This window comes from Streptomyces sp. Inha503, from assembly GCF_047215865.1.
Taxonomy (GTDB): Bacteria; Actinomycetota; Actinomycetes; order Streptomycetales; family Streptomycetaceae; genus Streptomyces; species Streptomyces lycopersici.
Window position 1 is genome coordinate 631200 of the sequence record NZ_CP178360.1, and the last position, 57204, is coordinate 688403.

Below are 57204 nucleotides of genomic sequence, written 5' to 3' on the forward strand. Positions count from 1 at the left end.
CCCGGGTGCGCAGCCCCGCCGCCGCGACATCGGGGTCCTGGCTCAGATTGCCGAGGAAGTCGATCATCGAGGTGTACCAGACGTGGAACCGGTCGTGGTCCGCCCGGTCCAGTCCGAGCATGTCGACGATCACGTTGATCGGAAAGCGGGTCGCGTACCGTCCCACCAGATCGGCTTCCGGCGCATCCCGGAAGGCGTCGATGAGTTCCCGGGAGTTGCGCTCGATGACGGGCAGGAACTTGTCCCGCAAGTCCTTCCCCCGGAAGGCGGGCGCCACCAGCGCACGGCGCACGGAGTGCTCACGCCCGTCCATCTGGAGAATGGTCCGGCCGTGCACCGGCTCGATCTGCCAGTCGTAGTTGCGGCTGGTGAACACCGGATCCTTGAAGGCCCGGGCGACGTCCTCGTAGCGGGAGATGATGTAGCCGCCGGTCGTGTGGTGGTGGATCAGCGGAAAGTCCTCGCGCATGGTCCGGTAGGCGGGGTACGGGTCCGCCGCGAACTCCGGGGAGAGGATGTCGGGCGCCGTGGAGGGGGTGGTCGTCATGACGGAGCGCTTCCTGGGCGAGCGGCGGCGGTCACCGGCCGTACTCACCCATGGCACATGGCACGGGACGTCACGCACGGCAGGTCACGACGATGGCCCCGCTCATGCCACATGATGGGACGTCAGGTCATGGCCAAGGCTAGACGCAGCGGAACCGGCGGGTCCATTCGTCGGCCCACACGGTACTGAAGCCCACACGGCGCTAAAGGGCTGTCAGGGCCATGGCGCCAAGCGCGATCGAGGCCGGCACCTTCAGCACTTCGAGGCCGACGTAGGCGTGATGGGCTCGTGAGCGGGGAGGACGCTCTCCGGCCAGCACTCGGCTGCCGCGCTGTTGGAAGGACGGTCGGACAGACGAGTCGCTTCCGCGTCCTGTTCGATGTGTGCCCGGAGTGCGCGAAATCTGAGGGGCGTCTCCAGCAGGGAGATGCCCACCACCATGCCCAACCAGGTGAAGATGGTCGCGGCCATCAGCGCGGCCAGGTTGTGGTTCATCACGGGCCCTCCGTGTTCTCGGCAGGCGGTTCCACTTGGCGGTCACGCTCGCTCGGCGTGGTCCCATAGCTCCCGCAGCGCGGCATTGGTTCGTTCGGGCTGCTGCGTGTGGGGGTAGTAGCCGGGGACGATCAAGTGGTCGGCGCCGATCGCCGCCGCGACGTGGTCGGCGCAGGCGATCAGCGGCTCGCCGGCGTACTTTCGGTACTGCTCGGGCGCTCCGTCCCAGTCACCGGAGATCATCAGCTTGGGGAAGGGCGCCTCGGCCAGCGGTCCGAGTGGGATGTCCGCGTCCCAGCAGGGGCGTTCGGCCATCGAGGCGGCCGCGGCGCGCAGCCGCGCCGGTGTCGGCTCCGGTGTCGCCATGCCGACCGATGCGGTAGCCGCACTCAGGAACTCATGGGGCGTGAGGCCGGCGGGCAGCGCGGCGGTGGCCGCGCGGGCCCGCGCCAGCGCCTCTGCGACGACCGGGTGACGCTCGGCGGGCCGCAGCGCGCCGGGCTGGATCAGGGTGAGCGAGTGGACCAGGTCGGGACGGCGTACGGCGGCGGCCATCGCGCTGACCCCGCCGTACGCGTGTCCGACCAGATGGGCCCCGGTACCGAGGAGCCCGACGATGTCCTCGGCATCGACCGACCAGTCGCTGTGCGCGATGTCCGGGCTGCGCCCGTAACCTCTGCGGTCCATCACCAGCAGCCGGTGCCGGTCGGCCAGCGGGCGCTGTGCCGCGAAGCCGTACCGTTCGTCGCCACCCCAGGTGAGAATCCCGTGGACCAGGACGACGGGCGGGAGGTCCGCTCCACCGTCCTCCCATACGGTGACGTGTACCGGTCCGGCTGCCTCCGAGTGCTGGTGGGTGGATGTGTCGGTCATCGGTCCCCTCCCGGTCTCGTCGCCACGCCTCGTCACGGCGTGCCCCGCGGACAGTCTGCCCTGCCGTCCAGGGCGCGTCGGCACCGGGCGGCGGCGATCCGTCGATCAGGACGTCGCTGCCACCCGCGGCTTCGGTTGCGGCCCCATTGGTCGTCGCGGTGCGTGCGCGGGCACGCGGGGGCCCGTCGCGGTCACCTCATCGCCCCACCGCTCGCTCCCGGGCTGTTGGATCGAGGACCGGCCTTCGGAGACGGGTCGTGGTCTCGGACATAGACGGTGACTCGCGCCCCGTTGACATGGGTTGTTCCGTACTCGCGGAAGTGGCGCCGCAGGGTGCTTGTTTTCGCTTTCTCCCGCGGGTTGGTCAGCGAGTGCCCACCCCCCGCGCGGACCGCGACGATCCGGTCGAATTCCAGCATGCGTGCCGCAATGTCCTGGGCGGGAAGCTCGACACCCGCAAGTGTGTTCGACGAAACGGGATCCTGTGCCAGGGCCAGATCCGTCAGGAAACGGGTGTCCTCGGGGTTGCCCGCGGTCAAGGTCCGGTGCAGGCCGGGAAGATAGAGCAGCCCGTCGCCGGGACGGCCTTCCTCGCGCACGGTGGCGCCGATGGCGGTGACGTCATTGCTCCGGCTCTGGGGCGTCCTCAGCGAAAGGCTCGGCGGGACGAGCGCGGCCAGTACGGCAGCCACCGCGATCCACGCGATGCGGGAAGACCGCTGCCGCCGGTGGAAGTAGTCCATCCAGGCGCCCAGCAGCAAGGCGATTCCGATATTGCTGTAGAGCACATACCGGTCGACGAAAATGGGCCTGACCAAAAATGAGGCGGTCAGCAGCAGAAGGCCCGGAAGCACGAGAATCGGCACAGCGAGCACGGAAAGCCGTACGGGCCCCCTCACTCCCAGGGGCGCTCGGGCACACACCACGCCCACGACCGCCACAACCAGGAAATAACGAAGCCGCACCGGTCCGCCGATCCAGGACACCTGCTCCGATTGCCCCGCACTGTAGATCGCCAGTGGCGACAGCCCGGCCACAACGCCCGCGGCAGCCACACTCCACGCCCTCATCACCGGTCGTGGAACACGGGAGACGACCAGTGTGACGCCGTGTGCGACCAGGGCGAGGACCGCGAACTCATGGAGCAGGCACGCCAGCAGCATGGTGGAGCCATAGACCGCCCACCGCCACCACCGGGCGCGATGCGGGACGCTGACGACGAGCGCGTAGGTGGCCCAGGTGACCAGGGCACAGACCATGGCATACGAGCGGCCTTCCTGCGCGTACTTCTGCACCTGGGGAAGGAGCGGAAACACCAGTCCGGCCAGCAGCCCGGCACGGGGTCCCGCCAGGCGTACCGCCAGAAGCCCGACTCCGCTCGCCGCCACGGACATTGCCAGCACGGACGGCAGCCGCAACGTCAGCAGCCCTCCGCCGAAGAGACCGAAGATCTCATGCATCGCGGCGTAGTAGAGGGCATGGACCAGATCCATGTGCTGGGCGGTGTGCCATATCCGCGAAAGATCGCGGTGCGCGAGCTGATAGGTGACGGACTCGTCCCCCCACATCGTGTTCTGCCTGCGGATACCCCAGAGCCCCAGAGCGATGGTCAGCGCCAAGGGCGCGATGACGACAACGGCTTTGGCCGGGCCCGGCGATGGTCGACGGCCGGGTGTGGGAGGGGAAACCGTCCTGGCCACGGCGGGGGCACGTGCATCAAGGGACATCGGCGGCGGGGCCTTTCAGCAGCGGTGAAAAAGCTCCGCCAGGGTGCCCGGACTCGGTTGACCGTCTGCTGACCCAACCTGACCGGCTGATCAGGAAGGCGGGCCGGCGCTGTGGAAGGCTGCACCACATGCGCATCCTGGTAGTCGAAGACGAGGTGGACCTTGCCCACACCCTGCACACCGGTCTCACCGCCGAGGGCTACAGCGTCGACCTCGCCCATGACGGCCGGCACGGGCTGTGGATGGCCCGGACCGGCGAATACGCCCTTGTCGTACTGGACTTGATGCTGCCCGGACTCAACGGCTACAAGGTCTGCGCCCAGCTGCGCCGGGAGGGCAACGCGACCCCCATCCTGATACTCACCGCCAAGGACGGGGAATGGGATCAGGCGGAGGCCCTGGACACGGGGGCCGACGACTACCTGGCCAAACCCTTCTCCTACACGGTGCTCGTCGCACGGCTGCGGGCCCTGGTCAGACGAGCCGCCACGGTCGCCCCGCCCGTCCTTGCCGTGGGCGACCTCTCGTTGGATGTCGCCGGCCGGGTCTGCCGCCGGGCCGGGACCCGGGTGGAACTCACCCCCCGGGAGTTCGCCGTGCTGGAGCTGCTGGCCCGCCGGGCGGGTCAGGCCGTCTCCAAAGCGGATCTGCTCTATCACGCGTGGCCCGACGAGGCATGGGATCCCAACCTGGTGGAGGCGCGCGTCAGCGCCCTCCGCAAGAAGGTGGACGCCGCGTTCCACCGGAAGTCCCTACAGACCGTACGGGGTACCGGCTACCGATTGGTGGACGACCGTGAACGCGACTGAGCCGCGACGCCGCTGGTGGCCGCGTTCGGTACGGGCCCGCGCGGCCCTGGCCGCCGCCTCGACCGCCGCCGTCCTCCTGTTCGGCATCGGCTGGTGGGTGCACCACGACGTCCACCGCCAGAGCACGCAGATCGCCGAGGAAACTGCCCGGGTGCATCTGGAGTCTCTCTGCGAACAGTTGAGACAGGGTGTCGTTCCCGTCCCCACGAGCCCCATACCGTACGAGGTCGTCGCGACCGGCCGGCGTACCGCTGTCGCCTCCGGCGGAGCCCTGAGCACCGCGTACCCCAAGACCCACCACGTGATGCCCGCCCCGCCCGTTGGGACGGCCGCGCTGATGCCGGTCACCACCGTCCGCATACCGGTGAACCGTGACTACAACCCCAGGGAGAAATTCGACATCGCCGGCGGGACCCAGCGGGTCATCACTGCCGACATCGGACCCGACGAACTCCGTGGCGGCAAAGCCGCCGCTCTGGGCGTCGCCGCCGACGCCCGTCTGCGGGTCTATGTGGTGGTGCTCCCGTACACGGCCGAGGCCAACACCAAGATCACCGACCGCCTGTTGCTGCTGGCCGGGCTCGTCAGCCTCGCACTGATCTTCGCCGTGACCTACTTCGCCGTCCGGATCGCGCTGCGCCCCGTCGAGGCGATCCGCGCCCTCACCGCCTCGGTCACCGCGAGCGACCCCCGCGAACGCGTCACCGTCCCCGCCGCCACGGGACACGAGATCACCGCCCTGGCCACCACCATCAACACCACCCTCCAGCGCCTCGACAACGCCGCCGCCCAGCAGCGCCGCTTCGTCGCGGACGCCGCCCACGAACTGCGCAGTCCCCTCACCACGCTGCTGGCCAGCCTGGAGGTCGCGCTCGCCTACCCGGAACGCACCGACTGGCCCGCCACGGCCACCACCGCCGCACGACAGACCCGCCGTCTCCAGGCCCTCGCCGAAGACCTGCTGCTCCTCGCCCGCCTCGACACCCGCATCCCCACAGCCGACCCCGAAACCGTCGACCTGACAGCCCTCGCCTCCCGGCTGACCGAGCAATACCCCCTCACCGAACGACCGTTGACCCTCACCTGCGACAGCACCGCCCCCGCACACGTACACGGAAACCCCGACGAATACGAACGGCTGCTGCGCAACCTCATCGACAACGCCGCCCGCCACGCCGCACACCGCATCCAGATCACCATCCGAAACCAGGACGCCTGGGTCATCCTCACGGTGCACGACGACGGACCGGGTGTGCCCACCGAGGACGCCGAGCGCATCTTCGAACGCTTCGTCCGGCTCGACGACGCCCGCTCCCGCGACCACGGCGGCACCGGCCTGGGCCTCGCCATCGCCCGCGACCTGGCCCACCGCCACCGAGGCACCCTCACCCTCACCCCCCGGACCCTCGGAGCATGCTTCCGGCTACGCCTTCCCCAAGCCCCCGCCCCGGCCGAGAAATGACGCGACTTGGGTTCGCGACAGCTTTATGAGGGCGGAGCACAGGACGCACTGGGCCGCCCTGCAAGGCTCACGGCGAAAGGGACTTGAGATGGGTGGAGAAGTTGCGACGATGGCCGGATCCGCTCTGGTGCTGCTCGCGGGGCTGACAGGAGATGCTCGGAGACGAGACCCAGGAAGGAGCAGACGCATGAGCGTCAGCAGGCGCCTTGACTGATTCACCCTACAACGGTCCCCCCGGCCCATCGTTGTCCTCGTTGAAGTCAGCGGTCCTCGGCCCTGGACGTCGCCCTGCTGGGCGACTGCCCACGGTCACTCACGCCAGCTGGCACATTGCGTCACTTAATGCCAATATGGCACTGAGTGAGCTTGATGGTGAAAGGGTGACGAAAAGATGACCGACGACGACGTGGCATCGACCAAACGCAGCCGTGGCGGGATGAGTGAGCAGCGGCGCCGTCGCGTACGTCTGGAGATCTCGCGTGAGGCGGCCCGCCTGTTCTGGGCGCAGGGCGTCGACGGCACGAGCGGTGACCAGATCGCAGAGGCGGTGGGTCTGTCGACCCGCACCATCTGGCGGCATTTTCGCAGCAAGGAGAGCTGCGCGGAGCCGATCGTGGCACAGAGCGTGGAGTGGGAGCTGGCCACGCTGCGCAGTTGGCCGCTGGACCGCTCCCTGGAGGAGCACTTCGCCACGGAGGCGAAGCGGTTGGTCAGCGAGATCAGCCCGTCGGAGCAGGCCGACGCCGGGCTGGGCGTCAAGATGATGAAGTTGGCCGAGACCGAACCGGCCCTGCGCACGGCCTGGCTGATGGCCTGCGACCAGGTGGAACACGAACTGACCGGGATCATCGCGGCTCGCCTCGGACTCGAGCCAGACAGCCTTGAGGTGCGTCTGCACGCCGCGGCCGCCGCTGCCGCCCTGCGAGTCATCAACGAGTACGTCGGAGCCGGCATCTTGGACGGCATTGATCCGCGGGAGCTCGGTGACGAGAATTTCACCTTCATCGCGGACGCTGTCCGCACGGCCACCGGGGGCGCCGTGGGCGACCCGGTCCACATCGACGCGGCACCCGCCGAGCCGGACGAGGGCGCCGCGCATCGACAGAAGTGAGCGGCGCCCTCGCGGCCCCGAACAGGGAATCGAACGATGTTCACCGCACGGGGCATGTGTGGGCCCGCCATGGCGCCGGCCCGGACAAGGGCGCCGGACACCACGGCGGGCCGTTTCACTCGCCGCATACGACAGCCGCGGGTACGAGCGGGGGCGGCGGCTGTCGGCGGCGGTGCGGGAGCCGGTGGGGCGGCCCCCGCGGGATGGCGGCTCGGCACGGCCTCCCAGGCTGGTGGCCGCGTCCGCCGTGGCGCTCGCCGCCCTAGCCGCCGAGACCGAAGAACTTGGTGATCCAGTAGCTGGAGCAGATCGAGTCCAGGAAGTACGGGGCGCCGGTGCTGCCGCACTGTTCGGCGCCGGTGCCGGGGTCGACCGGGGTGCCGTGGTTGATGCCGGGGACCTTGTTGACCTCGACGGCCACCGTGCGGTCGGACGCCACGTACTCGTCGTGCTGGGTGCCATTGGGACCGATGCTGGAGGTACGGGTGGGCGTCTGGGGCAGCCCGTGCAACGCCGTCCACTGGTCGCGCAGTTCGGCGGCGTTGCGCGGCACGACCGTCGTGTCCTGGTCGCCGTACCAGATGGCGGTGCGCGGCCACGGTCCCTCATACGACGGGTAGGCCTCACGCACCCGCTGGGCCCACTCGCTCGGGCCGAGGTCGAGCCCGGGGTTCATGCACTGGTAAGGGCTGGTGCTCTTCGTGCAGTCGTAGGGCAGGCCCGCGACGACCGCGCCGGCGGAGAAGACGTCGGGGTAGGTGGCGAGCATGACCGAAGTCATGGCACCGCCGGCCGAAAGTCCGGTGACGTAGACCCGCTTGGAGTCCCCGCCGTAGGCCGAGACGGCGTGGCCGGCCATCTGCCGGATCGAAAGAGCCTCGCCCTGGTCACGCCGATTGTCGCCTGCCTGGAACCAGTTGAAGCACTTGTTGAGGTTGTTCGAGGTCGTGGTCTCCGCGAGCACCAGGACGAACTTGTCGCGGTCCGCGAGCTCGGGCAGCCCCGAGTTGTCGGCGTAGACCTGGGCGCTCTGCGTACACCCGTGAAGCGCGACGACCACGGGCGCGTTCGCGGGCAGCGACGCCGGCTTGTACACGTACATGTTCAACGCGCCGGGGTTGGACCCGAAGTTGGTCACCTTCGTGAGGGTGACCGCGGCGGGCGAGGCGTTCGCGGGCCCGGCGAGTACGGCTCCGAGTAAGAGGGCGGCGACGGCGAGGAGCCGGACCGCGACGCGGCTCCATCGGGTCCGTGGCGGTGCGTGGTGTGGGGGGAATGACATGGAAGTGCCCCTTCGGTTGATGCGCTCCCGGTGTTCCTGAGGTGGCTGTGGCCGACGCGTCGCTGTGCGCCGGAATCACCAGACGTGGCCGGAACGGTAGAGTCCCGCGTGGCCCGTCACCATGGCCCCGGGCACCACAAGCGGATTCGCCGCCGTCGGCATCTCACGGATTGCGCGGTCGCCAACCGATCTGCTAATTGGCCCGACCGCCCCCGGCGACGTAGCACTCGTCCTGCCCTGCCGCCCGGCAGCGAGGCGCCGGGCGGCAGGGCAAGGTCCGAGGGCCGGATCGGAGTGCCGACGGTGGTTGGGCTCGGTGAACAGGGGCCCGTTGCACCGTCGGGAGATGAGGGTGAGGTCAGCGGGCCGTCTGGCTCACCGCCGGGGTCGGGGTGAAGTGCACGGGCAGTGTCGACATGCCCCGCGCCCAGGGGGAGGGACGGCGGGTGAGTTCTTCGGCCGGGATGGCGAGGTCGATGTCGGGCAGCCGGTCGAGCAGCACCTCAATGGCCGTGCGGGCGATGGTCTCGGCGATCTCCTGCGCCGCGACCGGGCAGCGGTGCTCGCCGTGCCCGAACGAGAGGAACGCGTTGTTGCCGCCGGTCAGCCTCGAGTCGTCGGGGCGTATCTGCGGATCCCTGTTGGCGGCGGCGAGGCCGAGGCACACCATGTCGCCCGCCTTGATCCGGCGGTTGCCGAGCGTGGTGTCGCGGGACGCCCACCGGCCGACGCCGTTCTGGGCCGGGGTGTCCTCCCAGAGCACCTCGTTCATGGCCTCCGAGACGCTCTTGCGCCCGCCGGCCAGTGACATGACGAACCGTTCGTCCGTGAACATCAGCCGCAGCGAGTTGCCGATCCAGTCCGCGGTCAGGGTGTGGCCCGCGATGACCAGCACGATCAGGTCGTGGAGGATCTCCTCGTCCGTGAAGCCGAGGGTGTTGCCGACCAGTTGGGCGGCGACGTCCCGGGGTCCGTTCCCCGCCTTCCGCTCGGCCATCAGGGCCGCCGTGGCCTCGGCGAGGTGGACCTGGGCCGCCTGGGCCAGGTCGCCGCCGTCGGCCAGGTCGATGGCCGCCGCGGCCAGTCCGGGCCCCTGCTCGTCCGGGAAGCCGTAGATCTTCGCCAGGACACGCACCGGGAAGGGCATCGCGTACCGGGCGATGACATCCGCGCTGCCCTCCCCGCAGAAGCCGTCGATCAGTTCATCGGCCAGTCGCTCTGCGTGCTGCCGGATCTCGAAAGGGTCGACCGACTCCAGCGCGTCGCTGATCATCGAGGCCCGTACGCGGTGCCGCTCACCGGTCGTGTACAGGATGGACGGCTGCCCACGGCCGATCAGCGGGGCCAGCGGCCAGTCCTCCGGGACGCGGTCCCACTGGTTCCAGAGTTCGGAGTCGCGGGTGAAGAGCACGGGGTCGGCGGTGACCTGGTGCAGTTCACGGTAGCCGAGAACCAGCCACGCCGGGATGCCGCCCTCGAGCACGATGGGGGCGACCGCACCATGTTCGCGCCGCATCTCCTGGTAGAGACGGTTGGGTTCGTTGTAGAAGCGCGGGCCGCTCAGGGGCACGGCGAGAGGGCTGACATGTTCCCCGCCGTGCAGGACCTCGCCGCCCTGATGTGCGGGACACCCGGGCGGTGGGGCGAGTGCGTCGGAGCTCTGGGCGCTGGGGTCGGCCGGCGTCATCGCTGTGGTACCTCCGAGGTCGGGTAGGAAGGTCCCCGCGGATACCGGCCCCCGGGTCACCCTGATCGTCGCAGTCATGCATCGTCGCGGCACCATAACGCAGGCCATGACCTGCGCGGGCGTCACGCCGTGGATGCCAGGATGTCCGCGGGGCCGGACCCTGGTTGGCGCGCGAGGTCACACCGCCGGTGCTCCTCCGGTGGGAACGGAGGAGGCGGGGGCAGGCGCTTCGGCGCCCGACGACCTCGAGCAGGTCCTCACGGAGCACGCGGGGAGCCTGGACGCGGTACGCCACCGCGACGCGTCCGCCGCGCGCGACCGCATGATCGCGCACCAGAGCCGGACCCGTGATCTGCGCCTCGGCGCGCTGGCCCGGTCGGCGCGGGGCACGTCGTAGTACGGAATCACATCAGCGCTTCCGGACGGCACCGAAGCCGAGTGGACCGCGGCGGGCGAGCGCCGCCGCGTGATGGTGGAAAGCGCGGCGGACCGCCGGGAAGCGGCGGGGGTCGCGGCTGGGGTGGACGCGGTTGGTGAGGAGGACGTAGTAGCGGCCTTCCGCCCCTGTCCTGTGCGCGCCCGCCCCGTCCGCCTCGGCTCCGTCCACCGCCGGCTCCACCCACAGGCTCGTCCCCGTGAAGCCCGTGTGGCCGTACGAGGACGGCCCCATCGCCGTACCGACCGGCGACCCCACCACGTCCCGCCCCTGCCAGCCGAGGCAGCGGCGCAGCGGGAGGCCCTCCGTATGGCAGGCGGTCATACGGGCGAAGCCGGGCGCGCTCAGCAGGCCGTCGCCGCCCGCCGCGAGCGCCCGGCCCAGCCGGTCCATGTCGGTCAGCGGTGCGAACAGCCCGGCGTGGCCGCAGACTCCGCCGAGCACCACCGCGTTCTCATCGTGCACCTGACCGGTCACCAGGCGGCCGCGCCAGGTGCACAGCTCCGTGGAGACCGCGCGTTCACGTGCTGCCGGGCCGGGTGCGAAGACCGTCTCGCGCATGCCGAGTGGCTCGCACACCTGCCGCGCCACCAGCTCGTCCAGGCCGGTCGCGGTGGCCTGTTCGAGGATCAGGCCGAGCAGGACGAAGCCCGCCGAGGAGTACTCCACCACCGTGCCCGGCGCCCCTCGGAGCGGCAGCCCGCGGAGGGCGGCCAGCAGCCCGTCCCGGTCGGAGTGCGCGCGCCAGAGCGGGGTGCCGCCGGGCAGGCCGGAGGTATGGGTGAGCAGCTGGGTGACGGTGATGTCCGCCTTGCCCGGCACTCGGCGGTACTCCGGCAGATACGCGCCGACCGTGTCGTCCAGCCGGAGCGCTCCCGCCTCCACCAGCCGCAGTGCCGCCAGGCCCACGATCGGCTTCGTCACCGAGGCCAGATCCCATAGCTCGGTGCCGTTCAGCTCCGCCCCGCCCCAACGCCGTGTGCCCAGGTGCCCATGGGTCTCCCGGCCGGCCGCGGTGCCGACCGACCAGGCGGCGGCGGAGTAGATCCCGGCCCGGCGGCCGGCCGCCAGGAGTGTTGCGAGCCGTGTCGGCCGGTCCGCTGGTGGGCCTGTCTGCCGGTCCGCCGGGGGCGGGCAGACCACTCCCCTCCGTTCCACCCCCTGTGGGGTCCGGCCGCCCCCGCTCACTCCTGCCCCCGTACGATCCCCAGCGCCCCCGCACCGCCGCGCAACGCCGCGGACACCGTACCGGCGGCGGCCCGCACCATCGGCCCCAGCACCGCCACGCTCTCCTCGTCCAGCGTGAACGTCAGCCCGACGATGCCGACCGCCCCGGCCACCCGGTCGCCCGGCCCCAGCACCGGGGCCGCGATGGCGCGGACGTCCTGCTCCGCGTATTCGTCATCGACCGCATAGCCTCGCTCGCGCACGGCGGGCAGAGCGGCGAGCACGGCCCCCGGGTCCCGCACCGTCCGTGGCGTACGGGCCGGGAGCGGTTCTCCGCCCAGAAGCTCCGCCGCCGCCGGGGACGGCAGGGCCGACAGCATCGCCCACCCCACCGCCGAGCAGTACAGCGGGACTTCGCCGCCCGCAGTGAGCGGCATGCGGTACGTGGACGACGGCTCCGACTGCGTCACATGCACCGCCACGGCGCCGTCCCGTACCGAGAAGTGGGCCAAGTGGCCGGTGCGCAGCCGCAGGTCGTCCAGGACCGGGCGGGCAAGGCGCAGCTCGCGGCTGGCGGCCAGCGCCGTGGCGGCGAGCCCGAGCAGGCGCGGCCCGGCCTGATAGTTGCCGCCGGGGCCCGGGACCGCGTAACCGGCCTCGGCGAAGGTGTGCAGCAGGCGGTGGACGGTCGGCTTCGGCAGTCCCGTGCGGGCGGCGAGGTCGGCCAGGCGGTGTGGGGCATCGGGCTGGACCAGCGCGTCCAGCACCGCGAGCGCCTTGTCCACGGGACCCGTCGCGGCGGCGGGCGGCTCCTCACGGCGGGGGGCGGAGGTATTGACCGGCTTCGGCATGTCGCTTAGCTTAACGCATCACCGTTCCGGCTCCCGGAACGAACAAACCGTTCAATGGAACATCACGCGGAGGGCAGATCGTGACTCCTCCATCAATGTCGCGCCGCGAGGCCCTTCGGCTGGGCGGCCTCGCACTACCTGTCATCGCCGCGCCGACAGCGCTCACCGGATGCGGAACCGCCGCGGGCGCGGGCGGCGAAGGCACCCTCCGGGTGGCGCAGCCGACCGACCCCACCACGCTCGATCCGCACAAGCAGGGCGACATGGTCTCCATGAACGTCCTGATCAACATCTTCGACACCCTCACCACCCGAGATGCCTCCGGCCGGCTAGCCGCCCGGCTCGCCACCTCCTGGGAGCCCCGCTCCAGGACCGTCTGGCGCTTCCGCCTCCGGAGAGGCGTGCGCTTCCACAACGGGGAGGAGTTCGACGCCGATGCCGTCAAGTTCTCCATCGAGCGGGTCCTCGACCCGAAGACGCGGTCGCCGATCGTCGAGCTGCGGTACGTGACCTCGGTCCGCGTGGTCGACCGCCACACCGTCGATGTGCACACCACACTCCACGACCCGATCCTGCCCGCGAAGCTGTCGCTCTTCGGCGGCGTCATCGTGCCGCCGAAGTACCTCGCCGACGTCGGCGACGCCACCTTCGCCAAACGTCCGGTCGGCACCGGACCGTTCGTCTTCCAATCCTTCCGGCGCGACCGCGAGCTACGGCTGCGCGCCAACCGCCACCACTTCCACGGCTCCCCCGGGGCCGACCGCCTCGTCTTCCGCGCGCTGCCCAACCCCGCCTCCGCGCTGGCCGCGTTGCAGAGCGACGAGGTCGACCTGGTCACCGGGCTCACCCCGGACGCCGCCCGGCAGCTGTCCGGCTACGCGGGCGTGGAGCTGGAGAGCCACCGGGGTGTGCGGACCGCGTACCTCAATCTCGACACCACCTCCGGGCCGCTGCGCGACCGCCGCGTGCGGCAGGCGCTCAACCACGCCATCGACGTGCCGCTGCTCATCAAGGCCGTACTGGACGGCAAGGCGCGCGAGGTGCCCGCGATGCTGCCGCGCGGCGTCGTCGGTTTCGACGGATCCGTCGAGCCCTTCCGGCGCTCGATACGGACCGCCCGGCGGCTGCTCGCCGAGGCCGGACACCCGCACGGCCTCACCACCACGCTCACCGCCTCCAACGACGACGCCCAGGTCGCCGAGGCCATCTCCGGCCTGCTCGACCGCGCCGGCATCCGGGCCCGCGTCGATCTGCTCGACCCCGGCACCTTCTCCGCCCGCCTCACCTCCGACAACCGGCACGCGCTCGGCCCCGTCTACCTCGCCGCCTCCACCGCCTGGACGCTCGACGGCGCGTCCATGGTGCAGTCGAACGTGCGTCATGACCGTCGGCAGAGCCGGTGGGTGTCGAAGGAGGCCGACCGGCTCATCGACGCCGAGGAGCTGTCCATGGACCCCGAAGACCGGCAGCGCGCGTTCACCGCGCTCCAGCGCCTGATCAAGCGCGAGGCCCCGTTCGTACCGCTCTACCAGCAGGACATCATCCTCGCCCGGACCACCCGGGTGCGCTGGACACCGGTCGTCAACGGCTCCCTGGCCATGGAGAGCGCGGAGGTGAGGGCATGACGGCCGCCTCCGTCCAGCCGACGGTCACCGCCCGCAAGCCGAAGTCCGGCCTCCTCCGCCATGTCCTGGTCCGGCTCGCCACCGCCGTCGGCGTGCTCTTCGCCGCCGCCACCCTGGCCTTCGTCCTGGTACGGCTCTCCGGCGACCCGGTCAAGCAGCTGCTGCCCCCGGACGCCACCGCCGCCCAGGAGGCCACACTCCGCTCCCAACTCGGCCTGGACCAGCCCCTGATCGCGCAGTACGGCGACTTCCTGTGGGGGCTGCTCCGGTTCGACCTCGGCGACTCGCTCGTCTACCACGAGCCGGTCAGCCAGGTCATCGCCGACCGCGTCCCGGCCACCCTCGAACTCGCCGCCGGCGCCCTGGTGCTCAGCCTCGTCATCGCCATACCGGCCGGGATCTACGCCGCGACACGGCGTGGCCGGGCCGGCGACAGGGGCGTGATGACGGCGGTGCTGCTCGGCCAGTCCACCCCGCCGTTCTGGGTCGGCATCCTGCTGGTGCTGCTCTTCTCGGTGCGGCTCAAGGTGCTTCCGGCCTCCGGCTACGGCACGTTCGCACATCTGGTGCTGCCCGCCGTCACACTGTCCGTCTACTCCATCGCGGTCATCGCCCGGCTGCTGCGCTCCTCGCTCATCGACGTCCTCGGCTCGGACCACATCCGTACGGCGAAGGCCAAGGGGCTCGGCCCGGCGAAGGTGGTGCTCGCACACGGGCTGCGCAACGCCTCGCTGCCGACCGTCACCGTGATCGGCCTGGAGTTCGGCGGGCTGCTCGGCGGGGCGATCCTCACCGAGCAGGTCTTCTCCTGGCCGGGCATCGGACGGCTGACCGTGGAGGCCATCTCGCACCGGGACTTCCCACTGGTGCAGGCGGCCGTCCTGTTCTTCGCCGCCGCCTTCGTGATCGTCAACCTGCTCGTCGACCTCTCCTACAGCCTCCTCGACCCGAGAGTGCGGGCCCAGCCATGACCGTCGTACGCAACCGGCTCGCCCTGGTCGCCCTCGGCGTCCTCGCGCTGCTGGTGATCGCCGCCGTCTTCTCCCCGCTGCTCGCCCCGGACGACCCGGCCAAGCAGCAACTCCTCGCCCGGCTCACACCCCCGGCCTGGGAGGGCGGCGGCAGCCTCGCCCACCCGCTGGGCACCGACCAGCTCGGCCGCGATGTGCTGTCCCGCGTCATCTACGGCTCCCGGGTCTCGCTCCTCGTCGGCATCGGCGCGGCGCTGCTCGCGGGTGTGGTGGGGGCGGCGTGCGGGCTGTTCGCCGGCTTCCGCGGCGGATGGCCGGACCGGATCCTGATGCGCTTCGCCGACATCCAACTCGCCTTCCCCTCACTGCTGCTGGCGCTCGCCATCGTCGGCTTCCTCGGCTCCGGGCTGTGGAACGTCGTCCTGGTGCTCGGCTTCACCGGCTGGGTGGCGTATGCCCGCGTGGTCCGCTCCGAGGTGTTGTCGCTGCGCACCCGGGACTATGTGACCCAGGCCCGGGCCACCGGCGTCACGGACCTCACCATCATGCGCCGCCACCTGCTCCCCAACGTCCTGCCGCACCTGGCCACCATCGCCACCCTGCACATCGCGGCGGCCATCGTCGCCGAGGCCTCGCTCAGCTACCTCGGCCTCGGTGTCCCCAAGGAGACCGTCACCTGGGGCTCGATGCTCGCCGACGGCCAGCTCTATCTCGGCACCTCGTGGTGGGTCGCGGTCTTCCCCGGGCTGGCGCTGATGCTCACCTCCCTGGCCATCAACATCACCGGCGACGCGCTGCGCGACGTCACGGACCCGAAGGCATACCGCCGATGACCACACATGCGCCACCCGCTCCCGTACTCGAGATCCGCGATCTGCACGTCGACTTCCGGCTCGCCACCGGCCCCGTGCACGCTGTGCGCGGCGTGAGCCTGGCGGCATACGCCGGAGAGACCCTGGCCGTCGTCGGCGAATCCGGCAGCGGCAAGTCGGCCACCATGCTCGCCGCGCTGCGGCTCAACCCCGAGCCGCCGTGCGCCTACCCGGGCGGCGAGATCCTCCTCGACGGCCGCGACCTGCTCGCGCTGCCCGAGAAGCGGCTGCGCGAGGTGCGCGGCAACGACGTCGCGATGGTCTTCCAGGACCCGATGACCAGCCTCGACCCACTTCAGTGGGTCGGCAACCAGGTGGCCGAGGTGTTGCGCACCCACCGCGGGGCCTCGCGCGCCGTGGCCCGGGAGGAGGCGGTACGGGCGCTGGACGAGGTCGGCATCCCGGATCCGGAACTGCGGGCACGGCAGTACCCGCACGAGCTGTCCGGCGGGCTGCGTCAGCGCGTGATGATCGCGACGGCGCTGGTCGGCCGGCCGCGGGTACTCATCGCCGACGAGCCGACCACCGCCCTGGACGTCACCGTGCAACGCCAGATCCTGGACCTCCTCGCCGATCTGCGCGCCCGGCACGGGATGGCGGTGGTGCTGGTCACCCACGACCTCGGGGTGGTCGCGGAGACCGCCGACCGGGTCGTGGTGATGAACGCCGGACGGGTCGTGGAGCACGGCACCGTCGCCGAGGTCTTCGAGAGGCCCCGGCAGCAGTACACCCGCGACCTGCTGGCCGCCACCCCGCGACTGGAGCCGACATCATGACGACCGCCGGGACGAAGACACCCGCGAAACGGCCACTGCTCGAACTCGACGGTCTGACCAAGGAGTTCACCGGACCCGGCGCCACCCGCACCCTCGCCGCCGACGATGTCACGCTCACCGTCGAGGACGGCGAGACCCTCGCCCTCGTCGGCGAGTCCGGCTCCGGCAAGACGACCCTGACCCGGCTGCTGCTGGCGCTGCTGGACCCCACCGCCGGGACCGTCCGCTTCGAGGGCCACGACCTCGCCGGGCTGCCGCCCGCCGAGCTTCGCGCGCTACGGGCCGGGATGCAGGTCGTGCTCCAGGACCCGTACTCGAGCATGAATCCGCGCATGAAGGTCACCGATATCGTGGCCGAGCCGCTGGTCACCCATGACGCCGCCTACCGCGGACGGCGCGCCAGGGCGCGGCTGCGGGAGCGGGTCGGCGAGCTGCTGGAGTCGGTCGGGCTGCCGGCGCGGTTGCAGGACCGGTACCCGCACGAGTCCTCCGGCGGGCAGCGGCAGCGCGTCTCCATCGCCCGTGCGCTGGCGTCCTCGCCACGGCTCGTGGTGCTCGACGAGCCGACCAGCGCCCTCGACGTCTCCGTCCAGTCCCAGGTCCTCGATCTGCTGGTCGAGTTGCAGCGACAGCACGGTCTGACCTACGTGTTCGTCTCGCACAACCTCGCCGTGGTCCGGCAGATCGCCGACCGGGTGGCGGTGCTGCGGCGCGGCAGGGTGGTCGAGTGCGGGGAGACCGCCGCCGTGCTGGGCGCGCCCCGGCACCCGTACACCCGTGAGCTGCTGGCCGCCGTGCCACGCCCCGACGCGTACCGGACCAGGACCAGGACCGGTACCCGGACGGGGACCGCGACCGGCGGCGGGACTTGGACGGGCGGCGGGACCGGCGGCGGGACTACCGGTGCGTGAGGACCAGCCCCGCGCCCCCGAGCAGCGCCACGTCGTCCGGCCGGCCCGCCTCGCCCAGCACCACCCGTGGCGGAGCGGCCGTCGACCAGCCGCTGTCCCGCCGCAGCCGCTCCTCGACCCGGGCCCGGAACCCCTCTCCGCCCTCGACGGCCTCACCGTGCAGCACGAACAGACCGGGGGCGAAGAGCTGCTGGATGTTGACCAGGCCGAGCGCGAGGTTGTCGGCGTACTCCTCGACCATCGGCCGGGCACCGTCCCCGTGTCGTACCAGCGCCTCGAGCGTCATGTGGGTGCCCAGTCCCGCCGCCTGCGCCCGCCGCCGCAGCCAGCGCGTCGTGGCCACGGTCTTCCAGCAGCCGCGCGCCCCGCAGGTGCACCGCTCGCCACCGGCCAGCACCGTCATATGGGCCCCGCTGCGGCCGCCGTGCGGGGCCAGCAACTCGCCGCCGAAGAACACCCCGACGCCCAGCACCTCGCCGGTGGACACCGAGGCGAAGGACCGCAGGCCCCGGCCCACGCCGAACCACCGGTCGCCCAGCGCCTGGAGCCGGGCCCGGTGCTCGACATACACCGGCACCCCCAGCGCTCGCCGCAGCACCTCCGCGACCGGGTAGCCGCGCAGCGCCGGCACGTCGTTGACCTCGATGAACGTGCCCCGCTCCGGGTCCACGAGACCGGTCGCGGCCACTCCGACCCCGGTCAGCTCACGCCCGTCGAAGCACTCCAGTGCGGCCTGCCGCACCGCCGCGTCCACTCCGTCCGCCTCCCGCTCCCCCGGGTCGAAGCCGGCCGCGGTGCGCCGCAGCAGCTTCCCGGAGCGGTCGACCAGCGCCGCGCGCACCTGTCCGGGCAGCACCTCCACCGCGCCCAGCAGCGGGCGTGCGGGGGCGACCGGGGGATCGGGCACCAGGCGGAGCCGGGGGCGTCCGCCGTCGGGGGCGAGTGCGGCCATGCGCAGACTCTGCCACGCCATGAACCCAGGAGGTAGTACCACATTGCTCCGACTGACCGAACTCACCTGGCGCGAAGCACGGGCCGCGGGCGCGGACGCCGTCGCCATGCTGCCCATCGGCTCGCAGGAACAGCACTCCGGCCACCTGCCGATGGGCACCGACACACTGCTGGTCACGGCGGTGGTGGACCGGGCGGCCGAGCTGCTGGCGGACGCCGGGCCGCCGGTCGTACGCCTTCCCGCCCTGCCGTACGGGCACAGCCCGCACCACCTCTTCGCGGCCGCGGTGTCGCTGTCGGCGGGCACCCTGGCGGCGGTCCTCGCCGACATTCTGCGGTCCCTCACCGAGAGCGGCTTCCACCGCGTCATGATCGTGAACGGCCACGGTGGCAATGACGAGATCATGCGCCTGGCGGTCAAGGAACACGCCCTGCGTACCGAGGGCGCGTTCGCGGCCTGCTCCTACTGGAGCCTCGGCGAGGCGCCGGAGAACCCCGGGCACGCGGGCCGCTACGAGACCTCCCTCATGCTCGCCGCCCACCCGGACCTGGTCCGTACGCCCATCGAGCCACACCGTCCCGTCGGCGCCCCACCGCTCTTCAACGCCCCGCCGCACCCCGGCCTCACCGCCGAGCGGCACGGCGAGTGGGCACGGGTGGGCGGGATGACCGACGACCCGTCCGCCGCTCGCCCCGACCCGGGCGAGCTGTCCGCCCGCGCCACCGAACTGGCCCGGGCGATCCGGGCGTTCGCCGAAGCAACCGCCCCCGGTGCCATCTGAGGAGGATCTGGTACATGAAGGTCACACACATCGACGTCTGGGTCGTGAACCTCCCCCTCACCTCCCCGTTCACCAGCTCCTTCGAGACCAAGACGGGCGAGACCCGCACCGTGGTCCGGATCCGGACCGACGAGGGGGTGGACGGCTGGGGCGAGACGATGTGGGGGCAGCCGGTGGCCGCGCTGGTGCGCAAGCTCGCGCCCGACCTCATCGGCACCAGCCCGTTCGCCCTGGAGTCCTTCCACCGCAAGCAGCACATGGTGCCGTTCTTCCACGGCTACCTCGGCTACGCCGCCATCGCCGCTCTGGACGTCGCCTGCTGGGACACCATGGGCAAGGCCACCGGCCACTCGCTCACCGATCTGCTCGGCGGGGCGGTACGCGACACCGTCCCGCTCACCGCGCTGGTCACCCGCGCCGACGGCGCCACCCCGGATGCCCTGGCCGAGCACGCCACCCGGGTGGCGGCCGAGGGCGGTTTCCCGGCGGTCAAGCTCAAGGGCACCGGCGATGTGGACGGCGATGTCGCCAACCTCCGCGCGCTGCGTGCCGCGCTGCCGGACACCGAGCTGCGTGTCGACCCCAACGCGGCCTGGTCGGTGCCGGATTCGGTGCGTGCGGGCATCAAGCTGGAGGAGCTGGACCTGGAGTACCTGGAGGACCCGTGCCCCGGCATCGAGGGCATGAGCCAGGTGCGGGCCAAGGTGCGCATCCCGCTGTGCACGAACATGTGTGTCGTCCGCTTCGAGGACTTCGCTCCGGCGGTGCGGCTCGGCGCGGTGGACGTCGTCCACGGCGACGTCTACAAGTGGGGCGGCATCGCGCCGACCAAGGCCCTCGCCGCCCACTGCGAGACCTTCGGCCTCGGGATGAACCTGCACAGCGGCGGCGAACTCGGCATCGCCACCGCCGCCCACCTCGCCGTGGTCGCCAGCACTCCGTTGCTCAGCCGCGCCATCGACAGCATGTACTACCTGCACGCCGATGACATCGCTGACCCGATCCCGCTCGTCGACGGCCGCCTCGCCGTCCCGCAGGGGCCGGGCCTGGGGGTGCGCGTCGACGAGGAGAAACTGCGGCACTACTCGGCGGTCAACGAGCGGGAGGGCGATCTGACGGGATGACGTCGAGGCGGGACGCGGGCGGCCACGGGCTATTTTCCTTGACCGCCCCCGAGTTCGCGCCCTGCACGAAGGAACTCGTTCCACGAGCCCTGGAACGACAGGATCGTCAGGGCGATCAGCGCGGGCCGGGCCATCGGCAGCACCACCGACCAGAAGGTCCGGAGCGATGCCCGCGCCCTGCCCGAAGTCGGCGTCGTCGAAGGCCGCCGAGTACGACAGGAAGGCCGGCGTCAGCGTCATGTTGCCCGGAGCGCCCTGGCCCATCGCATACACCTGGTCGAAGACCTGCCAGGTGGCGATCGTGCCCAGGGTGAGGACGAGGAAGAGCACCGGCCGCAGCGCGGGCAGGGTGGTCTCGGCCTGACGCGGCGCCCGATGCCCACATCCTGCCTGGACGTCATGGGGTGGCGTACAGCGGCGCGGTCCATTCCACGATGGTGCCGTTCGGCTCGTTCGGGCGGAGGGAGAAGGAGCCGCCCAGTTCCTCGGCGCGCTGCTGGAGGTTGGCCAGGCCGCTTCGGCGGGTGACGGCCGGGTCGACGCCGTGGCCGTTGTCCGCCACCTTCAGCCGCAGCGCCGTGTCGGTGACCTCCACGCTGACGTCGACGGCGGTGGCATGGGCGTGCCGGGCCGCGTTGGACAGGGCCTCGCCGGCCACGGCCAGCATGTGCTCGGCATGCCCGGCGGGGACGTTGGTGTCCAGCAGGCCGGTCATGCGCAGCGCGGGCGGGAAGCCCAGGGCCTCGGCGGCCCTCTCCATGGCCGCCACCAGCCGGGCTCGCAGCCCTTCGCTCCGGGAGCGTTCCTGCTCGCCGAGCGAGTAGATGGTGGAGCGGATGACCTTGATGGTGTCGTCCAGGTCGTCCACCACCCGCTGGACCCGCGCACCCACCTGCGGCCGGTCGGCGAGCCGGCCGAGCGTGGACTGCAAGGTCAGCGCCCCGGCGAATAACCGCTGGATGACGAGGTCGTGCAGATCGCGGGCGATCCGGTCACGGTCGTTGAGGACCAGCATGCGATCGGCGTCCTGCCGGTGCTCGGCGACCTCGAGTGCCAGCGCCGCCTGGTTGCCGTACCCGATCACCATGTCGATGACGGCGTCGGTGAAGACCGGGCCGCCCGGCACGTTGGCCACCTGCAACACGCCCCGCACATGGTCGCGGGTGCCGAGGGGGACGAGGAAGGCGGGGCCCAGCTCCACGATCGCGGCGCTGCCACCGGTGGCCCGCGGATCGGCGCTGACCGCGTCGCTGGTGATGGTCTCGCCGGAGGCGAAGACCTTCGCGGCCAGTGTGGCGGCGCCCAGTACCAGACCACGCGCGTCCTCCGCGCGCGTTCCGGAGGCGGCCTCGATGACCAGCTCGCCGCTGTCGCCGACCGGGATGGCCAGCGTGACCAGGTCGGCGCCGGCCATCTCGCGCAGGGTGGCGGTGAAGGATTCCAGCACCGCGGCGGGTTCGGCTCCGGACAGCAGACTGCGGGTCAGTTCGTTGCTCGCCACCAGCCACCGCTGCCGGCGGCGGGCTTCGTCGTACAGCCGGGCGTTGTCGATCGCCACACCGGCCGCCGCGGCCAGGGTGCGCAGCACCGCCTCGTCGTCGGCGTCGAACTCCGCGGCACCCTGCTTGTCGGTCAGGTACAGGTTGCCGAAGACCTGCTCGCGCACCTTGATCGGGGTACCGAGGAAGCTGGTCATCGGCGGGTGCCCGGACGGGAAACCCACGGAAGAGGGATGTTGTGCCAGGTTGGCCAGGCGCAGCGGCTCAGGGTGGCGGATCAGCAGCCCCAGGATGCCCTCACCGCGCGGATAGTGACCCATTCCCGCGATGGTCTCCTCGTCGATGCCGACGGTGAGGAACTGTTTGATCGTGCCTTCCTCGCCCAGCACGCCGAGCGCCCCGTACTCCGCGTCGACCAGGCTGACGGCCGACTCCACGATGCGCTGAAGCACCACCGCCAGCTCCAAGTCGGAGCCGATCGCGAGCACCGCGTCCAGCAGCGTGTGGATGCGGTCGCGTGCCGACCGGACCTGCGCCACCTGCTGTTGCAGGCCCTCCAGCAGTTCATCCAGCCGCAACTGGGGCAAGGCCCCGGACACCGGGGTATCGCGGGGCTTTTGACCGCACTCGTCCACCACAGCTGTTCCCCTTTTCCGTCGCGCCGACCGACACCAGGATGCCCGACGAGCGGGCGCGGATCGACGGCGCCCCGAGGAGCGGCTCGACGGCGGGGCGGAGGGAGGAAGGGGTCGTCAGGTCACGGGGACGGCTCCGGCATGCGGGTGCCGACGCGGGCACGTACTGCCTCGATGGCCTCCCACTGTTCGGTGGTCAGCGACGCCAGGGCTGCGGGGAAGACGCCGTCCTGCTCCTTGAGGATGTGATCGCGCAGCAGGTCGAGGGTCTCCATCAGCCGCTCCGCCCAGGTGGGATCGGCCAGGAACGGTCCGGCCGCCTCCGCCAGCACGGTCTCGATGCGGCGGTGCTCGTCCTCCAGGGCGGCCATCTGGCCGGGGAAGTCGCCGGCCAGTGCCGGGAACAGGCCGTCCTCCTCGACTCGGGTGTGCGGGCCGAGCACGGCGGCGATCTCACGGGCGACTTCCGCCATGCGGGCGACCTCGCCGCCGCGGTGGGCGTCGCGGACGTGGCTGATGAGTGTCACGACCCGCTCATGTTCCTGGGTCAGCTTGTCGATCGTCTCCAGCGCCTGGCAGCCGCAGTACTCGCACATCGCTCGACTCTCCTTTCCCGCTCAGTGCGCCTGGGGTGCGGGGGTCCGCCGGGTGACCGCGTGGCGCACGCCCGTGCCGGTGAAGGCGAGCGCCGCGGCCGCCACCACCGCGAGCAGGACCAGGCCGAGGGCGTACGAGCCGTACGCGCCGTACAGCGAGCCCATCACCAGCGGCGGTACGAAGCCTCCGAGGCCGCCCGCGGCGCCGACGACGCCGGTGACCGAGCCGACCTCGTGCGCCGGGGTCAGCAGGGCTACCAGGGCGAACACGGCGCCACTGCCCGCGCCGAGCGCGGCGGCCATCGCCAGGAACGCGATCGTGCCCACCGGCGCCAGGGGCGGCGTGAACGACTGGACGAAGGCCGCGGCGAGGACCACGGCCAGCGTCACGGCGAGCACCCGCACCGGGCCGACGCGGTCCGACAGCCAGCCGCCGACCGGGCGCGTCAAGACCGCCAGCAGCACGAAGCCGGCCATCCGGTTCGCCGCGTCCGCCTGGGTCAGGCCGTAGCCGGTCTTCAGGTAGGTGGGCAGGTAGACGGAGAAGGCGACGTAGCCGCCGAAGGCCACCGCGTACAGGGCGGACGCCCGCCAGGTGATGCCGAGCCTGAGGGTGGCGGCGAGGCGGCGGCCCAGCGATTCGGTGGGCACCGTACGGCCGGGCGCGTCGCGCAGCGCCAGGGCGGCCACAGTCGCGTAGGCCGCCAGCACGGCGGCGGTGATCAGGAAGGGGTTGGCCATGCCGTGTGCCTTCACCAGCCTGACCGTGGTCAGCGCGCTGATCGCGGTGCCGCCCATGCCGGCCCCGAAGACGCCGATGGCCAGCCCGCGCCGCTCCGGCGGGAACCAGGCGCTGACGAAGGGCACACCGACGGCGAACGCGGTCCCGCCGATACCGAGGAAGAAACCTCCCACCAACAGGGCCGCGAGCGAGGAGTGGCCGGTCAGACCGAGGTGGAGCACCGGCACGATGGTGGTCGCCGAGACGAGCGGGAACATCACGCGCCCGCCGAACCGGTCGGTCAGCGCGCCCACCGGGATCCGTCCCAGCGAGCCGACCACCACCGGCACCGCCACCAGCAGCGACTGCTGGAACGAGGTCAGGTGCAGAGTGTCCTTGAAGCGCGGGCCGAGCGGGCTGAGCAGTGCCCAGGCCCAGAAGTTGACGGCGAATCCCCCCGTGGCCAGCGCCAGCATCAGCCACGCCCGGCCGGACACGGACACGGACGCGGCCGTTGCCGGTGACTCGTTCTGCTTCCTCGACGGCTGAAGCATTGCCAGCCCGCCCCTTCGTGTTCGCGGTGGTGCGGCCCCGGCAATCCGCCCGTGGGCCGTCGGCCGCCCGACCGCGCGGTGCGCGTCGGTGGCCTAACGCCACTATCCGCAGGCCGAGTCCGCCAAGGGTGGGCCATCCGGCCTCATCATCCGGCCCGGCGGTCCCCGGTTTCCCGTCCGGCCGGATCACGGGGTTCCGTACGAGGTTGTCCGCACGCCCCGGCTGGAACAGCGGGCGAATGAGCAAAGGCCTTACGGCCCTAACAGTGCCCCGGCCGTGGAAGGCAGCATGGACTGATGTTCCACGTCGAAGGCTTTCGCGTGCTCGATCCACAGGGGTGCCTGCGCCTGCTGGCCAAGGTGCCGGTCGGCCGTGTCGTCTACACCCGGCAGGCGCTGCCCGCGGTGCTCCCGGTCAACTTCTCCCTGGACGCGGACTCCTCCGTGCTCCTGCGCACCTCAGCGGGCTCGGGTCTCGTCCGCGCCATCGACGGGGTCGTGGTGGCCTTCGAGGCCGACGAATTCGACGCCGCGACCCGCTCCGGTTGGAGTGTCGTCGTCACCGGCCGGGCTACCGTGGTCACCGACCCGGCCGAACACGAACGGCTCTCGCGGATCGGCCCACGCTCCTGGGTGGTCACGCGCGATGACGTCATCGTCCGCATCGACTCCGAGATGATCACCGGCCGGGAGATCACCGGCACCCGTGGCGCGGACTGAGGACGCCGCACCGGGCGAGTGCTCTTACGGCACGTCACATCGCTGGGACCGGGCGGCGACGCGGCCATCGTCCGACCGCGGCCGCGGGGCGTACGGCCGCCGTCCGGCCGGTGGCCGAAACCGCCGGGTTCATGTGACCGGCAGGGCCGTGGCGAGCAGGACGACGCCCAGCGAACCGGCCAGCGAACCGACGGCGAGCGCCCTGGCCAGCCCGGGGCGCCCCTTGGCGTAGGCGACGCCGTGGCCGGCCGCGGCGAACATGACCAGGACGAACAGCCCGAGCTTGGCCGCCAGGGTGCGCCCGTAGCCGGGTTCGGCGAGCGAGGCCCAGGTGACGCCGGTGTGCCAGGCCATGGCCCAGCCGGTGCCGAGTTGGAGGGGCAGGAACACCGCCCCGGTCAGCAGTCCGAAGCGGCGGCCCGCCCCGGCCACGAAGCCGTCCCTGATATCGGCGGACAGCATCCGCCGGGCCAGTGGCAGGACCACCAGCGACAGGGCCAACTGCCCGCCCACCCACACAACGGCACCGGTCACATGGAGGAAGCGCACCAGGGACCACGGGCCAACGGCGTCCAATACTCGCTCACCTCCACCGTTCCCATGGCCCCGGATTCGGCATGGCGCATGTCGCCGGCCAGCAACGCGGCGAGTTCCCTCTGGCAGGGGAAGGACCCCGGGCGGTAGCCGCACCACGGCTCCTCGGCGTACGGATCGCCGGTGATGCCGTAGGCGCGCGAGCGGGAGCCGCCGCAGACGCGGCGGAACTCGCACCTTCCGCACCGGCCGCCCAGCCGGTCCGCCTCCCGCAGACCGGTGAACAGCTCCGAGGCGCGGTAGATCTCCGTCAGCGGCCTCTCCCGTACGCTGCCCGCGCCCAGCGGCAGGAAGCCGCTGGGGTGCACCGTGCCCGTGTGCGAGACGAAGACGAAGCCGCGGCCCGCGTTGACGTCCAGCGGCGGCCGGCGCGCCCGGCGTCTTCCGGCGTCCAGGCCCAACTCGGCCGCGCGGTCCCGCAATCGCCGGTACAGCGGCCCGAGCCCCAGCACCTCGATGTGGTCCTCACCGGCGTCCGCCAGCACCTTCCGCTGGAGCGCGACGCGACGGAAGTGATGCGCCTCGGTCGTCTTGGCGGGCACGGTCAGGCCCACGTCGTACACGAAGTTCAGGACGTCCTCCGCGTCGGCGGGGGTGAGCGAGCCGAGCCGGCGGCCGCGTCCGGTGGGCACCAGGAAGAAGGCGCTCCACAGCGTCGCGCCGTGCTCCACGATCAGGCGGACGATGTCCGGCAGGCCGTGCAGGTTGTGCCGGGTGACGGTGGTGTTGATCTGCACCTTCAGGCCGAGGGCGCGGGCGGTGTCCCAGGCGTCCAGGGTCCAGCCGTACACCCCGGGCACACCGCGGAATCCGTCGTGCAGCTCGGCCGTGGGGCCGTCCAGGCTGAGCGATAGCCCGGCGGTGTCCAGCTCCCGCGGGTCGCGGTCGGGCACGGCCTCGGCGCGGCAGTGCAGGCAGGCCAGGGGGCAGGCGCGGGTGGACTCCCAGATCACGATGAACGGCTTGTCCGCGACGTTCTGGTGCTGTCGGCGGATCGCTCGTACGCCGCTCATCGGGTCCTCCGTACGGAATTGGCGCGTGGTGTGCGGCCGGCCGCCCGGGAGTCAGGGCAGACGTGGCGGGCGGCCGGACGGTGACCGGTCCGGCCCGTGCGCGGCGCCCGCCACGGGGGACGGCGATGGAGACGGCCGAACGGGCGCTCGCTGCGGTCGTACACGGGATACCTCCGGATCGGTCGGCAACCAGCGTCGGACATGGGGCGGTCCCGGCGCGGCGGCCGATGAGCCCATCGATAAGGCCCGAAGCGGCCTGCCGGTCAGGGACTTTCGGCCCCAGGCCCGGCGCGGGGCCGGCGCCTAGCGTTCGTGACCATGGAGAACGACGAAACTGCGCGCCCCTCACGGCGGCGCGCGGGCGGGGGCTGGCCGCTGGCCGCCCGCAGGCTGCTGACCCGCCGTGAGGTGTCGGCCGACGGACGCGCCGTCTTCGGTGACGGCGACCCGAAGTGGGAGGGGTTCTACCGGGACCGCTGGGCGCACGACAAGGTGGTGCGCTCCACGCACGGTGTCAACTGCACCGGCTCGTGTTCGTGGATGGTGTACGTCAAGGACTCCATCATCACCTGGGAGCACCAGGCCACCGACTACCCGTCGATCGGCACGGACTGCCCCGAGTACGAACCGCGGGGCTGCCCACGCGGCGCGTCGTTCTCCTGGTACACCTACTCGCCCAGCCGGGTCCGCTACCCGTATGTGCGGAGCGCGCTGCTGAAGCCGTGGCGCGAGGCGCGCCGCCGCCTCGGCGACCCCGTGGCGGCCTGGGCCGAGATCACCGGCGACCCGGCCACGGCCCGCGCCTACAAGCGGGCCCGCGGCAAGGGTGGCCTAGTCCGCGCCGACTGGGACGAGGTCACCGAACTCATCGCCGCCGCCCATGTCCACACCATCAAGACATACGGACCGGACCGGGTGGCGGGCTTCTCCCCGATCCCGGCGATGTCCATGGCCTCCTTCGCGTCCGGCGCCCGCTTCATGTCGCTGATCGGCGGCACCCTGCTCTCCTTCTACGACTGGTACGCCGATCTCCCCATCGCCTCACCGCAGGTCTTCGGCGACCAGACCGACGTACCCGAGGCGGCCGACTGGTGGAACGCCGGCTACCTGATCATGTGGGGCTCCAACATCCCCGTCACCCGCACACCCGACGCCCACTTCCTCACCGAGACGCGCTACAACGGCACCAAGGTCATCGCGGTCAGCCCCGACTACGCCGACAACGTGAAGTTCGCCGACGAGTGGCTCGCCCCGCACCCGGGCACCGACGGGGCGCTCGCGATGGCGATGGGGCACGTGATCCTGCGCGAGTTCCTGGTCGACCGCGAAGTCCCCTATTTCCAGGACTACTTGAGGAGGTTCACCGACGCTCCGTTCCTGGTGACGCTGCGCGAGCACGAGCGCGGGCTCGTCCCCGACGGATTCCTCACCGCCGCGGACCTCGGCTCCGACGAGGAACACGCGGCGTTCAAGACCGTCCTGCTGGACCGGGCCACCGGCGAGCCGGTGGTCCCCGGCGGCTCGCTCGGCTTCCGGTGGGGAGAGGCCGGGCGAGGCCGCTGGAACCTCGACCTCGGCGACACGGATCCCGAGCTCAGCCTGGCGGAGCGGGCGGAGGACGCCGTGACGGTGGCCCTCCCCCGCTTCGACGAGGGCGCCACCGAGGGCGGCTCGGTCATGCTGCGCGGCGTACCCGTACGCCGGATCGGCGGCCGGCCGGTCACCACCGTCTTCGACCTGATGCTCGCCCAGTACGGCGTGGCCCGTCCCGGGCTTCCGGGCACCTGGCCCGCCTCGTACGAGGACGCGAGCGAGCCGTACACCCCTGCCTGGCAGGAGACGATCACGTCCGTCCCGGCGGAGCAGGCGGCCCGGGTCGCGCGGGAGTTCGCCCGCAACGCCGAGCGCACCCGAGGCCGTTCGATGATCGCGATGGGTGCGGGCACCAACCACTGGTTCCACTCCGACACCATCTACCGGGCGTTCCTGGCGCTGACCACGATGACCGGCTGCCAGGGCGTCAACGGCGGCGGCTGGGCGCACTACGTCGGCCAGGAGAAGGTCCGCCCGCTGACCGGCTTCCAGCACCTGGCGTTCGCCTTCGACTGGCAGCGGCCCACCCGGCACATGGCGGGCACCTCCTACTGGTACCTGAACACCAATCAGTGGCGCTACGAGACCTTCGGCCCCGAGGAGCTGGCTTCCCCGCTCGGCGCGGGCCGCTTCAAGGGCAAGGCGTTCGCGGACTGTCTCGCCCAGGCCGTGCGCCTGGGCTGGACCCCGGGCCACCCCGGCTTCAACCGCAACCCGCTGGACCTGGCCGACGAGGCGGCGGCCCGGGGGCGCGGGGTCGCCGAACACATCGTGGACGAGCTGGCGTCCGGGCGGCTCGCGTTCGCCGCCGAGGACCCGGACGACCCGGTCAACTTCCCCCGGGTGCTGACCGTATGGCGGGCCAACCTGCTGGGCTCCTCCGGCAAGGGCAACGAGTACTTCCTGCGCCATCTGCTGGGCACGGACGCGGCGGTCCGCTCCGCCGAGACCCCGCCCGGGGAACGCCCCGAGGAGGTGGTGTGGCGCGAGGAGGCTCCCGAGGGCAAGCTCGATCTGCTGGTCACCCTGGACTTCCGGATGACCTCCACCGGCCTGCTGGCCGATGTCGTCCTGCCGGCCGCGACCTGGTACGAGAAGGACGACCTGTCCAGCACGGACATGCACCCCTTCGTGCACGCCTTCACCCCGGCCATCGCACCGCCCTGGCAGGCCCGCACCGACTACGACACCTTCCTGACCATCGCCGACAGATTCAGCGAACTGGCCGCCGAGCACCTCGGCACCCGCACCGATGTCCTCGCGGTGCCGCTTCAGCACGACACACCGGACGAACTCGCCCAGCCCGGAGGGGTGGCACGGGACTGGAAGACCGGCGAATGCGCCCCGGTCCCCGGCCGGACCATGCCCAAGCTGGTCGTGGTGGAGCGGGACTACGCGGTCGTGGCGCAGAAGATGCGCGCCATCGGCCCGTTGCTCGACACCCTCGGCACGACCACCAAGGGCGTCACCGTCCACCCGGACCGGGAGATCGAGGAGCTGCGCCGTCGCTGCGGGACCGTGCGCGACGGGGTCGGCGCCGGCCGCCCCGCCCTGGCCACCGCCACCGATATGTGCGAGGCGATCCTCGCCCTGTCCGGCACCACCAACGGCCGCCTGGCGACCGAGGGATTCCGGGAACTCCAGCGGCAAACCGGCGGCGAGAGCCTGGTGGAGCTGGCCGCCGAACGCCAGGCGGAGCGGATCACGTTCGCCGACACCCGCACACAGCCACGCGCCGTGATGACGTCGTACGAGTGGTCGGGGTCGGAGACCGGCGGGCGGCGCTACTCCCCGTTCGTCATCAACACCGAGCACAGGAAGCCCTGGCACACCCTCACCGGCCGCCAGCACTTCTTCGTCCAGCACGACTGGATGGCCGAGCTGGGCGAACAACTCCCGTTGTACCGGCCGCCGTTGAACGCCATCCGGCACTACGGCGACGAGCGACTGCACGAGGAGGGCCGCGCCGAGGTGACCGTGCGCTATCTGACCCCGCACTCCAAGTGGTCCATCCACTCCGAGTACCAGGACAACGCCTACATGCTGGCGCTGTCCCGGGGTGGCCCGGTGATCTGGATGTCCACCGCGGACGCCGAGAGGATCGGCGTGAAGGACAACGAGTGGATCGAGGCCTACAACCGCAACGGCGTCGTGGCCGCCCGGGCGGTAGTCACCCACCGCATGCCCGAGGGCACGGTGTACATGTACCACGCCAAGGACCGCACGGTGAACGTGCCGAAGACCGAGGTCAGTGGCAAACGCGGCGGCATCCACAACTCGCTCACCCGGCTGCTGGTCAAGCCCACCCATCTCGCGGGCGGCTACGCCCAGCTCAGCTACGCCTTCAACTACTACGGCCCGACCGGCAACCAGCGTGACGAGGTCACCGTCATCCGCCGCCGCTCCCAGGCGGTCGACTACTGATGCGCGTGATGGCTCAGATCGCGATGGTGATGAACCTCGACAAGTGCATCGGGTGTCACACCTGTTCGGTCACCTGCAAACAGACCTGGACCAACCGGACCGGCGTGGAGTACGCCTGGTTCAACAACGTCGAGACCAAGCCGGGTATCGGCTACCCGCGCCGCTACGAGGACCAGGAGCACTGGAAGGGCGGCTGGAGGCTGGACAAGCGGGGACGCCTCGTCCTGCGCTCGGGCGGCCGCGTCAAGCGGCTGCTGTCCCTGTTCTCCAACCTCGATCTGCCGTCGATCGAGGACTACTACGAGCCGGTGACGTACGACTACGACAACCTGGTCGGCGCCCCGGCCGGCCCGGACATGCCGGTCGCACGCCCCCGCTCGGTCCTCACCGGAAAGCCGACCTCGATCACCTGGGGCGCCAACTGGGAGGACGGCCTGGGCGGCGCGCCCGAGCACGCGGGCGGCGACCCCAACCTGAGTGGCGAATGGGCCGAGAGAGTCAGGTTCGAGTTCGAACAGACCTTCCTGTTCCATCTGCCCAGGCTCTGCGAGCACTGCCTCAACCCGGCCTGCGTGTCGGCCTGTCCCTCCGGCGCCCTGTACAAACGGGTGGAGGACGGCATCGTCCTGGTCGACCAGGACCGCTGCCGGGGCTGGCGGATGTGCGTGACGGCGTGCCCGTACAAGAAGGTGTACGTCAACCACGCCACCGGCAAGGCCGAGAAGTGCACCTTCTGCTTCCCACGCGTCGAGGCCGGCCAGCCGACCGTGTGCTCCGAGACCTGCGTGGGCCGGCTGCGCTACCTCGGGCTGCTGCTGTACGACGCCGACCGCGTCGGCGAGGCCGCCGCCACCCCCGACGAGCACGACCTGCTGGACGCCCAGCGCGGTGTGTTCCTCGACCCGCGCGACCCCGACGTCCGCGCGGCGGCACGGGAGTCCGGAATCCCCGAGGACTGGCTGGCCGCGGCCCGCCGCTCGCCCGTGTACGACCTGGTGTGCCGGTACAAGGTGGCGCTGCCGCTCCACCCGGAGTACCGCACGCTGCCGATGGTCTGGTACGTGCCGCCGCTCTCCCCCGTCCTGGACGCGGTGACCGTGGCGGGCGGCGACCAGGACGACCCGGACCACGTGTTCGCCGCCGTCACCCGGCTGCGCATTCCGCTGGAGTACCTGGCGGAGCTGTTCACCGCCGGGGACACGGACGTGGTCGCCGGGGTGCTGATGAAGCTGACCGCACTGCGCTCGTACATGCGCGAACGCGTCCTCGGCGAGCCGGGTGACGAGGCCGCGCTGAAGGCCGTGGGCCTCACCCCGCGGGACGGGGAGGATCTGCACCGGCTGCTCGCCGTCGCGAAGTACGCCGACCGCTATGTCGTTCCCGCGGCGCACAAGGAGGACGCGGCCGCGCTGACCGCGACGGAGAACCGCTGTCCCGTCGAGTCGTCGGACAGCGGTGGCCGACGGGTACCGCTCGGCATGCCCACCCCGCGCCGCGACAACCCCGCCGGAGGCCGCCCATGAGCCCGCTGCCAGCCACCGTGCCCGCCATGGTACGCACCCGCGTCCGGGCCGCCATACGCCGGCCCTCCCGGCTCACGCCGAAGGAGGCCGAGGCGCGCGCCCTGCTGCTGCGCCTGTGCTCTCTGCTGCTTCAGTACCCGGACCGTGAACTCACCATGGCACGACAGGAGTTGGCGTCCACCGTCAGCGCGCTGCCGTCCTCGCCGGCCGCCGAGCGGCTGGCCGCCTTTGTCTCCTGGTTCGCCGACGAGCGGCCCGAGGCGCTGGAGGAGACTTACGTCGAGACGTTCGACCTGCGCCGCAAGAGCAGCCTCTACCTCACCTACTACCTGCACGGTGACACCCGCCGCCGGGGCATGGCCCTGCTCACCCTGAACCAGCGCTACCGTGCCGCCGGCTGGGACACCGGCGGCGGTGAACTGCCGGACCACCTCCCGGTCGTGCTGGAGTTCGCCGCGCTGGCGGGTACGGGCGGCGGCGAGGCACCGCTGCGCCAGCACCGGCGCGGGCTGGAACTCATCCACCGGGCGCTGACCGACGCCGACTCCCCGTACCGGCACGTCCTGGCAACGCTGCTCACCCTCCTGCCGCCACCCACCGAGGCCGACCTCGCGGCGGTGGCCCGGCTCGCCGCCGAGGGCCCGCCCGGCGAGGAGGTCGGCCTCGCCCCCTACGGGAGCTTCGGTGACGGGGAGTTCGCGCCTCCGGACACCTTCGTACCTCCCGCCTCCGCCCCGACGAGCCGTACGGAAGGCCACCGATGAGCGCCGCGTCCTCCCCCGCCGCGAGCGGCACCGACCTCCTGCTGTGGGTCGCCGTTCCTTACATCTGTCTCGCCGTGTTCGTGGTCGGCCATCTCTGGCGCTACCGGCACGACCAGTTCGGCTGGACCTCCCGCACCACCCAGCTCCTCGAACACCGCTGGCTGCGCTGGGGCAGCCCGCTGTTCCACCTCGGCGCCTTCGCCGTGATCGCCGGGCATGTGGTGGGACTCGCCGTTCCCGACTCATGGACCGAGGCGGTGGGGATCACCGAGCACGGCTACCACCTGGCGGCCGTCTGGATGGGCTCGGTGGCGGGGGTGGCCATGGTCACGGGGCTGGGCATGCTGTGCGCCCGACGGCTGCTGACCCGCCGGATCCGTCTCACCACCGACCGCAGCGACAAGCTGCTCTTCCCCCTGCTGTCCGCCACCGTCCTGCTCGGGATCGGCGCCACGGCCGCGCACAACCTCTTCGGGCCCGGCTACGACTACCGCGAGACCGTCTCGGTCTGGTTCCGCGGCGTCTTCGCCCTCCACCCGGATCCGGAGGCCATCGCCGGGGCGCCGCTCCTGTTCCGGCTGCACGCCCTGAGCGCCTGTCTGCTCTTCGCGGCCTGGCCGTTCACCCGCCTGGTCCACGTCTGGAGCGCCCCGATCGGCTATCTCATCCGCCCGTACCTGGTCTACCGGCGCCGCGCGGCCACTCCGGCACCGGTGGCACGCACCGACTCGGCTGCCGCGTCGCGTCCCGGGCGCGCCGCATGAGTCGGGCCCGCCCGGGAAGGCAGGGTCGGCGCACCGGTTGGCTGCTGACCCTGGCCGGAGCCGTCGGCTGGCTCGCCTCCTTCCAGCTCACGGTGGATGACTGGCGGCTGCTGAAGGACCCGGCGTATCAGCCGCCGTGCGACATCAGCCCGTCCTCGGACTGGCCGTGCTCACCGGGGCCCGGCTGCACCGGATGCCGTGGCTGGGGCTGAACGCCGGGGCCCTCGCCGGTGTGGTGTTCGTGCACTGGCTGATCTTCCAGTCACTGGCGGTCCTCGTGCTCACCCGCTTCTGGCCCTCCTGGAGCGGCCTGCTGTGAACGGGTCCAGGCCCCACGGACCGGGCTGGTCCATGGGGCCTGCTTCCTGCCGCCCGGCGGCCGGGCGGCTCAGCCCTCGCCGTGGGCCAGCCACAGGTCGGGGCCGAAGACCTCGTAGCGGATGCGGCATGCGGGGACACCGGCCCGGAGCAGCTGGGCCCGGACGGCGCGCATGAAGGGGAGCGAGCCGCACAGGTACACATCGGCCTCGGCGGGCAGGTCCAGGCCGTCGAGATCCATCAGGCCCGTGCGCGCACCGACTTCCCCTGCCGCGTCCTCCTCGTACCAGAACTCCGCCCGAGCGTCGGGCAGCTGGGCCACGATACGGCGGGTGTCGGCCCGCAGGGCGTGGTCGGCCGGGGCGTGGTCGGCGTGCAGGACGCGGACCGGCCGGGCCGAACCGGTGGTGGCGAGGTGTTCGAGCATGGCGACCATGGGGGTGCAGCCGATACCCGCGGACACCAGCACGAGCGGGGTGTCGGTGTCATCGAGGACGACGTCTCCGAACGGGGCCGACAGGGTGAGTTCGCCGCCGGCCCGCACGGTGCGGTGCAGCCGGCCGGACACCTCGCCCTCGGGGGCGCCGGCCACGCTCGCCACGCGCTTGACGGTGATGCGCCGCAGCCGGTCGCCGGGGGCGTTGGACAGGCTGTACTGGCGGGTCTGGTGGATTCCGTCGGGCATGAGCACCCGGACGCTGACGTACTGACCGGCGCGGGCAGCGGGCAGCGGGCCGTCATCGGCCGGACGCAGCAGGAAGGAGGCCACGTCCGGGGTCTCCTCCCGCCGCTCCACCACGGTCCACCGCCGCCACGGGTGCCGCGAGTCGACCTCGGCCTCCTGGTAGAGGCGGGCCTCCTGGGCGATGAGGGCACCGGCCATCAGCCAGTACACCTCGTCCCAGGCGGAGGCCACCTCCGCGGTGACGGCCTCGCCCAGCACATCGCCGATGGCGCGGAAGAGGTATTTGTGGACGATCGTGTACTGGTCCTCGGTGACGCCGAGCGCGGCGTGCTTGTGGGCGATCCGGGACAGCAGCGCGTCGGGCCGGGTGTCGGGGGCGGCCAGCAGCGCCTGGGCGAAGGCAGCGATCGATCCCGCCAGTGCCTTGCGCTGCTCACCGCTGGCCTGGTTGCCACGGTTGAACAGTCCGTCCAACAGCTCGGGCTGCTCGGCGAACATGGTGCCGTAGAAACGCGCCGTGATCTCGTCCAGCGCCTCGCCCACAGCGGGCAGGGTGGCACGAATGACAGCGGCCGATTCAAGCGAAAGCATGGCTCTCCTCTGCGGTGCGGGCACATGGGGGGGGACGGCGCTGACCGTCGCAGCCGGATCCGTCGTGTGGATCGGATCGGTACATCGATCGTGCCGGTGGCACCGCGATGGCGAACAGGGCCGAACTTCCCCGCTGGCAGGGACCGTCGGGCCGACTGGACGTGAGGCTCGGCTGTTCGCGCCCGGACCGCAAGGACCGACCGGCCCTTTCCTCGTTCCGCTCGGCTCTGGCGCGCCGCGCCCGAGCCCGGAGACGATCAAGCAGATCAGTGAGCGGTGGGAAGAAAGGACAGTCGGGGATGATCGCTGTCGTGGGGCATCCCGATCTCAGCACGTCGACGCTTGTGCTGGTGGAGGAGGAACTGCGGTCGAGGCTGGTCGAGTTCGCCCGGACGGGCGGAGCCGGCCTGGTCCGCGCCGGAAAGGGGTTGCCGACGGCCTTCGGGAGGGCCGCCCGCAAGGCCGGGCTGGCCCTGGTGACGGTCCTGCCGTCGCGGAACGGCGTGCCCACGCAGTTGGCCGAGCTCGACCGCAGGGCCGCCGGCGAACTGCTGCTGCTGTCGGAGCAGGTGCGGCTGGTGGAGTACGACCCCGGCGACCGCGGCTCGTGCGTGACCGCGGACGAGAGTTTGCTGCGCCACTGCGCCCGCGTGCTCGCGGTATGGGACGGCTCGCCGTCCAACGGCCGTGACGTCACGGCGCATCTGGTGGCCTACGCGCGCAGTCACGGGGTCGATGTCGAGGTGATCTGGCCGCGGGGGGCCAGGCATGGGACCGTTCGCCGGAAACCGTCATGACCGTCCAGCCCCTTCCCCCCGTTCCCGGCACCCGCATGGTCGAGCTGGACCGGAAGGAATCGCTCAGGCTACTGGCGGGCGTGTCCATGGGGCGGGTGGGCTTCACCCACCAGGCGCTCCCGGTGATCCGGCCGGTCAACCACCTCGTGAACGACGACGGCGACATCGTCATCCGCACCCATGCCGGTGCCGCGCTCCTGGCCACCGCCTCGGCGTCCGAGGTGGTGGTGTACGAGGCCGACCAGATCGACGAGGCCACGCACACCGGCTGGAGTGTGATGGTCACCGGCACCGCGAGCCGCGTCACGGACCCGCGGGCGCTCTCCCGCTACCGCACCGAGCTGACGCCCTGGATCAACACGGAGATGGAGCACGTGGTCCGCATCCGTGCCGATTTCGTGACCGGCTACCGGCTGGAGACGACGGCATCACACCGGTAGCACGGCGTCGCAAGCCGTTGCTCCGTGCGGGATTCGCGGACCGCACCGGCGACGTGGGCCGCCACGGCGACAACACCCGTACGGGCCTACGCATTCGATGCCACGGCTATCCGCTCCATGTGCCAGGACGACCCGGCTCTCGGCCAGGCCGTCACCCAGTGGGTCGGCGAGGTACTCGCCCACCGGCTGCGTTGCACCAGGACCCGACTGCTGGACCACTACGCCCCGTACGGCGTCGGCAGCGCCGTCTGAGCGGGCGGGACCTTGGTCTTCAGCGCCCTTCCCGCCGCCGGTCCTGGGCCTGGGTGGCGATGACCGCGGCCTGGATGCGACGTTCCACGCCGAGCTTGGCCAGCAGACGGGAGATGTGGTTCTTCACCGTCTTCTCGGCCAGGTACAGCCGCTGGCCGATCTGGCGGTTGGTCAGCCCCTCGCCGATCAGAGCCAGGATCTCGCGCTCCCGTTGCGTCAGGCCGGGCAGGATGTCGGGCTCCTCCTGCCGCTGACCCCCGCGCAGCCGGGCCATCAGCCTGGTGGCGGCGCTCGGGTCGAGCAGGGACTGGCCGTCGGCCAGGGTGCGTACCGCGGACACCAGGTCCGAGCCCTGGATCTGCTTCAGGACGTACCCGGAGGCGCCCGCCATGATCGAGTCCAGCAGGGCCTCCTCCTCGTCGAAGGAGGTCAGCATCAGGCAGGCGAGTTCGGGCATGCGCGAGCGCAACTCACGGCACACGGACACGCCGTCACCGTCGGGCAGCCGAACGTCGAGAATGGCCACCCGCGGTCGCAGCGCGGGGACGCGGACCAGGGCCTGCTCCACCGTCCCGGCCTCGCCGACCACGCTGATGTCCGGCTCGTCGTTGAGCAGATCGCGCACACCACGCCGTACCACCTCGTGGTCGTCCAGCAGGAAGACCCGGGTGGGGTTGCCGGGGCCGGGCCGCTCGCTGTCCGCCATGAAGTGCTCCCTGTGGGTTCCGCGTTCCGTCGATGCCCGATCGCGTCGGGATCGGGCATCCGAACCGAGATCCTTCTCGCATTCGGGCCGAAGTACCAGGGCCGGTCGGCCCCATTCCGCGGCTGACCGGTACGACCGCGGGCCGCCGTCAGTCCGTGGCCGGGAAGCGGCGCGGCGCCAGGAACAGCAGGACCAGGAAGGCCAGCGCCGCCGCGCAGCCCGCGCCCAGGTACACGGTGCGGACGGCGTCCGAGACAGCCCGCCGGGCCACCTCCGGCGCGGTCCCGGCGTGGAGCGCCGGGGTCACCGAATCGAGGTCGCCCATGCCCACGAGCCGCGCCGACAGCACCCCGTTGACGATCGCGCCGAAAACCGAGGCGCCGATCGTCTGGCCGGTCTGGCGGCAGAAGAGAACGGAGGCGGTGGCCGTACCCCACGGTGAGCCAGCACATCCGCAAGCTGGAGCGGGCGGTGGGGCGGCCGTTGCTGGTCCGGGACACTCGCAGCGTGGTGTTGACCATCGACGGGGAAGCCATGGTCGGCTTCGCCCGTTCCATCCTCGCCGCACACGCCGAGGCGGCGGACTACTTCACCGGCACCGGGGTTCGGGGCCGGTTGCGCTTCGGAGTGACCGACGATCTCGCGTTGACCCAAGTGCCGCGGATCCTGCGGGATTTCCGGCACCTCAACCCCGGTGTCACCTTGGACCTCACCGTCTCCCAAGGGGTACATCTGCAACGAAGAGTGGAATCCGGCCACGTCGACGTCGCCTTCGTCAAGACCAACGCCGGGGATGGCCGAGGGCGGCTGGTGCGCCGGGACCGGCTGGTCTGGGCCGCTGCCGAGGGAACCGGTCTGCGGTGGGACGAGGAACGGCCGGTGCCGCTCATCGTGTACCAAGCGCCCAGTCCCAGCCGGGATCTGGCGGTGCGGGCGTTGGAGGAGGCGGGCATCAAGCACCGCGTGGTCCGCACGGCGCGCGGGGTCAACACCGTCCTCGCCGCCACCCGCGCCGGGCTCGGCCTCGCGATCTTCGTCCGCAGTCTGCTGCCGAGCGACCTGGTCGAGCTCCCCGGCAGCGCGGGCCTGCCCGAACTCGGCGAACTCGACCTCGTCCTGCTGACCAACCCGCACGCCCCCGCCGAACCCGTCGAGGCGCTGACCACCGCCATCCTCGCGCACACCGACCGCATCCGCGCCATCCACGGAACCCGCCGCTGGCCGGCCGAGCCGGGGCGTGCGGGGGCCTCGGGAGCCCGTCCGGAGAGAACGGGATGAGGCCGCCCCCGACCGCGCGCGGGCACGGCATGGGCCGGTCGGCCGCGCTCAGGGGACCTGGGACCCATCCCGCCACCCCGCCCCCGCCGAGAGGGTGGAAGCGCGCCCCAGAAGGAGGTCCGCCCCATGCCCCGTACCGTCACCGTCGGCCTGGACGGTTCACCCGAGAGCCTCGCCGCGGCGGACTGGGCGGCCCGCGAGGCCCAGCGCCGCGAACTGCCTCTGCGCATCGTCCACGCGCTGGACTGGCACTCGTTCACCTACGCGCCACTCACCGGAGTCGAATCACTGGCCCGATGGGCCGAGCGCCTGCCGGGCGACACCGCGGCGCGGCTGCGACACGACCACCCGGGCCTGCGGATCGTCCATGAGCAGGTCGCCCGCGAACCGGTGCCGTCGCTGCTGGCGGCCGCCGGCAACGCCGAGTTGCTGGTTCTCGGCTCCCGGGGCCTGAGCAGGGTCACCGGGGTTCTGGTCGGCTCCGTGGCGCTGTCGATCGTGGCCCGGGCCGAGCCCCCCGTCGTCCTGGTACCGACCGGCGGGGCAGGCAGGGGCGACCGCCGGACCGGACCGGCAGCCACAGCCGCTCCGGCGCTCGTACGCCGCGATGTCGTATTGGGGCTCGACCTCCGGCGGCCCGCCGCCCCGGTGCTGGAGTTCGCGTTCGACGCCGCCGCCCGCCGGGCGACGGCACTGCGCGTCATCCACGGTTGGAGCCCGCCCTCCACCTCCGGCCACCCGGTCCCCTTCGGCACCGGAGCGTCAGCTCAGGTCGCGAACGAGCTGACCGACGTGCTCCGCCCGTGGCGGGCGAAGTTCCCCGGCGTCGAGGTGAGCGAGCAGACCGTGGTCGGCAGCCCCGCGGGGCACCTGGTGGACGCATCGGCCTACGCCGCCCTGGTGGTGGTGGGCCGCTTCACCCACGGTCCGCGGCCCGGCCCGCGCATCGGTCCGGTCACCCACGCAGTACTGCACCATTCCACCGCGCCGGTGGCGGTGATCGCGCACAGCTGACGCCCCGTCGAGAGGCAGCCGCGAAGCCGACACCGTTCCTGGCCCGTCCGTCGAAGGAAACCATCCATGTTCAGAACCGTGCTGCACACCGCCCTCGCCTCCGCCCTGCTGACACTGGCTCCGGGCGTGCCCGCCGCCGCACACACCGTCGCCCCGACACCGCGTGGGGCCGGAGTTCAGGAAGACACCGTGCCGGCCGACCGGTCGGGTGCCGCGGAGTCCGCCTTCGACCACGTCGCGAACTTCTACGGCGCCTACATCGACGCGCGCGACTCCGCGAGCGGGCGACTCCGCCAGGAGCTCCGTCGTCACTATCTGGCCCCCGAACTCCTCCGGCGTCTGGCGGACTGGGAAAGCGAGCACGCCGCCGACGGCGTGCTGCGCGCCCAGGGCGTTCCCACCGCCTGGAAGGTCAGTTACGAGGACAGCGCCATGGGACACACCTGGACGCGGGTGCGACTCGCCTGGGACACCGGGGACCACCCCACGTACACCTGTCTCTCCCTGCGCTCGGACCTGGCCACCAAGCTCATCTCCGACATCAGCGTGACGCCCGTCCAGCGATGAATCTCCCCGGCGCGGAACACCCGCTGCCCACCCCCTCACGCACGGAGGTACCTGTCATGCTTCGCCCCGTCGTCGTCGGGCTCGACGGCTCCCCCGAGAGTTTCACCGCGGCCAACTGGGCGGCCCGCGAGGCCCAGCGCCGCGGGCTGCCACTGCACCTGGTGCACGCCTCGCTCTGGCAGGCCGGCGATCTGCCCGCCGCGGACAGCGAGGACACCGTGCGGCACTGGGCACAGCGCATCCTGCACGACGGCGAGAAGGAACTGAGCGGTCGCTACCCGGGCCTTCCGCTCACCGCCGAGCAGGTGCCCACCACGGCCGCCACAGCGCTGCTGGAGCGGGCGGAGGACGCCGAGATGCTGGTGCTCGGCTCGCGCGGGCTCGGCGCTCTGGCCGGCTTCCTGCTCGGCTCCGTCGGCCAGCGGGTCCTCGCCCAAGCGACGTGCCCGGTGGTGATGGTGCGGGCGAACGAACGGTCCGCCGCCGAGCGGCCGGGCGACGAGGTCGTCGTCGCGCTCCAGAACCTGACGGAGGCTCCCGGGCCGCTGCTGGACTTCGCGTTCGCCGCGGCGGCCGCGCGCGGGGCGACGTTGCGGGCCGTGCATGTCTGCAAGCTACCCGCGTCCGACTACGGGTACGGCCTCGCCGCGGGATCCGTCGGCTACCTGGACGGGGATCTGGAGGGCCGGGTGAACCGGGAACTGGAAAAGGCCCTGGAACCGTGGCGGAAGAACTACCCACGGGTCACGGTGGAACACACGATCGATCTCGCGTTCGTGGCCGGGGCCGTGCTGCGAGCCACCGCCGGGGCCGGGCTGCTGGTGGTCGGCCGCCGGACACACCGTTCCGTCCCGGGTACGCATATCGGCCCGGTCACGCACGCGGTGCTCCACCACTCCACCGTCCCGGTCGCCGTCGTACCGCACGACTGAAAGCCGGCTCCCGGCGTCCGGCCGGGCCTGCGGCCTCGCTCTCGCCCCGGCTCTCTGTGGGCCGGGTACACCACCCCGCCCACCGGGACCGACCGGCCCTGGGCCCCGCCCCGCTGCCGGGGAGATCCAAAACCGCTGTCAACGGCACAAGGAGCGATCGGACATGACTCGCAGGACCACCGATGAGGACGCGGCCGTGACGGTACGCGCCGAGGACGGCATCGATGAGGAGACGCTCGGCTACGCGCGGACCAAGGTCGACGCGGTCCTGTCCCGGCCGGGGCTGCCCGCGGTCACCGGCGAGGTGAGGATCGCCAAGGCGGCGGCCCCCGACGTGGAGCGCCCCTGGACGGCCGGATCGACCCCGTCGGCGCTTCGCCGCGGCACACGGTGTGTGGCCGGGCCGCGTCGACGATGGCGATGACGAGGAACACGCTGACGACGCCCGCCGCGATCAACGCCGCCGCAGCCACGCGGCCCGGATTCGCCTCCCCCGCTTCTGGACCGAACCGTACCCCCTTCCCCCCGCACTGCCCGGCACCCTCGAAGCGGCCGGCCCGAGCACCGCGGAGCCGGCGCACATCAGGACGTCCGCCGCCGCGGACACCGGACACCGCGGGAACTGAGGAAGCGAGACGCCGCTGGACCTGCTCGGGACGCACTCATGTCCATGGTGGGCTTGAGTGCACCACGGACACGGGGGCGTCTCGGATGTCGATGCGAACGGTGAGTCCGTAACGTCTCCGACATGAGTGATGAGACGCGCATATTCCAGGAAAAGCAGACCAGTTGGCGGATACCGAAGGGGCTCTCCGGTGTGGCGGCCCTGCTCCTCGCCGGACTCGCCGTCGCGCCGGTCGCCACGGCGGCGGAGCGCGACACCGCCCACCGCGGCACCCTCGTCTCCGTCACCCCGGTCGCCGACCATGACGCCGGGCGGGTCAGGGAGTTCCTGGCCGGGAGGGACATCGCGAGCGATTCGGTGCGGTACGGCGTATGGGCGTACCGGCTGACGTACCGGACCGTGGACCCCTACGGGAAACCCACGACCGCGACCGGGCTCCTCAGCCTTCCCAAGGGGGGAGCCCAGCGGCTCGACCTCGTCTCGGACACGCATGGCACCATGGTCAAGCGCACCTACGCGCCCTCCGCGAGCGAGGACTTTGGCCGTGTGCCGTCGTATCTGAACGCCTCGGCGGGGCGTGCGGTCGCCGCGCCCGACTATCTGGGGCTCGGTGAAGGGCCGGGCCCGCACCCGTACATGGACACCCGCTCCGCCGTCACCGCCTCCGTCGACATGCTGCGCGCCGCCCGCACGGCCGCGGGCCGGCTCGGCCGTCCGCTGACCGGTGATGTCTACGCGACCGGCTTCTCGCAGGGCGGCCAGGTGGCGATGGCGCTCGGCCGGGCGCTGGAAAGCGGCGCGGACCAGCACTTCCGGTTGAAGGGCCTGGCACCGGTGAGCGGGCCGTACGATCTGGAGGGCCAGGAGGTGCCCGCCCTGTTCGACGGTCGGGTCAACGACATCAGCGGCGTCCTCTACATCTCGTACTGGCTGGTCGCCCAGAACCGGCTGCACCACTTCTACCAGGACCCGGGCGAGGTCTTCCGTGCGCCGTACGCGAGCCGCGTCGAGTCACTCTTCGACGGAAGGCATGACGAGGAGGAGGTGATCAACGGCCTCGCCCCCTCGGTGAAGCAGCTGCTCACGCCCGCCTTCCACGACCGTCTGCAACACCCGACCGGCCCGCTGCTGGACGCCATGCGCTCGGCCGATCACACCTGCGACTGGAAGCCCGACGCGCCGGTGCGGCTGTACGCGGGCGCCGCCGACACCGACGTACCCATCGGGAACGCGCGCAGTTGCGCGCTCCAACTCGCCGCTCACCAGGCGCACGTCCCTGTCGTGAACCAGGGCGAGGTGGACCACTTCGGGTCCTTCGCGGTGTCGGCACCGCAGGTGACGCGCTGGTTCAATGCGCTGGCCGGACACTGATCAATTCGTGGGGACCAACTGCCACGGCCTGGCGAGGCGGTCAGCTCTCGTAGTCGTAGAAGAGCCGCTCCACCACCGCCCGCGCCCGGCGGGTGGTGCGGCGGTAGTCCTCCAGCATCTCGCCGACGTGGCCAGGGCCGTAGCCCAAGTACCGGCCCACGGCGGCCAGTTCACGCACGTCCGTCGGGAAAGTGTCGCCGGGGCGGCCACGGACGAGCATGACGGCGTTGCGGACCCGGCTGGCGAGGATCCACGCCTCGTCGAGGGTCTGGGCGTCCTCGGTGGAGATCAGCCCGGCGGCGTGGGCGGCGGCCAGGGCCTCGCGGGTGCGGGTGGTGCGCAGCCCCGGTTCGGCCCAGCCGTGGCGCATCTGGAGCAGCTGGACGGTCCATTCGACGTCGCTGAGACCGCCGCGGCCCAGCTTGGCGTGGGTGGTGGGGTCGGCCCCGCGCGGCAGCCGCTCGGACTCCATCCGGGCCTTGAGCCGCCGGATCTCGCGGATCGCGTCCTCGCCCAGGCCCTCGGCCGGATACCGCAGCGGATCGATCAGTTCGATGAAGCGTTCGCCGAGCCCGGGGTCGCCCGCCACCGGCTCGGCGCGCAGCAGCGCCTGGCTCTCCCAGACCAGCGACCAGCGGCGGTAGTAGGCGGCGTACGAGGCCAGGGTGCGCACCAGCGGCCCGGACTTTCCCTCGGGGCGCAGATCGGCGTCGATGAGCAGGGGCGGGTCCACGGTGGGGAGCTGGAGCAGCCGTCGCATCTCGTTGGCCACGGCGAAGGCGGCGCGGGCGGCCTCCTGGTCGTCGGCGCCCTCGCGCGGCTCGTGGACGAAGAGCACATCGGCGTCCGAGCCGTAGCTGAGCTCATGGCCGCCGAAGCGGCCGACACCGATGACCGCGAAGCGGGTGGGCAGCTCATCACCCCAGGTGTCACGGACGGCGGCACGCAGCGCCCCGGCGAGGGTCGCGGCGTTCAGATCGGAGAGGGCGTCGCCGACCATGTCGACCAGCGCCCCCGCGCTCGCGGGCTCCTCGGCAGCGCCGTACGGTCCGCAGGGCGGGCCGGGGCGTGGGGCTCGCGGTCGCGCGGCGCGCTGGGCACCTCGGCCGCGCGCCGCCCGCCACGCCGAACACGCGCCGTCGACAAGGTGGCCAAGGCGCCGTCGCCGCCCGGCGGCGGCCAGCCAACGCTTGGCCGGGCCACCTCGTTCACCAGCCGCGCGCTCGCGATCACATCCGCCGCCGCCGTACGGAACAGCTCACGCCGCCGCACCCCACGCGCCGCCGCGACCGCCTGCTCGGCGCCGTCGGCGCGGCCGACCGCGGCCAGCACCTCCTGCCCCAGATGGGCCCGGCCGCGCGGGCGCAGCCCCTCCGGGTCACCCAGCACGGCCACCGCCTCGGGGACACGCAGCAGCAGATCGGGGGCGAGCCGCCCCGCGGAGAGCACCCGGGCCAGGTTCTCGGCGGCGGCGCCCTCGTCCCTCAGCAGCCGCAGATACCAGGGCGTCTTGCCCAGCGCGTCCGAGACCTTCCGCAAGCCCAGCAGCCCGGCGTCCGGGTCCGCGGAGTCGGCGAACCAGCCCAGCAGCACGGGCAGCAACGTCCGCTGGATCGCCGCCTTACGGGTCACCCCGGACACCAACGCCTCCACATGACGCAGAGCGGCGGCCGGATCCGCGTACCCCAGCGCCTCCAGCCGCTGCCCCGCCGCCCGCCGGCTCAACCGGGCCTGACCGGCCTCCCGTCGCGCCACCGCGTCCAACACCGGCCGAAAGAACAGCTTCACGTGCAGCCGCCGCACCTCACGCGCGGACCGTCGACACGCCACACCCAGCTCGCTCACCGGATCGGCATGACGATCCCAGCCGTGGACGGCGCCGAGCGACCGCCCCAGCCGTCGCAGATCCGCCTCGTCCTCCGGTACGAGATGGGTACGGCGCAGCAGGTACAGCTCGGTGCGGTGTTCCACCGAACGCAGGAAGCGACAGGCTTCGCCCAGCGCGGCCGCGTCCGAACGGCCCACGTAGCCACCCGCCGCCAGCGCCGCGAGCACCTCCAGCGTGGTACCCCCGCGCAGCGACTCATCCGACCGGCCGTGCACCAACTGCAACAGCTGCACGGTGAACTCGACGTCCCGCAGGCCCCCGGTGTCCAGCCGCGGCTCGCGATCCACCCCGGTGGCGGGGATGTTCCCCACCACGCGGCGGCACGCCTGCCGCACATACGACACCAAGTCCCCGCGCCCCACCACCTGCCACACCAACGGTGCCACCGCGTCCATATAGGCCTTCCCGAGTGCGCTGTCCCCCGCCACCGGCCGGGCCTTCAGCAGCGCCTGGAACTCCCGGACCTCGGCCCGACGCTCGTAGTAGGCCAGATGGCTGGAGAGCGTCCGCACCAGCGGGCCGTCGCGCCCATCCGGCCGCTGGCTGGAGAGCGTCCGCACCAGCGGGCCGTCGCGCCCATCCGGCCGGAGGCCGGCGTGGACGGGCCGGATGGTGCCCTCGACCGTGGCGTCGGAGCAGATCCGCATCAGCCGCGAGGCCAGCCGGGTGGCCGCCCGCACCGCCTTGGCCTCCTCCGTCCCGTCCACGGCCTCGGCGACGAAGATGACGTTGACGTCCGAGGCGTAGTTCAGCTCGCGCCCGCCGCACGTGTCCGTACCGATCACCGCCAGCCGACAGGCCGCGGCGTCCTCGGGCCGCTCCTCCGCCGCGATCTCCAGCGCGGTGTGCAGCGTCGCCGTCGCCAAGTCAGCCAGCTCGGCGGCGGCCTGGGTGACGTCGATGGTGCCGCACACCTCGCGCGCGGCGATGGCCAGCAGCGCACGACGGTACGCCACCCGCAGCGCGTCCGGCCGCGGCAGCCCCACCCCCGGCTCGCCCCAGACCCCCTCGGCCAGCGCCCGCTCGAAGTCGCAGGTGGTCGGGGGCATGCCCGCCGCCTCGTACGTCATCAGCGCCCGCCAGTGCCGCGGATGCCGGGCCAGGTGATCACCCAGCGCCTCAGACACCCCCAGCACCCCCAGCAGCCCGTCACGCAGCGACTTGACGGTGACCAGCGCGTCCAGAAGCGCCTGCCGCGAGTCAACGCGCTCCTTGTCGTCCCCGTCCCCCGAAACCTCCGGACCCTCCGGAAGCGCCTCCACCAGCCGCACCAGCCCACGCAACGCCAGATCAGGATCGGCAGTCGCCCCAAGCCCCTCCAGCAACACCGAACCGCCGCACACCGCGGCCAGCTCAGGCGCGTCCAGCAACCGCCGCGCTACCGAGACGTCAGAGAAACCACACCGCAGCAGCCGGGTGACATCGCTGCTCCTGCGCCCCTGCGGTACGGCCACGCGCGCCGCCTCCGTCCCTGTCCGACATTCCCGCCCTGCCATGATCAAGGCCCACCGAGAGCCATCACGGAAATCCCCTTATCCCCAATGCGTCTCATATCAGTTGGCCGGATATCGCGTTTTCATGGGCCATCCAGCGCCTTGCGCCCGGCGACCCGGCGGTTGCCATGCCCCGCCTTTGCCTCGTTGGCAAAATTGAAAGCGGCCGATGACCTTACAACTTTCTCCGTGGCGTCAACTTGTTGATTTTCAGCAGACGTTTTCCGTTCCCCGCATCGGGCGGAACGCCTGAATCCGGCGGCAAAAACGTAGGAGGCACAGTCAATGCCGGTCAAGGCTCAGGCAATAAAACGTTGAGTCATACATTGATGTGCGAAACGGGGCAAAGTGGATTCGTTTGGCGTCCCATCCAGGGGGTTTTGGACAGCACATCTCCCATGGACTCCCCCGGCCTCCCCGGCGGCTCTTTTAATCAACGTTCACCAAGGGTTTATCCGTGTTTTAATTTACGGCGGAAGTGGTGGCCGATTCCGATCCGGCCGCCCGCATTAGTTCCCCATGAGGGGCAAAGGGATTCCCATCGCGGTAAAGGGATCCCCATCACCGTGGCCGTGATGGTCCAGGCTCGACAGGACTTCAACTGACGAGTTGGCCGGAAAGCGAGGTGCGAGACATGGCGCAATGTGAACGCGCCACCCAATTGACCACGGAAACCTTCGCTTCCGGCTGCCTGGCCCGGTGTTGCGGGAGATGTCGGTGTCAGTCGTGTGAGAGTGCCGAGCGGAAGGTCCACCGGCCCGACCCGACGTGGTAGACCGCCTCGGTGCCGGTGGTGCGCACAAGGCCCGCTCCCGGCGGGGCCCCGACGGGGCCGCCGGAGGCGGGGACATGGACCTCCGCCGTGCTGCCGACGGGGACGTCCACCCTCAGCCGGAAGCGGTCGGCATCCCGCTGCCAGGCGGTGCGCGCGACGCCGTACGGCGTCCGGTAGGAGGCGGACGCCGAGGTCATGTCACCCTCGACGGCCGGATCGATGAGCAGCTCGGCATAGCCGACGGAGCCGGGGGTCTGGGCGATGCCCGCGACGCGGCTGGTGAACCAGGAGTCGATGGCGCCGAGCATGAAGTGGTTCTGCGACTGGCCGGGACCGCCGTCCCAGGACTCGCCGAGAGTGGTGTTGCCGGCCCGCACCTGGTAGCCGTAGCTGGGGCTGGTCGTCTGTGTGGCGATCGCGTGGATGATGTCGTCGCGGTCCGCGGCGCTCAGGACGCGGAAGGCCGCGGGCAGGGAGATCTCTCCCAGCAGCAGGTGGTGGCCGGCGGTCTTGACCGAGGTGATGAAGTGGGCGAGCAGTCGGTCCCGCTCGCCGGCCGGGTGGGCACCCATGTCCAGGGCGAGCGCCTCGGCGCCCTGACCGCCGCCGCCGAAGGTTCCCGTGGCGGTGTCGTAGTACTTCGCGGCCAGCGCCCGGGCGCTGGCGTCGGCCGTGGCCCGGTAGGCGTCGGCGGCCTCGTCGTCGCCCAGTACGGCCGCGATGCGGCTCAGGGTGTCCACCACCCGCCAGTAGCCATAGGTGCCGGCGACGGCGCGCGGGAAGGTCCTGTCGGGGGTGAACCAGTCGCCCAGGCCGTAGTCGAGGATGCCGCCGGTGACCTGCGTCTGTAGGAAGGCGGCGTACCGCCGCATGCGCGGGTAGTACGTCGTGAGGATGTCCTTGTCGCCGTAGGTGAGGTAGAGCTGCCAGGGGACGAGGACGAAGGCGCCGCCCCAGTTGGCGTCGTTGCGGTAGGCGCCCGGAAGGCTGGTGTACTCCGGGACGGTGCTGGGGATCAGCCCGTCCGCGGTCTGTGCGTCGGCCATGTCGCGGACGATCTTGCGGAGCTGGGCCTGTATGTCGTAGTTGCCGGCCAGGGCGGGGAACACCAGCTGGTCCTGCTCCAGCCAGCCCAGCTTCTCCCGGCTCGGGCAGTCGGTGAGAACGCTCATCATGTTGCTCTCGATGGCGCCGCGGATCAGTGAGTGGATGTCGTTGATCAGTGCGTCGGAGCTGGTGAAGTCGCCGGCCGGGGCGTTGTCGGTGCGCAGGACCTCGCCGCGGACGGTGACGGTGGCCCCGTCGGGCACACCCTTGAGTTCGAGGTAGCGGAAGCCGTGGTAGCCGAAGCGCGGGTGCCAGGTCTCGCTGCCGCCGCCGCGGGAGGTGTAGCTGTCCCACAAGGGTGCGCCGACGTTGCTGATGGACTGGAAGGCGTGGCCGTCCTTCAGGCTCTCGGCGGGGTAGATGCGGATGGTGGATCCCGCCGGTGCGTTCACGGTGATCTCGGGCCGGCCGGCGATGTTGCGTCCGAGGTCGAAGACCCGGCTGCCTTCGGCCCCCTCGACCTCCTTGCCCGTAAGGGTCTCCACGACCCGGATGGGTTCGGTCTCCCGGGCGCTGAGCGCGGCCGGGTGTCCGGCGGTCCCGGGGGCTTCCTCCGTGACCGCGTGCCGCCAGCCGCGGCGGTCACCGCGGGGTTGGTCCCAGTGGGCGATTTCCCGGCGTGCGTCGTAGTCCTCGCCGCCGTACCAGTTCGACGAGGTGGTGGGGCCCAGGACGGTGTGCCAGTCGTCGCCGCTGGTGATGGTGCGCACCCGGCCGTCGGCCAGTGTGGCCTCCAGCCGGGCGATCAGCTTGGGGTCGCTCCGATTGCCGTAGAGCTTGCGGTAGCGGTCGGCGGTGCTGACCACGTTGGACATGCCGTTGCCCAGAGCGACGCCGAGGGTGTTGGTGCCGGCGCGGAGGCGGCCGGTCACGTCGTAGGTGGCGTACTGGACACGTTCGCCGTAGTCGGTGTTGGCGGGTTCCAGGACCGCGTCGCCCACGGGTTCGCCATTGACGGTGGCGTCGTAGATGCCCAGTCCGGCGATGTAGAGGCGGGCGCGACGCACCGGCTGCGGGAGGGTGAAGTCGTCGGCCAGCAGCGGCAGTCCGTCCGGAAGGTAGGGAGTGGGCGGCCGTTGCCCGGTCACCCGGGTCAGTGTGGTGAACGGTCCGCTCGGGCTGTCGGCGCCGGCAACGGCGTAGTCGACGGGGAAGCCGGGCACGCGTCCGTCGTCGGTGAGGACATCGGCGCGCGGGTAGAGCGCGAGTTCGTCGAAGGTCTTCGCCGTCTTCAGGTCGAGGGTGAGGGTGATGGGCTCGCCGGAGACGTCGGCGCCGGGGTGTGCCCCGCTGGAGTAACCGGCGGCGGTCTCCAGCGCGCTGTTGGTCAGGCCGTCCACGGCCAGGGCGGGTTCCCAGGTCTTGCGGACCGTGCTGCTCTCGGAGGCGGTGACCGCGGCGCCGCGGGCGAGGCCGGTGGTGGAGGTGGCGGAGTCGCGCAGGTCGATCTCGCCGAGTTGGAGCCGCCGGCCGCGGCGGGGGAAGTCCTCGGCCAGGGGCAGGCCGAGCCGGGTGACGTCCAGCCGTACGTAACGGGCGGTGGTCCGGGGCAGCTTCACGACGGCCGGGGCCACCGATCGCCTGCTCAGCCGCCAGGCGGGATGGGTGATCCAGTCCGCGCCCCAGTCCGACCGCCTGGTCAGACCGGTCTCGAAGACGGCCGCCTCGCTCCACCCGGAGGGCCGGTGCCCGCGCGCGGACCAGAGCATGACGCGCCAGTAGACCCGGGCACGGGAATCGAGCCGCCTGCCCGCGTATCTGGTTTCGGGTGCGGCCGAGTCGACCTTGCCGGAGTCCCACAGGTCGGGGCGGGACGCGCGCAATCGCCGAGCGGAGCTGGCGGCCTGTACGCGGTAGGCGGACTGGAGGGAATGGGGGGCGTCGGCGCTGAGCTGCCAGCTGAGTGCGGGGGTCGTGTCGTCAATGCCCAGGGCCTGTGTCAAGTGCTCGGTCCGCAGGTGGGTCGCGGAGATGGTGCCCGTGGTCACGGCGTCGGCGGTGACAGCGCCGGCGAGCACGGTCACGAAGGCGGTGGCGGCTGCCAGGACGGCGGACAGTCGCTGTCCGCCACGGTGGCGCGGTCTGCGCATGGTGGCTCCCTGCCGGTGCGGGTCGGTGTGCGGAATCGCGTGGGCGAGGTGGTCAGACGCGGTGGAGTCCGGCGGTGACGCGGCGCCGGAACCGGAGGGTGACCGGGCCGAGCAGCCCGGAGGGAAGCGGTTTGTTGCGCTCGTTGGACAGGGTGTTGGCGACGCGGACCCGGACCGCGTTGGGTCCCGGGCGGAGCAGGTCCGTGACGTCGGCGGAGAACGGCGCCCACAACACGGGAGGAAGCGCGCCGCCGTTGACGGTGACCTCGGCGATGTCGCGCACCTCCCCGAGGTCGAACAGGACCCGGCGTCCGTCGAGGCGGGCGGGCTCCATGTCGAGGCCGATGGCATAGGTGCCGCTGCCGGAGAACAGCGGGTCGTGGTCCGTCCAGCTGCCGAGCGGTCCGGTGACGGGGGTGGCGCCTTCGCGTTCGAAGGTGAACGTCCAGTCGCCGGTCACCGGGACCGGTTCGAGCGGGTCGCCGATCGTGACGGTCCCGCGATAGCGGTGGCCCGCGTCGGCACCGATGAGGGTGTGGGTTCCGGGGGCGGACGCCTCGACGGTGGCCCGCAGGGTGACGCCGTGCCGTTCGACGTCGAGGACGGGCAGCGGCGAGTCGGTCAGATGCGGTGCCGGCGGGACGTCCGGGCGCACCACGACCACGAGGCTCTGGTAGGGCTCCAGCCGCAGCGGTAGCCGTACACCCTTCTTGGTGCTCTGGTGCAGCGTCGCCGGACCGCCGGTGCCGGTCGCCGGGTCCCACACTTCGGGCGCGCCGACGGCGGGAAGGGCCGCGACGGTCCGCACCGGCAGGCCGCTTTCGTTGTTGAACAGCCAGACCGTGTCCGGGCCGCGACGGACGCGCAGCACCCGGACGGCGTCCTGGGCGGGGTCGAGGACGGCGGCGGCCACGCCGGCCGAGTGCGTGGCCGCGGACAGACCAGTGGTCCCGGCCACGCGTACGGCCTGGCCACGCCCCAGGGTACGGGTGCCCGGCACCCGGTCGCCGAAGAGGTCGGCGAGGCCGTGGGCGAGGGAACGGTCCTGGCCGTCGGCCTCGTCGGCGTCGAGGGCGCCCACCGCGATCGCGGTGCCACCCGCGCGCACGAACTCCCGCAGCACCCGCACCCCGGACATCTCCAGAGTGGGCGTGTGCGCCACCACGACCAGGTCGTACGCGGCATCGCCGACGACGAGCCGGCCGCCACGGACGTCGGCGTGGGCGCGCAGGGCGGGATCGCCGGTGAGGGCTCCCTCGTGCAGCAGGTCGAAGTCGACCTGGGCCCGCTCGAGTGCGTAGGCCGCCTCCGTGAACGGAGCGTCGACGTCGCCGTGCCGGGTGGTGCCGGTCCATTGTTCGGCGGCGCGCTGAGGTTGCAGCAGGGCGGTGCGCGCGGCGGAGGTGCCGCGGGTGGCCTCCATGACCCGGCCGATCCACTCGGCGAGCGGCCGCATCCCCCACCACCAGGGGGCGCGCGGCCCGAACGGTGGCGGGAAGTACACCCGCGTCTCATCGGTCCACAGTGCGTGCAGCACCGTCAGGTTGATGCCGCGGGCGGCTTGCGCTCCCACCGTCGCGTACGCGAAGCCGGGGGTGACCTGCCAGCCCATGTTCCCGAACATCTCCAGCAGGACGCGCTCGCGGCCCTGCTGGTGGGCGGCGGAGGCCGGATTGCGGGGAATCAGGGTGGCCCCGCCGGCCGCGTACTCGGCCGTGATGATGTCGCCGCCGGGCACCTGGGCCCACTGGTTGACCTTGTGCAGGTCCCCCGTGGAGGGGATGCGTTTGGCCGGGGCCGTTTCGTCGTAGAGCGGGTTGGTGATCAGGGCGACGCCGCGCCGCTCGCACCAGCGGGCCTGTTTCCGGAAGTAGGCGGCGAAGCGGTTGGAGACGGCCTGCCAGTAGCGTCCCCGGGCCGTTCGTCCCGTGCGGCCGAGGTCGTCGAAGGCGGCGGCGTAGGCCAGTCCGGGGGTGACGCCGACGGCCCGCAGGGCCGTGTCGAGGGCGGGCGACCACGGCAGGCGTTTGAAGTGGGCCTCGGCGGAGGCGAAGAAGGGCTCGTCGTCCCAGAAGCCGGGGATGACGGTGCCGAAGTAGCGGGCGAAGCGCCGGTGGTACTCCCCGGGGACGATGTCGAGGAACAGCTCCACCGGTTCGTCGTCGAGCAGATCGACATAGCCGCGGCTGTAGCCCTGGGAGTCGTCTACGAGGGCGACGCCGCCGAAGAGGTCGAGCTGCCACTCCCCCGCCGGCACCCGCCAGGTGTGGCCGGCGGTCAGCCGGTGGGTCAGGTCGACGGCGTCGGCCGCGTCGGTGGAGCCGACGGGCCGTGCCGCCGCGGCGGCGACGGTGATGCCGTCGCCGGGGATCGCGCGGTCCGGGAAGTCGCCCGCGGCGGCGGGTGCGTCGAAGGTGGCGGCGTACAGGGCGCTGCCGTCGGCCGCCTCGACGGTGAGCGTGTCCCACAGGGCACGCTGGTCCCCGACGGCCCATACGCCGACCCCACCCGAGGCGCGAGCGAGGTCGGCGACGCTGCCTTTGTCGATGCCGTCGAGCGTGACGGAGAGGGAGGTACCGCGGACGGTGACGCGGGCCGTGTGGAATGTGGTCTTGTTGAAGCCGTTGGTGCGCGCGCTGCGCAGCAGTTCCGCCGGTTCCGCGCCGGCGGTCAGACGGTGGACGGTGACGACGCCGGTCTGGTCGAAGGCGACGCCGTATCCGGCCAGGCCGTCGGCCGAGGCCCGCACGACGAGCCCGGCCGCGGTGTGTTCGGCCTTGGCGCTGCCGGTGACGGTGTAGTCGCTCCAGCCCTCGCTGTCGCGCAGGACGGCGGCCCCTGCGAGTACGGCGGCGTCGGCGACCAGCCGCCCCGCCTCCACGCCCACCCCGGTGCTGCGCAGCACGTCCACGGTGGACGCTCCGCGCACCACGGTGGTCGATCGCCACAGCGCCTTGAGACGCAGGTCGGGCCGCGGCTCGTAGGTGCGGGTGCCGATCCGTCCGCCCTTGACGATGAACTCGCCGGCCCGGCCGCTGGGGAAGTGATCGTCGTTGAAGAGCCACACCCGCATGCCGGTGCGCTCCGCGGTGCGCAGGACATGACCGACGATGCCGAACCACTCCTCGGTGAAGAACACCGGTCGCATCTCGGCGTTGTCGAAGGGGAAGAGGACGACCTCGTACATGCCCTTGGACCGCAGATCGGCAAGCTGGCGGTCCACCAGATCGGGGGTGACCGGACCGTTCCAGTACCAGTAGACGGTGGGGCGGCTGTCTCGGGCAGGATCTTGGAAGTCCCGCGCCGACCAGGCGGTTCGGTCAGGTGCGAGGTCCGGGCCCGCGGCGCGTGCGGGAGCGGGCAGGCCCAGCAGGGTGCCGGTGGCACCGGCCGCGGCCACGAACCGGCGTCTGGACAGGTTGTTGTCGGGCATGGCTGGACTCCTGGGGAGAGCGCGGAAGGGCGGCGACGGGCGTGGTCCGCGGATGTTTCGGTTTTCGTCCGTGGGCGGTTCGGCTTTCGTCCGTGGGCGGTTCGGCTTTCGTCCGTGGATGGTTCAGCTCTCGGCGAGGCGCACCACCTCGACCGCGGTGAGGGCCCGGTTGCGCAGCCGGAAGTCGCGGACGGCGCCGTGCAGGCAGGGGTGGGTGCTGTTCTGCGAGCGGCCCAGGTAGTTACGGCTGGTCCGGCCGAGCAGGAGCGGCCCGGCCACCATCGCCGTGTTCCGTCCGGCTTCCCTCCCGTCGACGTAGAGCACCCCGGTGCCGTGCGCGAGGGTGAGCGCCACATGCGTCCACCGGCCGACCGGCAGGGGGCCGGTGGCGTCGATGACGTCCTCCGACGCCATGCCGGCGATCTTCAGGGCGGCCCGGGCGTGTCCGGCACCCGTGGTGGCCGCGAGGAAGAGGTAGGTGTTCTTGTGGTAGCCGAGGTCGAAGACGCGCGCGGAGGGAGCGAGGGCGTCCACGCGGACGCGCACGGAGACGGTCAGCTCCTCCAGCCCGCTCGGCAGGCCCGCCGGGAGAGCCACATGGCCGTCGTGTCCGTCGAGCGCCACGGACGTCACGCCGTCCTGGGCGCTCCACGCGGCGCCGCCCACGAGCGAGGCGTCGGGAGAGGTTCCGGTGCGGTCCGCGGCCGACGTTCCGCTGCCCTCGTCGAACGGGTAGCGGGCGAGGTCCCGTTCTCTCCCGCGTCGCGGGCTCACCGCCCAGTAGACGTTGTAGTGCTGGTGCTGGATCTGGTGGAAGGGACGCAGGGACACCCGCTGGTGACCGGCGAGGGCGCTGAACGCCGTGGGGCCACCGGGCTCGGGGCGAAGGGTGCCGGGACGGATCGTCGGCACGATGCCAGGCGCGGTGCCGCCGTACTCGCCCGCCAGGACAAGCGGCCCGTACGACACCGACCTCACCTGGGGGTTGTCGGGCGCCGGGCTCCAGACGGGCTCGCGGGGCATGACGAGCTCGACGCTGTCCCCGGGCCTCCAGTACCGCTCCAGGGTGGCGTAGGTGCCCGGTTCGACGGGGGCCGTGGCAGGCCGGCCGTTGACCTTCAACACGGCCGTACGGCCGGTCTCGGACAGCCAGCCGGGGATCCGGATCCTCAGGACGAAGCGCGCCCGGCCGCGGGTGACGGTGAGACGGGTGCGGTCGTCGAGGGGGTGGCCGGTCTCCTGGCGCAGCGTCACGCCCGTCCGACTCCAGCGCAGTTCGGACGGGATGAACAGGTTGACATAGAGCGTGGGCTGGCCGGAGGCGGCGCTGTGGAAGTAGATGGTGTCGGCGAACTTGGTGTGCGTCTCCAGGCCCGTTCCGTGGTCGCAGGAGAAGTTGTCGTAATCGCTGCTGTAGCTGCCCGGAGCGGCGCCGAGTCCACCCTTGGGCTGCCGCTGTGAACCGGCCCGCAGTCCCGTGTAATAGGTGACGAACCCGTGCCGGGAGTCGGGGTCCTGCTCGCCGAGCATCTGGTTGTACAGGGTCCATTCGTAGTGGTCCATGTACTCCGCGCGCGACGGCTGGTGGAGGAACAGGTGCCTGCCGAGTTTGAGCATGTTGTAGCTGTTGCAGTTCTCGCAGGTGACGTCCGAGAGCCTGCTGGCGATCTCGTCCGGCGGGCCGAAGAGTTCCTGGTCGGAGTTGCCGCCGATGGCGTACGAATGGTGCCGTACGACGGTCGTCCAGAAGGTGTCGGCGATGTCCAGGTACCGTCGGTCGCCGGTGGCCTCGTAACCGGGCACGGCGCCGACCACCTTGGCGATCTCGGTGTTGGCGTGGCGTCCGGCGAGTTCGTCGCGTCCCGCGGCGAGCGGTGCGTACAGCTCGTCGTGGTCGAAGCGCCGTGCGGTACGCAGGTGCGCCGGGTCCCCGGTCGTCAGGTACAGCCGGGTCAGCACGTCGTTCATGCCGCCGAACTCGACCTTGAGCACCGTCTGCATCCGCTCGTACGACAGCGGCGCGGTGCGCGCGTCCACCCAGGACGCCAGCTCCAGCAGGACGTCCAGCGCCTGCCGGTTGCCGCTGAGCCGGTGCTGGTCCAGCAGTCCGGCCATGATTTTGTGCAGGGTGTAGTAGGGGGCCCAGGGCTTGCCGCCCGCCTCCAGCTGGTCGAAGACCGACTCGGGGAACGCGGAGAGGTAACCGCGGTGGAAACCGGCCGTCGGCGCGGCCCGCTGGCACTCGGCCAGTGCCGACACCAGCCGGCGCGCCGTGTCCGCGTAGGCGTCGTCTCCGGTGTTGGCGTGCGCCTGTGCCAGGGCGCTGAGCAGGTGTCCGGTGGTGTGGCCGCGCAGTTGCACGCCGGGGGCCTCCCAGCCGCCGCACGGCTCCGCCGAGGACGGCAGTCCCACGGTCAGCCGGAAGGTGTGCAGCAACCGGTCGATGTCCACGAACAGCAGGTAGGCGCAGGTGCGGCGCATGTTGGCCAGGAACGGACTGTCGAGCAGCCGGACCTCGGACAGCGCGAAGGCGGCCAGGGGGCCTTCCGTGCCGGACGGGCTCGGCAGGCTCGGCGGGCTCGGCGGCCTTTCCGCGGCCGCGGCGGCCGTGGCGCCGAGTTGTGCCGGCACCGTGGTCACGGCCGCGGCGGCGGACGCGGTGAACAGGACCTGTCTGCGGGACGGGGCGGGGATGTCATGCTCTGCGGACAACGTGCGCAGCTCCCTTCGGACCAACGGCGGTGGCTCCGGACCTCGCGCGCGGCTCACGCGGCTCCGGTGGAGCGCTGGCGGGGCGGCGAGGACGCCACATGCCAGGTGGCACAAGGAATTCAACGGGCGCACCGGGGGCGAGCCGGGCGGTGCGCCCCACGCGGATCAGTCCACGGCGGCCTGCGCGTACGGCACCAGCCGGACGGGCCCGATGAGCCCGTAGGGCTGCCGTGCGACGGCGCCGAAGACCGCGGGCTGACCCACCCGGAGG

General features: G+C 71.8%; 44 protein-coding genes and 5 pseudogenes (2 of these 49 running past the window's edge). 26 read left to right on the plus strand and 23 right to left on the minus strand.

Annotated elements, in window-relative coordinates; genetic code table 11:
* The 4 genes from ACJX2R_RS02845 to ACJX2R_RS02860 form a co-directional block, all read right to left on the minus strand.
* On the minus strand, positions 1–547 hold the beginning of the coding sequence (locus tag ACJX2R_RS02845; RefSeq protein WP_413098585.1) for a cytochrome P450. 674 nt of this gene lie to the left of the window's left edge; only the first 547 of its 1221 coding nucleotides appear in the window; its start codon is at positions 545–547; the stop codon falls past the left edge of the window.
* Between the two features lie 252 nt (positions 548–799).
* Positions 800–1042 carry a hypothetical protein gene (locus ACJX2R_RS02850; RefSeq protein ID WP_413098586.1) on the minus strand — a complete coding sequence of 81 codons (243 nt, stop codon included), beginning with the start codon at positions 1040–1042 and terminating at the stop codon, positions 800–802.
* Between the two features lie 42 nt (positions 1043–1084).
* The gene (locus tag ACJX2R_RS02855) at positions 1085–1915 is read right to left on the minus strand and encodes an alpha/beta fold hydrolase (protein ID WP_413098587.1); all 831 of its coding nucleotides are present in this window, start codon (positions 1913–1915) and stop codon (positions 1085–1087) included.
* 191 nt (positions 1916–2106) lie between these two features.
* Entirely contained in the window at positions 2107–3642 is a 1536-nt protein-coding gene (locus tag ACJX2R_RS02860) for a hypothetical protein (RefSeq protein ID WP_413098588.1), read from the minus strand.
* A gap of 128 nt (positions 3643–3770) precedes the next feature.
* Between ACJX2R_RS02860 and ACJX2R_RS02865 the strand changes: the two genes are divergently transcribed.
* From ACJX2R_RS02865 to ACJX2R_RS02875, 3 genes are all read left to right on the plus strand, one after another.
* Positions 3771–4451, plus strand: coding sequence for a response regulator transcription factor (locus ACJX2R_RS02865; protein ID WP_413098589.1), 681 nt, complete (start codon positions 3771–3773; stop codon positions 4449–4451).
* Positions 4438–5913, plus strand: coding sequence for a sensor histidine kinase (locus ACJX2R_RS02870; protein WP_413098590.1), 1476 nt, complete (start codon positions 4438–4440; stop codon positions 5911–5913). The genes ACJX2R_RS02865 and ACJX2R_RS02870 overlap by 14 nt, the downstream gene beginning before the upstream one ends.
* Before the next feature lie 391 nt (positions 5914–6304).
* Entirely contained in the window at positions 6305–7024 is a 720-nt protein-coding gene (locus ACJX2R_RS02875; protein WP_413098591.1) for a TetR/AcrR family transcriptional regulator, read from the plus strand.
* Between the two features lie 265 nt (positions 7025–7289).
* Here the strand turns inward: ACJX2R_RS02875 and ACJX2R_RS02880 are convergent.
* Together ACJX2R_RS02880 and ACJX2R_RS02885 are read right to left on the minus strand one after the other, a co-directional pair.
* A pseudogene (locus ACJX2R_RS02880) lies at positions 7290–8306 on the minus strand (alpha/beta hydrolase family esterase); the annotation flags it as partial.
* A gap of 358 nt (positions 8307–8664) precedes the next feature.
* Positions 8665–9993 carry a cytochrome P450 gene (locus ACJX2R_RS02885; RefSeq protein ID WP_413098592.1) on the minus strand — a complete coding sequence of 443 codons (1329 nt, stop codon included), beginning with the start codon at positions 9991–9993 and terminating at the stop codon, positions 8665–8667.
* Positions 9994–10192: 199 nt separating this feature from the next.
* Between ACJX2R_RS02885 and ACJX2R_RS02890 the strand changes: the two genes are divergently transcribed.
* Positions 10193–10390, plus strand: a complete 198-nt coding sequence (locus tag ACJX2R_RS02890; protein ID WP_413098593.1) for a hypothetical protein — start codon at positions 10193–10195, stop codon at positions 10388–10390.
* A 12-nt stretch (positions 10391–10402) separates the two neighbouring features.
* On the opposite strand, the gene ACJX2R_RS02895 is transcribed toward ACJX2R_RS02890, so the two are convergent.
* Both ACJX2R_RS02895 and ACJX2R_RS02900 read right to left on the minus strand, forming a co-directional pair.
* Complete coding sequence (locus ACJX2R_RS02895; RefSeq protein ID WP_413105759.1) at positions 10403–11500, minus strand: serine hydrolase domain-containing protein; 1098 nt, start codon at positions 11498–11500, stop codon at positions 10403–10405.
* A gap of 113 nt (positions 11501–11613) precedes the next feature.
* Positions 11614–12447, minus strand: a complete 834-nt coding sequence (locus ACJX2R_RS02900) for an IclR family transcriptional regulator (RefSeq protein ID WP_413098594.1) — start codon at positions 12445–12447, stop codon at positions 11614–11616.
* Between the two features lie 95 nt (positions 12448–12542).
* On the opposite strand from ACJX2R_RS02900, the gene ACJX2R_RS02905 reads away from it, so the two are divergent.
* The 5 genes from ACJX2R_RS02905 to ACJX2R_RS02925 are packed head-to-tail and all read left to right on the plus strand — an operon-like array spanning position 12543 to position 17602.
* Positions 12543–14072, plus strand: coding sequence for an ABC transporter substrate-binding protein (locus tag ACJX2R_RS02905; RefSeq protein WP_413105760.1), 1530 nt, complete (start codon positions 12543–12545; stop codon positions 14070–14072).
* Positions 14069–15043: an ABC transporter permease gene (locus tag ACJX2R_RS02910; protein WP_262704271.1), complete on the plus strand. Its 975-nt coding sequence runs from the start codon at positions 14069–14071 to the stop codon at positions 15041–15043. Before ACJX2R_RS02905 ends, ACJX2R_RS02910 begins: the two co-directional genes overlap by 4 nt.
* Positions 15040–15876: an ABC transporter permease gene (locus tag ACJX2R_RS02915; RefSeq protein WP_413098595.1), complete on the plus strand. Its 837-nt coding sequence runs from the start codon at positions 15040–15042 to the stop codon at positions 15874–15876. The genes ACJX2R_RS02910 and ACJX2R_RS02915 overlap by 4 nt, the downstream gene beginning before the upstream one ends.
* Positions 15873–16691 (plus strand): ATP-binding cassette domain-containing protein, encoded by an 819-nt coding sequence (locus ACJX2R_RS02920; RefSeq protein ID WP_413098596.1) that lies wholly within the window; start codon positions 15873–15875, stop codon positions 16689–16691. Before ACJX2R_RS02915 ends, ACJX2R_RS02920 begins: the two co-directional genes overlap by 4 nt.
* Entirely contained in the window at positions 16688–17602 is a 915-nt protein-coding gene (locus ACJX2R_RS02925) for an ATP-binding cassette domain-containing protein (RefSeq protein WP_413098597.1), read from the plus strand. Before ACJX2R_RS02920 ends, ACJX2R_RS02925 begins: the two co-directional genes overlap by 4 nt.
* Here the strand turns inward: ACJX2R_RS02925 and ACJX2R_RS02930 are convergent.
* Positions 17589–18554, minus strand: a complete 966-nt coding sequence (locus ACJX2R_RS02930; protein ID WP_413098598.1) for an ROK family protein — start codon at positions 18552–18554, stop codon at positions 17589–17591. The two genes, ACJX2R_RS02925 and ACJX2R_RS02930, sit on opposite strands and share 14 nt — an antisense overlap.
* Before the next feature lie 19 nt (positions 18555–18573).
* Here ACJX2R_RS02930 and ACJX2R_RS02935 point away from each other — a divergent pair, with 19 nt between their 5' ends.
* Both ACJX2R_RS02935 and ACJX2R_RS02940 read left to right on the plus strand, forming a co-directional pair.
* Entirely contained in the window at positions 18574–19335 is a 762-nt protein-coding gene (locus ACJX2R_RS02935; RefSeq protein ID WP_413098599.1) for a creatininase family protein, read from the plus strand.
* Between the two features lie 14 nt (positions 19336–19349).
* Positions 19350–20459, plus strand: coding sequence for a mandelate racemase/muconate lactonizing enzyme family protein (locus ACJX2R_RS02940; protein ID WP_413098600.1), 1110 nt, complete (start codon positions 19350–19352; stop codon positions 20457–20459).
* 150 nt (positions 20460–20609) lie between these two features.
* Here ACJX2R_RS02940 and ACJX2R_RS02945 read toward each other — a convergent pair.
* The 4 genes and pseudogenes from ACJX2R_RS02945 to ACJX2R_RS02960 form a co-directional block, all read right to left on the minus strand.
* Positions 20610–20810, minus strand: a pseudogene (locus ACJX2R_RS02945) (sugar ABC transporter permease); the annotation flags it as partial.
* 46 nt (positions 20811–20856) lie between these two features.
* On the minus strand, positions 20857–22557 hold the full coding sequence (locus ACJX2R_RS02950) for a GAF domain-containing protein (RefSeq protein WP_413098601.1): 1701 nt from the start codon (positions 22555–22557) through the stop codon (positions 20857–20859).
* Positions 22558–22715: 158 nt separating this feature from the next.
* Complete coding sequence (locus ACJX2R_RS02955) at positions 22716–23189, minus strand: hemerythrin domain-containing protein (protein WP_413098602.1); 474 nt, start codon at positions 23187–23189, stop codon at positions 22716–22718.
* A 21-nt stretch (positions 23190–23210) separates the two neighbouring features.
* Positions 23211–24464: an MFS transporter gene (locus ACJX2R_RS02960; RefSeq protein WP_413098603.1), complete on the minus strand. Its 1254-nt coding sequence runs from the start codon at positions 24462–24464 to the stop codon at positions 23211–23213.
* A 297-nt stretch (positions 24465–24761) separates the two neighbouring features.
* Here ACJX2R_RS02960 and ACJX2R_RS02965 point away from each other — a divergent pair, with 297 nt between their 5' ends.
* Positions 24762–25184: a pyridoxamine 5'-phosphate oxidase family protein gene (locus ACJX2R_RS02965; protein ID WP_413098604.1), complete on the plus strand. Its 423-nt coding sequence runs from the start codon at positions 24762–24764 to the stop codon at positions 25182–25184.
* 129 nt (positions 25185–25313) lie between these two features.
* Here the strand turns inward: ACJX2R_RS02965 and ACJX2R_RS02970 are convergent, their stop codons facing one another.
* Positions 25314–25718 carry a hypothetical protein gene (locus tag ACJX2R_RS02970; protein ID WP_413098605.1) on the minus strand — a complete coding sequence of 135 codons (405 nt, stop codon included), beginning with the start codon at positions 25716–25718 and terminating at the stop codon, positions 25314–25316.
* A complete protein-coding gene (locus ACJX2R_RS02975; protein ID WP_413098606.1) occupies positions 25715–26791 on the minus strand; it encodes a radical SAM/SPASM domain-containing protein in 1077 nt (358 codons plus the stop codon). Before ACJX2R_RS02975 ends, ACJX2R_RS02970 begins: the two co-directional genes overlap by 4 nt.
* Before the next feature lie 318 nt (positions 26792–27109).
* On the opposite strand from ACJX2R_RS02975, the gene ACJX2R_RS02980 reads away from it, so the two are divergent.
* From ACJX2R_RS02980 to ACJX2R_RS03000, 5 genes are all read left to right on the plus strand, one after another.
* Positions 27110–30808: a nitrate reductase subunit alpha gene (locus ACJX2R_RS02980; RefSeq protein WP_413098607.1), complete on the plus strand. Its 3699-nt coding sequence runs from the start codon at positions 27110–27112 to the stop codon at positions 30806–30808.
* Positions 30808–32331, plus strand: coding sequence for a nitrate reductase subunit beta (gene narH, locus ACJX2R_RS02985; RefSeq protein ID WP_413098608.1), 1524 nt, complete (start codon positions 30808–30810; stop codon positions 32329–32331). Before ACJX2R_RS02980 ends, narH begins: the two co-directional genes overlap by 1 nt.
* Entirely contained in the window at positions 32328–33095 is a 768-nt protein-coding gene (gene narJ / locus ACJX2R_RS02990; protein ID WP_413098609.1) for a nitrate reductase molybdenum cofactor assembly chaperone, read from the plus strand. Before narH ends, narJ begins: the two co-directional genes overlap by 4 nt.
* Complete coding sequence (gene narI / locus ACJX2R_RS02995; RefSeq protein WP_413098610.1) at positions 33092–33859, plus strand: respiratory nitrate reductase subunit gamma; 768 nt, start codon at positions 33092–33094, stop codon at positions 33857–33859. The genes narJ and narI overlap by 4 nt, the downstream gene beginning before the upstream one ends.
* A 136-nt stretch (positions 33860–33995) precedes the next feature.
* Complete coding sequence (locus ACJX2R_RS03000) at positions 33996–34178, plus strand: vitamin K epoxide reductase family protein (protein WP_413098611.1); 183 nt, start codon at positions 33996–33998, stop codon at positions 34176–34178.
* A 69-nt stretch (positions 34179–34247) separates the two neighbouring features.
* Here ACJX2R_RS03000 and ACJX2R_RS03005 read toward each other — a convergent pair whose 3' ends face one another.
* The gene (locus tag ACJX2R_RS03005; RefSeq protein ID WP_413098612.1) at positions 34248–35453 is read right to left on the minus strand and encodes a globin domain-containing protein; all 1206 of its coding nucleotides are present in this window, start codon (positions 35451–35453) and stop codon (positions 34248–34250) included.
* A 299-nt stretch (positions 35454–35752) separates the two neighbouring features.
* Here ACJX2R_RS03005 and ACJX2R_RS03010 point away from each other — a divergent pair, with 299 nt between their 5' ends.
* The 3 genes and pseudogenes from ACJX2R_RS03010 to ACJX2R_RS03020 form a co-directional block, all read left to right on the plus strand.
* Positions 35753–36250 carry a hypothetical protein gene (locus tag ACJX2R_RS03010; RefSeq protein WP_413098613.1) on the plus strand — a complete coding sequence of 166 codons (498 nt, stop codon included), beginning with the start codon at positions 35753–35755 and terminating at the stop codon, positions 36248–36250.
* Entirely contained in the window at positions 36247–36690 is a 444-nt protein-coding gene (locus tag ACJX2R_RS03015; protein WP_413098614.1) for a pyridoxamine 5'-phosphate oxidase family protein, read from the plus strand. Before ACJX2R_RS03010 ends, ACJX2R_RS03015 begins: the two co-directional genes overlap by 4 nt.
* A gap of 57 nt (positions 36691–36747) precedes the next feature.
* Positions 36748–36942 (plus strand): annotated as a pseudogene (locus ACJX2R_RS03020) (regulator); the annotation flags it as partial.
* 19 nt (positions 36943–36961) lie between these two features.
* On the opposite strand, the gene ACJX2R_RS03025 reads toward ACJX2R_RS03020, so the two are convergent.
* Complete coding sequence (locus tag ACJX2R_RS03025) at positions 36962–37648, minus strand: response regulator (protein ID WP_413098615.1); 687 nt, start codon at positions 37646–37648, stop codon at positions 36962–36964.
* 148 nt (positions 37649–37796) lie between these two features.
* Positions 37797–38081: pseudogene (locus ACJX2R_RS03030) on the minus strand (MFS transporter); the annotation flags it as partial.
* 5 nt (positions 38082–38086) lie between these two features.
* On the opposite strand from ACJX2R_RS03030, the gene ACJX2R_RS03035 reads away from it, so the two are divergent.
* The 6 genes from ACJX2R_RS03035 (at position 38087) to ACJX2R_RS03060 (ending at position 43435) form a co-directional block, all read left to right on the plus strand.
* Entirely contained in the window at positions 38087–38926 is an 840-nt protein-coding gene (locus tag ACJX2R_RS03035) for a LysR substrate-binding domain-containing protein (RefSeq protein WP_413098616.1), read from the plus strand.
* A gap of 126 nt (positions 38927–39052) precedes the next feature.
* Positions 39053–39940, plus strand: a complete 888-nt coding sequence (locus tag ACJX2R_RS03040) for a universal stress protein (RefSeq protein ID WP_413098617.1) — start codon at positions 39053–39055, stop codon at positions 39938–39940.
* Between the two features lie 66 nt (positions 39941–40006).
* A complete protein-coding gene (locus ACJX2R_RS03045; RefSeq protein ID WP_413098618.1) occupies positions 40007–40507 on the plus strand; it encodes a hypothetical protein in 501 nt (166 codons plus the stop codon).
* Positions 40508–40563: 56 nt separating this feature from the next.
* Positions 40564–41439 (plus strand): universal stress protein, encoded by an 876-nt coding sequence (locus tag ACJX2R_RS03050; RefSeq protein ID WP_413098619.1) that lies wholly within the window; start codon positions 40564–40566, stop codon positions 41437–41439.
* 163 nt (positions 41440–41602) lie between these two features.
* Positions 41603–41863, plus strand: a complete 261-nt coding sequence (locus tag ACJX2R_RS03055) for a hypothetical protein (protein WP_413098620.1) — start codon at positions 41603–41605, stop codon at positions 41861–41863.
* Positions 41864–42187: 324 nt separating this feature from the next.
* Positions 42188–43435 (plus strand): alpha/beta hydrolase, encoded by a 1248-nt coding sequence (locus ACJX2R_RS03060; protein ID WP_413098621.1) that lies wholly within the window; start codon positions 42188–42190, stop codon positions 43433–43435.
* 40 nt (positions 43436–43475) lie between these two features.
* On the opposite strand, the pseudogene ACJX2R_RS03065 reads toward ACJX2R_RS03060, so the two are convergent.
* The 5 genes and pseudogenes from ACJX2R_RS03065 to ACJX2R_RS03085 all read right to left on the minus strand — a co-directional run.
* A pseudogene (locus tag ACJX2R_RS03065) lies at positions 43476–46819 on the minus strand (bifunctional [glutamine synthetase] adenylyltransferase/[glutamine synthetase]-adenylyl-L-tyrosine phosphorylase).
* A gap of 717 nt (positions 46820–47536) precedes the next feature.
* On the minus strand, positions 47537–50788 hold the full coding sequence (locus ACJX2R_RS03070) for a family 78 glycoside hydrolase catalytic domain (RefSeq protein ID WP_413098622.1): 3252 nt from the start codon (positions 50786–50788) through the stop codon (positions 47537–47539).
* A 52-nt stretch (positions 50789–50840) separates the two neighbouring features.
* A complete protein-coding gene (locus ACJX2R_RS03075; protein WP_413098623.1) occupies positions 50841–54221 on the minus strand; it encodes a glycosylhydrolase-like jelly roll fold domain-containing protein in 3381 nt (1126 codons plus the stop codon).
* A gap of 123 nt (positions 54222–54344) precedes the next feature.
* Complete coding sequence (locus ACJX2R_RS03080; protein WP_413098624.1) at positions 54345–56933, minus strand: beta-L-arabinofuranosidase domain-containing protein; 2589 nt, start codon at positions 56931–56933, stop codon at positions 54345–54347.
* 165 nt (positions 56934–57098) lie between these two features.
* A protein-coding gene (locus ACJX2R_RS03085) for a hypothetical protein (RefSeq protein ID WP_413098625.1) crosses the window boundary here: on the minus strand, positions 57099–57204 show its final stretch. The gene runs 1370 nt beyond the window's last position; only the last 106 of its 1476 coding nucleotides appear in the window; its start codon lies off the right edge, out of view; the stop codon is at positions 57099–57101.

What these genes read in the sequence shown, in the direction of transcription:
- ACJX2R_RS03070 (WP_413098622.1), bottom strand. Translation starts at nt 50,788, where the DNA reads ATGCGCAGACCGCGCCACCGTGGCGGACAGCGACTGTCCGCCGTCCTG.
- ACJX2R_RS03010 (WP_413098613.1), top strand. Translation starts at nt 35,753, where the DNA reads ATGATCGCTGTCGTGGGGCATCCCGATCTCAGCACGTCGACGCTTGTG.
- ACJX2R_RS02875 (WP_413098591.1), top strand. Translation starts at nt 6,305, where the DNA reads ATGACCGACGACGACGTGGCATCGACCAAACGCAGCCGTGGCGGGATG.
- ACJX2R_RS02860 (WP_413098588.1), bottom strand. Translation starts at nt 3,642, where the DNA reads ATGTCCCTTGATGCACGTGCCCCCGCCGTGGCCAGGACGGTTTCCCCT.
- ACJX2R_RS02850 (WP_413098586.1), bottom strand. Translation starts at nt 1,042, where the DNA reads ATGAACCACAACCTGGCCGCGCTGATGGCCGCGACCATCTTCACCTGG.
- ACJX2R_RS03075 (WP_413098623.1), bottom strand. Translation starts at nt 54,221, where the DNA reads ATGCCCGACAACAACCTGTCCAGACGCCGGTTCGTGGCCGCGGCCGGT.
- ACJX2R_RS03045 (WP_413098618.1), top strand. Translation starts at nt 40,007, where the DNA reads ATGTTCAGAACCGTGCTGCACACCGCCCTCGCCTCCGCCCTGCTGACA.
- ACJX2R_RS03015 (WP_413098614.1), top strand. Translation starts at nt 36,247, where the DNA reads ATGACCGTCCAGCCCCTTCCCCCCGTTCCCGGCACCCGCATGGTCGAG.
- ACJX2R_RS02930 (WP_413098598.1), bottom strand. Translation starts at nt 18,554, where the DNA reads ATGGCCGCACTCGCCCCCGACGGCGGACGCCCCCGGCTCCGCCTGGTG.
- narI (WP_413098610.1), top strand. Translation starts at nt 33,092, where the DNA reads ATGAGCGCCGCGTCCTCCCCCGCCGCGAGCGGCACCGACCTCCTGCTG.
- narH (WP_413098608.1), top strand. Translation starts at nt 30,808, where the DNA reads ATGCGCGTGATGGCTCAGATCGCGATGGTGATGAACCTCGACAAGTGC.
- ACJX2R_RS02905 (WP_413105760.1), top strand. Translation starts at nt 12,543, where the DNA reads ATGTCGCGCCGCGAGGCCCTTCGGCTGGGCGGCCTCGCACTACCTGTC.
- ACJX2R_RS02935 (WP_413098599.1), top strand. Translation starts at nt 18,574, where the DNA reads ATGAACCCAGGAGGTAGTACCACATTGCTCCGACTGACCGAACTCACC.
- ACJX2R_RS02925 (WP_413098597.1), top strand. Translation starts at nt 16,688, where the DNA reads ATGACGACCGCCGGGACGAAGACACCCGCGAAACGGCCACTGCTCGAA.
- ACJX2R_RS02975 (WP_413098606.1), bottom strand. Translation starts at nt 26,791, where the DNA reads ATGAGCGGCGTACGAGCGATCCGCCGACAGCACCAGAACGTCGCGGAC.
- narJ (WP_413098609.1), top strand. Translation starts at nt 32,328, where the DNA reads ATGAGCCCGCTGCCAGCCACCGTGCCCGCCATGGTACGCACCCGCGTC.
- ACJX2R_RS02920 (WP_413098596.1), top strand. Translation starts at nt 15,873, where the DNA reads ATGACCACACATGCGCCACCCGCTCCCGTACTCGAGATCCGCGATCTG.
- ACJX2R_RS02855 (WP_413098587.1), bottom strand. Translation starts at nt 1,915, where the DNA reads ATGACCGACACATCCACCCACCAGCACTCGGAGGCAGCCGGACCGGTA.
- ACJX2R_RS02965 (WP_413098604.1), top strand. Translation starts at nt 24,762, where the DNA reads ATGTTCCACGTCGAAGGCTTTCGCGTGCTCGATCCACAGGGGTGCCTG.
- ACJX2R_RS02885 (WP_413098592.1), bottom strand. Translation starts at nt 9,993, where the DNA reads ATGACGCCGGCCGACCCCAGCGCCCAGAGCTCCGACGCACTCGCCCCA.
- ACJX2R_RS02960 (WP_413098603.1), bottom strand. Translation starts at nt 24,464, where the DNA reads ATGCTTCAGCCGTCGAGGAAGCAGAACGAGTCACCGGCAACGGCCGCG.
- ACJX2R_RS03060 (WP_413098621.1), top strand. Translation starts at nt 42,188, where the DNA reads ATGAGTGATGAGACGCGCATATTCCAGGAAAAGCAGACCAGTTGGCGG.
- ACJX2R_RS03025 (WP_413098615.1), bottom strand. Translation starts at nt 37,648, where the DNA reads ATGGCGGACAGCGAGCGGCCCGGCCCCGGCAACCCCACCCGGGTCTTC.
- ACJX2R_RS02940 (WP_413098600.1), top strand. Translation starts at nt 19,350, where the DNA reads ATGAAGGTCACACACATCGACGTCTGGGTCGTGAACCTCCCCCTCACC.
- ACJX2R_RS03055 (WP_413098620.1), top strand. Translation starts at nt 41,603, where the DNA reads ATGACTCGCAGGACCACCGATGAGGACGCGGCCGTGACGGTACGCGCC.
- ACJX2R_RS02915 (WP_413098595.1), top strand. Translation starts at nt 15,040, where the DNA reads ATGACCGTCGTACGCAACCGGCTCGCCCTGGTCGCCCTCGGCGTCCTC.
- ACJX2R_RS03050 (WP_413098619.1), top strand. Translation starts at nt 40,564, where the DNA reads ATGCTTCGCCCCGTCGTCGTCGGGCTCGACGGCTCCCCCGAGAGTTTC.
- ACJX2R_RS03040 (WP_413098617.1), top strand. Translation starts at nt 39,053, where the DNA reads ATGCCCCGTACCGTCACCGTCGGCCTGGACGGTTCACCCGAGAGCCTC.
- ACJX2R_RS02980 (WP_413098607.1), top strand. Translation starts at nt 27,110, where the DNA reads ATGGAGAACGACGAAACTGCGCGCCCCTCACGGCGGCGCGCGGGCGGG.
- ACJX2R_RS02900 (WP_413098594.1), bottom strand. Translation starts at nt 12,447, where the DNA reads ATGCCGAAGCCGGTCAATACCTCCGCCCCCCGCCGTGAGGAGCCGCCC.
- ACJX2R_RS02955 (WP_413098602.1), bottom strand. Translation starts at nt 23,189, where the DNA reads ATGTGCGAGTACTGCGGCTGCCAGGCGCTGGAGACGATCGACAAGCTG.
- ACJX2R_RS02910 (WP_262704271.1), top strand. Translation starts at nt 14,069, where the DNA reads ATGACGGCCGCCTCCGTCCAGCCGACGGTCACCGCCCGCAAGCCGAAG.
- ACJX2R_RS03005 (WP_413098612.1), bottom strand. Translation starts at nt 35,453, where the DNA reads ATGCTTTCGCTTGAATCGGCCGCTGTCATTCGTGCCACCCTGCCCGCT.
- ACJX2R_RS02865 (WP_413098589.1), top strand. Translation starts at nt 3,771, where the DNA reads ATGCGCATCCTGGTAGTCGAAGACGAGGTGGACCTTGCCCACACCCTG.